Below are 55,884 nucleotides of genomic sequence, written 5' to 3' on the forward strand. Positions count from 1 at the left end.
GCGGGTGCGGGAGCATTGCTGGCGTTGGCCTGCTCCGCCGCCCCTTCCGGCGCAAGCTTCTGCAGCTGGCCCGCCTCGTCAGGCTCGAAGGTCACCTCCTCGTTTCCGGCGCCGCCGGTCATGCGGATGGTAAGCTTCGAGGACTGGGGGACGGAAACCGCCTCGTCACGATCCGTATTCTGGCTGGTGAGGAAAATCGGCGCACGACCCGTATAGGATGGTGGCGTCACCCATGCATCGAGACGAATATCGGGATTGAGGGGACCTGCTGCGGGCCGGTTGCGAAAGGCATCCGAGACGCTGCCAGCGCCATTGGAATAGGAAAAACCGAAGGCGGCAACCAGCAGAAGCGCGGGCACGGCGCGAAGCGCCATGCGGTCATGTCGGGCGATATCCGGCTTCGGCAAACCGGCGTCAAGCGCTGCAATCCGCTCCGCCATGCGCGTCTGGTGCTCTTTCCAGAGCGCCCGTGCGATGGGGGTTTCAAAAGCGGGCTCATCTTCCTGCACGCCAACAGGCTGGTGCGGAAGGCCATTACGCTCTTCAAGCAGTCGCGAGGCTTCATCCCTGGACGGCCAGCGCAGACGCGCGATGGGCAGCAGCGAACTGATGAAGCTGAAGATCAGAAGAAAAACGACGACCCAACGCAGCAGATCCGGTATCTGCCGGTAAAGCCCAAGCCAGCCAAGAACGATAAAGAGGGCTGCAATGGACAGCGGCAGCAGGGTTTTCGGCGCTAAACGCTCGGCAAACAGAACCACCTTCGCGAAGAAGCGCTTGGCAGCGACGCGTCGTGCCAAGTCCGGTCTCTTTTCGAAAGCGCCTTTTCCGCCTTGCCTGGTGGTCATCAATCCGTTCTCCCGGTCTGGCCACACGGTTTCGCATCTGCCGAAATTGCAAAACCATTCAGTGCAACAGTGCCGAAGATAACATTGTTTGTGGCGAAGACGAGGGCAAGTCTTCGCTCGCCCTCACTTTTTAGGCATTTTCGCCGAATTGTGATCGCAGTCTCTTTAGTCCAGCCAGACCGGTACGGAATCCAGCGCAATCAATTCCTCATAGGTGCCGCGCGGGCGAATGACGTGAAACTTGTCGCCATTGACCAGCACTTCAGGCACCAGAAGACGGGAATTATAGGTTCCGGCCTGGACCGCGCCATAGGCACCGGCAGAGCTGACCGCAATCAGATCACCCGGCTGTGGAGCGGCCATTTCCCGATCCAGCGCCAGATAATCGCCCGTTTCACAAACGGGGCCGACGACATCCGCCTTGATGCGGGGCGCGTCTGCTTCGGGCTGAACCACCGGGCGAATGCCGTGATAGGCCTCATACAGCGTCGGGCGAATGAGATCGTTCATCGCGCCATCCACGATGACAAACGTCTTCTCGCCGCCGTCCTTCACATACAATACCTCGGTGACGAGGATACCGGCATTGCCGACGATCAAGCGACCGGGTTCGGTAACGATCTTGCAGTTGAGGCTCTTCAGCTCGTTCTTGACGATATGCGCATAGGCATCCGGCAAAGGTGGCGGGTTGTTGTCGTCCTTGTAAGGAATGCCGAGACCGCCGCCGATATCCACATGGCTGATCTTGTGGCCATCGCCACGCAGCGATTCCACCAGTTCCCGCAGCAGACGGAATGCATCCTCGAAAGGCTGCAACTCCGTGATCTGGCTGCCGATATGCATGTCGATGCCGCTGACTTCGATGCCGGGCAAGGTGGCCGCGTGGGCATAAACAGCGCGTGCGCGCTGGTATGAAATGCCGAACTTGTTTTCCTTCTTGCCTGTGGAAATCTTGGCGTGGGTCTTCGCATCGACATCAGGATTGATGCGGAAGGAGACATGCGCCTTTTTGCCCGCCTTCACGGCGCGCAGGTTGAGGATTTCCAGTTCCGGCTCGGACTCCACGTTGAAGCAATAGATGCCCGCCTCAAGTGCCAGATCCATCTCCACCGGCGTTTTGCCGACGCCGGAGAACATGATGCGGCTGGCAGGCACGCCTGCGGCAAGCGCGCGGCGCAGTTCGCCGCCAGAAACCACATCGATGCCGGCACCCAACTTCGCCAGCGTCTTAAGCACCGCCTGGTTGGAGTTGGCCTTCATGGCGTAGCAGACCATCGCGTCCACATCGTTGAAGGCCTGCGAAAATACCTTGTAGTGACGCTCCAGCGTGGCGGTCGAATAGACGTAGAACGGCGTTCCGACGGCCTTTGCGATTTCAGGCACGGCTACGTTTTCGGCGTGCAGCACGCCGTCGATGTAATGAAAATGGTTCACTTCTATCGTCCGTTAAAGGAGCTTGTCGAGAATGAAAGGACGCTCCGGCGTCTTTTCAACCGTGCCATCCGTCGAGCGCAGGTTACGCTGCTCTACCGGCGTGCTTGGAGCATCCAGATCGCCCTTGCGGCCACAGCTGGAGAGAACGAGGCCTGCGGCAAGCGCCACGCTAACCGGGATGATGATACTGCGAGAGTTTTTAAAGAGCATGGACCCGTCCAAAGGAAATCTTTGCATCTCTGATAACGAAAAACAGGGCACTTGTGCACCCTGTTTCTTGTGATGTTGATGTCACGCCGGATTGATCAGTTCCGGCCCCGCCACCATGCGACCTGCTTGCGCACTTCCGAAGGCGCAGTGCCGCCGAAGCTGGTACGGCTGGCAACGGATGCCTCGACGGACAGAACATCGAAAACGCTGGCGGTAATGGCCGGGTTGATCTCCTGCAATTCTTCAAGCGAAAGATCGGCCAGATCGCAGCCTTTCTTCTCCGCCAGAGCAACCGCATGGCCTGTGGCATGGTGTGCATCGCGGAACGGCAGACCCGCCTCGCGAACCAGCCAGTCGGCGAGATCAGTGGCCGTGGAATAGCCGGAACCGGCAGCGGCGCGCATCTTGTCGGCACGCACCTCCAGATCACGGATCATTCCGGTCATCGCCGCAATCGCAAGCTCGAGGCTTTCCGCCGCATCGAAAACCTGTTCCTTGTCTTCCTGCATGTCCTTGGAATAGGCAAGCGGCAGACCCTTCATCACCGTCAGAAGCGCGATCAGCGAGCCGTTGATACGACCGGTCTTGGCGCGCACCAGTTCGGCAGCATCCGGGTTCTTCTTCTGCGGCATAATGGAAGAGCCGGTGGAAAATGCATCCGACAGGCGGATGAAGCCGAATTGCGGCGTGGACCAGATGACGATTTCTTCTGCCAGACGCGAAAGATGCGTAGCGCAGATGGACGCGATGGAGAGGAACTCCAGCGCAAAATCGCGATCCGATACGGTATCGATGGAGTTGCGCGTCGGTTCACGGAAGCCGAGCGCATTTGCGGTCATGTGACGATCGATCGGGTAACCGGTTCCGGCAAGTGCTGCAGCGCCAATCGGGCTTTCGTCCAGATGCTCGATGGCGTGGCGAACGCGGGCGCGGTCACGTCCGAACATTTCCACATAGGCCATGCAATGGTGGCCGAAAGTTACCGGCTGCGCCGTCTGCAAGTGAGTGAAGCCGGGCATGACCGTATCGGCATGCTGTTCTGCGCGATCAAGAAACGCCGCGATCAAGGCGCTCAGCATGGCTTCCGTCTTTTGAAGCTCTTCCTTGACCCAGAGGCGGAAATCGAGCGCCACTTGGTCATTGCGCGAACGGGCCGTATGCAGGCGACCGGCAGCCGTGCCGATAAGGTTCGCGAGACGCGCTTCGATGTTCATATGAATGTCTTCGAGCTTGCGCGAAAACTCGAAAGTTCCGGCCTCGATCTCTGACAGGATAGTGTTCAGCCCGTGAATGATCTTGTCTTTATCTTCCGCGGAAATAATGCCTTTTGCGGCAAGCATGGTGGCATGCGCCACAGAGCCGCGTATATCCTGAGCATAAAGCTTCTTGTCGAAGCCGATGGAGGCATTTATCTCTTCCATGATGGCCGAAGGACCGGAAGCGAAACGCCCGCCCCACATCTGGTTGGAGGATTTCTGTTCGGTGCCGTCAGCCATAATATGCGTGCCCCTGGAGTATTCGATGACAGAAAAAAGGCCTTTCAGGCTTCCATCCGCCAGACTTGTTGCAATTGCCGCCATCGCCGGCATCGTCAGCGGCGGGGGAGTGGTATTGTTCAGGCATATTGGGTCTGAAGGTCAGGTTCAAGGGGCAGCGGCTGCGGATGCGGCTTTATGTGAAGGTGCGGCAAAGCGCATCGCCTCCATCGATCCCCTCCTGAAAGGCCAGATCGCCGCCATGTCCGCCAGCGACAAGCCACGCATCATCCCGCTTTCCTTCAAGTCTCCCGAGGGCAATGCGATGACGCAGGCAGATCTCAAAGGCAAAACGGTGCTGCTCAACCTCTGGGCCACATGGTGCGTGCCCTGCCGCGAAGAAATGCCTGCGCTCAACGCGCTTGAGAAGGAAAAAGGCAGCAATAATTTCGAAGTCGTCACCGTCAACATCGACACCGGCGGCGACGAAAAGCCGAAAGCCTTCATGAGCGAATACAAGATCGATTCGCTGAAACTCTATCGCGATAGCTCGATGGGCGTCTTCAACGCACTGAAGAAGGAAGGCCTCGCCTTCGGCCTGCCCGCGACCCTGCTGCTGGACGATAAAGGCTGCCTGCTTGGCTCCATGAACGGCCCCGCAGCGTGGGATAGTCCCGATGCTAAGGCACTTATTGACAAAGCAACTGCTCTCTAAGGATAAATTTTATGCTTAAAATCTGGGGTCGCATCAACTCGACCAATGTCAGAAAAGTCTTATGGGTAGTCGAGGAACTTGATCTCGTGCACCAGCGTATTGATGCTGGTGGAGCGTTTGGCCTCGTAAACGATCCCGCCTATCGCGCCATGAACCCGAATGGGCTGGTACCTGTAATTCAGGATGGCGATGACGTTCTCTGGGAATCCAATACCATCGTGCGCTATCTGGCAACACGGTACGGAGACGGCGCGCTCAACCTCACCGACCCCATTGCCCGTGCTCAAGCTGAAAAATGGATGGACTGGGCAACGTCTGCGCTTGCAGGCACTTTCCGCGATCTTTTCTGGGGCATGGTGCGCACGCCGGAAGATCAGCGTGACATGGCCAAAATCAATACCGCCCGCGAAGCGGTGGGCAAGCTGTTGAGGATGCCTGACGAAGCATTGGCCAGGCAGGATTATCTCTCGGGAGACACGTTCGGAATAGGAGATATTCCGCTAGGCTGTTTCGCCTATGCTTGGTTTGAAATGCCTATCGAGCGGCCTGCTCTTCCCAACCTCGAAGCATGGTACCAACGCCTTAAGGGTCGTGAAGCCTATCAGCGCGCGGTAATGACTCCTCTGACCTAACTTAAGGTGGTTCGTTCGATTTAACGCGTCGGAACCGGCGTTTCGCCGCGGTAGTCGTAAAAGCCTCGGCCCGATTTGCGGCCGAGCCAGCCAGCTTCGACGTATTTTACCAGCAGCGGGCACGGGCGGTATTTGCTGTCGGCCAGACCGTCATGCAGCACCTGCATGATCGAGAGACAGGTGTCGAGACCGATGAAATCGGCAAGCTGGAGCGGGCCCATCGGGTGGTTGGCGCCGAGTTTCATGGCGGTGTCGATGGCCTCGACCGTGCCCACGCCTTCATAAAGGGTATAGATCGCCTCGTTGATCATGGGCAACAGAATGCGGTTGACGATGAAGGCCGGAAAATCTTCGGCGACCGTGATTGCCTTGTCCAGCGAGCGTACATAGTCCTTCGCGGTTTCGAAGGTCTTTTCACCGGTTGCGATACCGCGCACCAGTTCGACCAGCTTCATCACCGGAACGGGGTTCATGAAGTGGATGCCCATGAACTGCTCCGGGCGGTCGGTCGCCGAAGCCAGACGGGTGATGGAAAGCGACGATGTATTGGTGGCCAGCAGGGCTTCCGGCTTTAAGACGGGGCAGACCTGCGCATAAATCTTGCGCTTGGTTTCTTCATGCTCCGTCGCCGCCTCGATAACGAGGTCCATGGCTGCGAGATCGTTGAGATCGGACGAGCCGCCGATGAGGCCGAGCGCCGATTTGCGGGCATCATCCTCAAGCTTGCCGTTGCTGACCTGACGGGCGAGGTTGCCGTTTATGGTGGCGAGGCCCGCCTCGATACGATCCTTGGAAAGATCATAGATGTGGACCTTGTAGCCTGCCAGCGCGGAAACATGCGCAATACCGCAGCCCATCTGACCGGCTCCGATAACACCGATGTTTTTGATTGGGGCGGTCATGCGTATTTCTCCTGTCGGGTCTGGTCTGGCGCAGCATGCGCTTGGAACGCGATGTTACGGATATTCTCGAAAAACAAAAGCGGCGCGTTTTCAAAAAACGCGCCGCCTGTATCAATGCCGCTATCAGATTGCTTTTTCAAGCTCTGGGAGAGCGTCGAAGAGGTCTGCGACTAGGCCGTAATCGGCAACCTGGAAGATCGGGGCCTCCTCATCCTTGTTGATGGCGACGATGACCTTCGAGTCCTTCATGCCGGCCAGATGCTGGATGGCACCGGAAATGCCCGCTGCGATGTAAAGCTGCGGCGCAACCACCTTACCTGTCTGGCCAACCTGCCAGTCGTTCGGAGCATAACCGGCATCCACCGCCGCACGCGATGCGCCAACGGCAGCACCGAGCTTGTCGGCAACCGGCAGAATGACTTCCTTGAACTTTTCCGAAGAACCGAGTGCACGACCACCGGAGATGATGATCTTGGCAGAGGTTAGTTCCGGGCGGTCCGAAGAGGCCAGCGCATCCGAGACGAAAGAGGACACGCCGGGGTTTTCTGCAGCCGAGACGGTTTCGACGGAAGCAGAACCGCCAGCCTGTGCCGGAGCAAAGGACGCGGTACGAACGGTGATAACCTTCTTGGCGTCCGTTGCCTGAACGGTTTGAATGGCGTTGCCGGCATAGATCGGACGCTTGAAGGTGTCGGCGGACACGACTTCGGTGATTTCCGACACCTGCGCAACGTCCAGAAGAGCGGCCACGCGCGGAAGCACGTTCTTGGCCGATGCCGTCGCAGGGGCGATGATCACGTCATAGGATGCGGCAAGCGAAACGAGAAGTGCCGCAAGTGGCTCCGCCAACTGGTTCGCATAGGAAGCATCGTCAGCAAGAAGAACTTTCGAGACGCCGGAAAGCTTGGCAGCCTCATCGGCTGCGGCCTTTGCACTGGCGCCTGCGACCAGCACATGGACGTCGCCACCAATTTGCGTTGCCGCCGTCAGCGTTTTCGCCGTCTGGTCGGAAAGGGTTGCATTGTCGTGTTCTGCCAGAAGAAGAATGGCCATATTTGATCTCCCTTTCGCTTTCCTTAGATTACGCCGTCAGCTTTAAGCTTGGACACCAGTTCGGCAACCGAGCCGACCTTGACGCCTGCCTTGCGGCCAGCGGGCTCCTCGGTCTTCAGAACCTTGAGGCGCGGTGCGGTATCGACGCCGAAATCGGCAGGCGACTTCTTGTCCAGCGGCTTCTTCTTGGCCTTCATGATGTTCGGCAGCGAGGCATAGCGTGGCTCGTTGAGACGCAGGTCCGTGGTGACGACGGCTGGCAGCTTCAGTTCAACGGTCTGGAGACCGCCATCCACTTCACGAGTGACGGCAACCTTGCCATCGGAGGGTTCGACCTTGGAGGCAAATGTGCCCTGACCCCAGCCGAGAAGAGCAGCCAGCATCTGGCCGGTCTGGTTCGAATCGTCATCGATGGCCTGCTTGCCGACGATGACGAGGCCGGGGTTCTCAGCCTCGACCACGCCCTTCAAGAGCTTGGCAACCGCGAGCGGCTCAACCGTTTCGTCGGTTTCGATGAGGATTGCGCGGTCGGCGCCCATGGCGAGCGCGGTGCGCAGCGTCTCTTCAGCCTTTGCAGGGCCGATGGACACGACCACCACTTCCTCCGCCTTGCCCGCCTCCTTCAGGCGCAGCGCTTCTTCAACCGAGATTTCGTCAAACGGGTTCATCGACATCTTGACGTTGGCAAGCTCAACACCGGAACCATCCGCTTTCACGCGGATCTTCACGTTGTAGTCCACCACACGCTTCACAGGCACAAGAATCTTCATCGGTAGCCTTCTCTCAACTCCTGACCATGAACGCGAACGCTCGACGGTCCTCCTGATAATCAAGTCGAGCCATGGATACGCATTTTTCCATCAAGTTCAACGGAACAATGCTCATGGCGTCATGCACTTCCGGGATATCTTACGTTGACGTTAACGTAAATACACGGCTTCAGAATAATTTTCACGGAACGCCATCGAATGGCCGTTCCGTTTGCGACACGAGAGCGCTTTGCGGCCCCTGATTTTTATGCTGCACGGCGCGCGGGGTCACGATCTGACGGTCGAACAGAGGCACGCCACGCCTGCGGAAGAAAAGCACGAGAACCAAACCAGCCATGATGCCACCCACATGCGCAGCCCATGAAACGCCCTGCTCCAGCCCAAAAAGCAGCATGAAAAACTGCTGCGCCACCCAGAAGGCAAGCGGAATGAAGGCTGGCAAGGGAATGGGTATGCGCATGAAAACCAGCACCCAGACCCGCACCTTTGGATGGAGCAGAAGATAAGCGGCGACAACGCCGGAGACCGCCCCGGACGCGCCAATCAGCGGACCTTGAGACGCTGGCTCGATCAGAGCGTGGAACAAGGCTCCGGCAGCGGCGCAGGCCAGATAGAAAATCAGAAATCGCAGATGGCCGAAGGCATCTTCGACATTATCGCCGAAGACCCAGAGAAAAACCATGTTGGACGCCAGATGCAGGAAGCCGAGATGCAGAAAGGCGTAGGTCAGCACCGTGGCATCGGTCGGTACGATTTTCATCGCGTCATCGAGGATCGCATAATCGAAGACAACCGCTGGGATGAAGCCAAGCCCGAGAATGGCGGCGTTGGCCTGCTCTTCAGAGGAAAAAGCGCCCGCAACCAACCAGACGAGAATGTTGATGCCAATCAGCGTCAGCGTGACATATTGCAGCTTGATGTGCTTGAGCGAGTTCGCGTCATGCAGCGGAATGAACATGTGAAGACGACCTCGATCTTTCCGCTCAACGGTTCCGGCTTAGCGATTCTGTCCCGGCACCCACAGCACATCCAACTTTGCCGCATCCCCCGCATGATTGGCAAAGCGTGCTGCAACGAACAGAAAATCGGACAGGCGGTTGATATATTTCAGCGCGGCATCGCTGACCGCCTCGCCTTCCAGCCGCGAAAGCTCCACCATTCTGCGCTCCGCCCGCCTGGAAACGGTGCGCGCCAGATGCAAGTAAGCGGCAGCGGCAGAACCGCCGGGCAGCACGAATGATTTGAGCGGCTCGAGCCCTTCGTTCAACGCGTCGATCTCGCTCTCGATACGGCTAACCTGAGACTCTATGATCCTGAGCGGCTCATAAGACAGCGGCTTGCCGTCATCCGGTGTTGCGAGGTCCGCGCCTAAATCGAAAAGATCGTTCTGGATGCGGAAGAGCATGGCGTCCAGTTCCGGCAATTCCTTCGTGTGGAGGCGCGCCATGCCGATGACGGAGTTGGTTTCATCTACGTCGCCATAGCTTTCCACGCGCAGATCATGCTTTGCCCGGCGTGGCCCGGAAACCAGCGCCGTCGTACCGTCGTCACCCGTGCGCGTGTAAATCTTGTTCAGCTTTACCATGCTCAGCGCCCGCCGCCCGTCAGCCACAGGGTGAACATGATCAGCACGATGGCGATGGCCTGAAGCAGCAATCTAAGCTGCATGAGCTTGTTGGAGCGATTGGCGTCCGTGCCTTTCACCATGTTGAACAGCCCGCGTATGAGCACCAGCACGACCAGCCCCATAACGATGACCGCGAGAACGGTTGTAAAACTGGACATGCGCTAACCTCCCTCAAGACTTTGAAACCGTTCTAACTGATCAGCTTAGGCATTTGCTAGAGCGTTTTCTTGTTAAATGGAAACAGTTCTGCCGGAGCAGGTTTTTGTCAGGGCAAAGGCGATTGGCGAAGGGCATACCCAAAGGTACGGTCGAGCCGATCGCCTTTGAGCCTGGCGGAAAGATGCCCGGCAGAACGTTTCCATTTAACAAGGAAACGCTCTAATCGAACTTGCGAAGAACGCGGTAAAACAGTGAAGCGGGCAAAAGTCGCTTGAGCAACACGCCCTGTTTCGCCGGAGTGGTGATGACGTAATGCGGCTTTGGCCGAGGTGCCGTCAAAGCGTGTCTCAGTTCCTTGTAGACCGCTTCCGGTCCAAGCTTGTGCTTGTTGACCGGGCCGGTGCCATCCAGCCGCGCAAGCTGCCTGCGATATTCCGCCGCGTGCGCGGAGTTTTCGAGATCGATATTGTCCCTGATGTGCTTGAGCGCCGTTGGCGTGAAGTTGGTCGCAATCGGCCCCGGCTCGATCAGGCTGACATGAATGCCACTGCCCTGCAGCTCCATGCGCAGCGTCACGCCAAGTCCCTCGATGGCGAATTTCGATGCGGTGTAAGCGCCGCGATACCGATAAGGTACTAGCCCGAGAATAGAGGAGCAGTGAACGATCCGGCCCTGCCCGCGCCTGCGCATCAAGGGAATCACGCGGCAGGTCAGGTCATGCCAGCCGAAGACATTGGTCTCGAACTGCCTGCGCAGAACCTCGACCGAAATATCCTCCACCGCACCCGCTTGTCCATAAGCGCCGTTGTTAAATAGCGCATCGATGCGCCCGCCAGTGCGCGCGGCCACCTCATCGACCAGTGCTGCGATGGTCTCTGGCTTGGTGTAATCCATGATGAGAGTTTCGATGCCGGAGCGCTCCAGCTCCACCATGTCCTCCACCCGGCGCACGGTTGCGAACACCCTCCAGCCATCGGCATGCAGTGCCTTGGCGCAATGCGCCCCGATACCGGTGGAACATCCCGTAATGATTATCACCGGCTTTTCGGACATGTGCTTCCTTGAGAATCGATGTTTTAACGTTTGGCAAACCTAAGCGCAGTTTCAGTAGTGCACAATTCTTCTTCGTGATGGAACCGATTGGAACGCTCAAGCGCTGTACAAACGAGAACCGATTTCCCATATTTCATTGCACCTTACGAATGAAATGCCGATCAAGGAGGTGACATGGTCGCCGCTTTACGCCTCGCCCAGAAAGTTGCCTTCGATGCTTATTTTCATTTCGCGGAGGACGATGGCTGGGCAATGGCGAGCCATGTGGCGCTCTCCATTCTGCTGGCGCTCTTCCCGTTCCTGATTTTCGGCACGGCGCTGGCCAGCTTTCTCGGCGCGGATCAATTTTCCGAAACGGCTGTCCATTTGATTTTCGATACATGGCCGGAAGCGATTGCCGGGCCGCTGGCTGCGCAGGTGCAGCAAGTATTGACCATTCCGCGCGGCGGCCTGCTGACGATTTCGGTATTGGCCGCAGCCTACTTCGCCTCGAATGGAGTCGAAGCCATCCGCATATCTCTCAACCGAGCCTATCGCGTCAGCGAAACCCGCTGGTGGTATGTCACACGCCTGCTCAGCCTGTTTTACGTCATCCTCGCGGTCATCATCTTCACAGGCATCAGCATCGTGCTGGTTGCGGTGCCTGTCGCCCTGCGATTTGCAGAAACGCGCTGGCCGCTTCTGACGGACATATTGAAGACGATCTCGAACCTTGGCCTTTACGGCACGATCATCGTTCTCGCCGTCGGCCTTGTTGCTGCGCATTTGTGGCTGCCTGCGGGTCGGCGAAAGCTTTGGGACGTGCTTCCCGGCATTCTGCTGACCCTGATTTTCTGGGTCATCGGCGCGGGCATTTTTGCCTATTATCTCGCAACCTTCGCCAATTATTCCGCCACCTATGCCGGTCTGGCCTCGGTCATGATCGTGCTGGTGTTCCTTTACATGATCGGGGTCATATTCATGCTGGGCGCGGAAGTGAATGCCGCCCTGATGAAATACCGCGTGCGCCACATAGTGAAGGCGGGCATTCACACCGGAAGCTTGAAGCAGGCACTAGAGGCCGACGAGGCGGCGGATATCTGACGGCGTGCGACCTTCTGCTCTAAGCGCTGAAAGACCGGTGCTTCCTTCGCTTTTGGAAAGCTTTTTTCCATCCGGCCCCACCACGAGCCGGTGGTGATGATAAACCGGCATGGGCAGCCCAAGAAGATGCTGAAGCAGCCTGTGAACCGACGTTGCGTGAAAAAGATCGAGCCCGCGCACCACATGCGTTATGCCCTGAAGCGCGTCATCCAGAACCACGGACAGGTGATAGCTGGATGGTGCATCTGAACGTGAGAGAACCACATCCCCCCAAAGAGCGGGCTGAGCTTCAACCAGCGCGTCGTCGTCCTCCCGTTTTTCCCTCCAGTAAAGGGGCGTGGAAATGACGGAGAGCGCCTTGTCCATATCCAACCGCCACGCGTGCCTGGCACCGGAAGCCAGCAACGCATCGACGTCCTGCTTCGACCGCGCCTTATCGAGCGGAGGATAAAGCGGCGCGCCATCCGGATCACGCGGCCAGATTTTTTCATCAGCCTCGTACTGACCCACAAATGCCTTGATCTCGCCCCGGCTCATGAAGGACGGGTAGACCAGTCCCATCTCGATAAGCTTTTCGAGTGCCGAGCGATACTCCGCAAAATGTTGCGATTGCCGACGAACGGGCTTCTCCCAGTTCAAGCCCAGCCAGTGGAGATCGTCGTAAATCCCCTGCTCGAAAGCGGGTGTACATCGGGCAATATCTATGTCCTCGATGCGCAGAAGAAACTGGCCACCTTGCTCCTTCGCCATATCATGGTTCAAAAGCGCCGAAAGCGCGTGGCCGAGATGCAGCGGTCCGTTGGGGCTGGGCGCAAAACGAAAGACCGGATTTTGACGAATGGGTGATGCCATGATTTCTTCTGCCACGTTTCAACGCGGCTTGTCATCGCAGGCTTTGGGGGTAACGTGAAAATCATACGGACAATGGCGGATATCGAAGAAGGTGTCGCAGCACTTCGTATTCTCGATCCGCGACTCGAGCGTGTCATCGACAACGCAGGCCCCATTCCGCTTCGCCTGAGAGAGCCCGGCTTCGAAGGCCTCGCCCGCATCATCGTTTCACAGATGGTTTCACGCGCAAGCGCCGATGCCATCTGGAGCCGGATGGTGGCTGGGACGGGAGCGATGACGGCGGAGAGTTTTCTTTCCGTAGACGAAACCAAGATGGCCACTTTCGGTCTCTCCCGCGCCAAAACGAAAACGCTGATCGGCCTTGCGACATCCATAGCCAATGGCGATCTGGACCTGTTTTCGCTGAGCCAACTGAATGGCGAGCAGGCGCTTGCGCAACTCACCGCGCTCAGCGGCATCGGACCCTGGACGGCTGAGGTCTATCTGATGTTCTGCGAAGGGCATGTCGACCTGTTTCCCGCGGGCGATGTGGCATTGCAGGCGGCCGTCATGCACGCGCTCGGTCTGGAAGCCAGACCCACCAGCAAACAGCTGTCGACACTGGCTCTTTTCTGGTCGCCATGGAGGTCTGTCGCGGCGCGAATATTCTGGGCCTATTACGCCGTGATTACGCGTCGAGAAGCGCTTCCCATCGCCTGAAATCCGCCTTTCTTTCGGCGCTTCATTTAGAGGCTTCACAATCCTGTAACAACGGACCTAATATACAAAGTGCAGATGCCGAATCGGTCAGGAGACGCCCTTGACGATTGCAGTTTCACCACAGGCCCTGCCCGCGCTCGTTCTGAACGCAGACTACAGGCCGCTGAGTTATTACCCCTTGTCGTTGTGGTCCTGGCAGGACGCGATCAAGGCAGTTTTTCTTGACCGTGTGAACATCATCGCTGAATATGATCACGCGGTGTGTTCTCCCAGTTTTTCCATGCGGCTGCCAAGTGTCGTCAGCCTCAAGACCTATGTTCAGCCCACGCGAAACCCCGCCTTTACGCGCTTCAACGTGTTCCTTCGGGACAAGTTCGAATGCCAGTATTGCGGCTCGCGGGAGGATTTGACGTTCGATCACGTCATCCCCCGTGCACATGGCGGAGAAACGACCTGGCACAATGTTGTGGCAGCCTGCTCGCCCTGCAATCTGAAAAAGGGCAGCAAGCTTCCCAAGCAGGCGGGAATGTTCCCGCACCAGCATCCCTATCAGCCGACAGTGCAGGATCTTCACAATAATGGGCGGTCCTTCCCGCCCAATTACCTGCACGAAAGCTGGATGGATTATCTCTACTGGGATACCGAACTGCAGCCCTGATTTTCACCGGGCTGCATGGTCTTCTCACACGCTTTTGCGGCTTGCGCCCCAGAAGGCAATGGCCGCAAGCACTGCACTGGCAATCACGTTCCATCCGGCAAAGGAAAGACCGAGAACGCGCAGCGCCGCCTCATTGCAGGACGGCGCCTTGATGGCGTTGAGGTCGCCCAGAAGGTTTCCGGCATTGGTGGTGATGGACGGCGCGCCGGTGGCGCAGGTCGTCGGGCCCGGCCAGAAGCCCCATTCGACGCCCGAGTGATAAACGCCCATGCCAAGACCAATCAGCATGGCGATGCCGATCAGCACCAGAAGCACCCTCGTCAGCCAAACGGGCAGCTTGAACAGGCTGGCACCGATGGCAATAATGCCCACCGGGATGGCATAGTAATACGGATCGCGCTGCAACAAGCAGAGCGCGCAGGGCGTATATCCACCGATATGCTGAAAACCGAGGGCGGACCCCACGGTAAAAATCATTCCCGCTGTAACGAGAACGGCTGAAAGCGTGCGGCTTCTATCTGCCGAGGAGGCTGCATATGCCATGATGGTCCTTCATAACTTTGGAAAATTTTGAAAACACCTGAACAGGTACAAAATAAGGCGGGAAGCCCCACCGCTCTAATCCAGTCTTCAGACGCTTGCAATCTCCAGCATCGACGGCTGTGGGCGCACCTCAAGCAAAGTTTCGTGAATTACCTTTTTCCGCAAAAATCGGTTGACCAAAGACACCCGGTTCGTATAGTCCGCCGCATACCAACCCGACACGCTTCGGAGTTGCCCCTTTGGCGGAATTGGTAGACGCGCCTGACTCAAAATCAGGTTCCGAGAGGAGTGCTGGTTCGATTCCGGCAAGGGGCACCAAAAACTTTCCAGCAGCATTGAATGCATTGTGCTTTTAGACGTTTTGTCCACGTATCAGTTTCCGCGTGGCTAGTAGGGCATTTTCAACACCAAGCGTCACATAAGGTATTCCTAAACCAATAAGCCACATTATAACCTTCTAAAACGGGGCTGGCATGAAGTGGTTATGGGTTGCCATTGGACTTTTGTGGATTGCGGCACCGGCGGTGGGAGCAAATACTCCATGCAGCGGCAAGAAGGGTGGCATTGAAAGATGTCAGGGGGATACGTTCATCTGTGTAGATGGGTCGGTTAGTGCCAGCAAGAAATCCTGTGTGGCAACGATGGGCGGCCTAGGCCTGCTAGGGTCTGACGGTTCAGATATGGCGCCAACGAGTTCCGGCGACTGCTCGTGCCGAGGAGGCTCTTATTGTACGGGGCCGCGCGGCGGTCATTATTGTCTTAAAGACGATGGCGGCAAGAGTTATCTGAAGAAGTAAACCTGTTGATCTGTGTACGGCTTGGTCGCCGACGTAAGGCTCCCGCTCGGTGTAGAGACCAGTGGTCAAACATAAAGGGCGCGACCTTTACGGCGCGCCCCTATTATTTAAAGCAGGTATTGAGCTTAAGCTTACAGACTACGTCCAATATCCAGGAATTTCTGACGACGTTCCGCGCGTATCTGGCTGCCGGACTGCGAGCTCAGTTCTTTCAATGCGGACTCGATGGTCTTGCCTGTCGCTTCGATGACACTTGCCGGATCGCGATGGGCGCCGCCCATGGGTTCGGGGATGATGCCGTCGATGACGCCGAGAGATTTCAGGTCGTCGGAGGTGATCTTCATGTTGGTGGCGGCTTCCTTGGCGCGGGTGGAATCGCGCCACAGGATCGAGGCTGCACCTTCTGGGGAGATGACCGAATAGATTGCGTGTTCCAGCATGTAGACGCGGTTGCCGGTTGCGATGGCAATCGCGCCGCCTGAACCGCCTTCGCCGATGACGACGGAGACGATTGGAACCTTCACGTTGAGGCACATTTCGGTGGAGCGGGCGATGGCTTCCGCCTGACCGCGCTCTTCCGCGCCAACGCCGGGATAGGCGCCAGCCGTATCGATCAACGTTACCACAGGCAGCGAGAAGCGGTCTGCCAGTTCCAGAACACGGATGGCCTTGCGGTATCCTTCCGGGCGCGGGCTGCCGAAATTGTGCTTGAGGCGGGACTTCGTGTCGTTGCCCTTTTCCTGACCGATGATGGCGACGGGCTGGCCGTTGAAACGGCCCAGACCTGCCTGAATGGCGGCATCTTCGGCAAATTTGCGATCACCGGCGAGCGGTGTGAAATCCGTGAAAAGCTTGCTGGCGTAATCTGTGAAATGCGGACGCTGCGGATGGCGCGCGACCTGCGTTTTCTGCCAGGCGTTGAGCTTGGAGTAGATATCCTGCATCGCATCGTTGACGCGGGACTCCAGACGCGAAATCTCCTCCGAAGTGTCTATGCTCTCGTCTTCGGCAGCAAGCTTCTTCAGCTCGAGAATCTTGCCTTCAAGGTCCGAGATAGGTTTTTCGAAGTCGAGATAGTTGTGCATGAGATCCGTTTCCGATCGTTTTGCGCAAGGTTTGACCGGGTCTTCCCGGCGGTTCCGGTCGCTCTAATCAAGGTTTTTGGCGCTTTTGGCAAGAGGGTGGTGCGTTTGTACCAGTTCTTGAAGGCGTTCTTCCAACACATGTGTATAAATTTGTGTCGTGGAAATGTCTGAGTGACCGAGCAGTTCCTGCACAGCGCGCAGGTCCGCGCCGTTCTGCAAAAGGTGGCTGGCAAAGGCGTGGCGCATCACATGCGGAGAAATTGCAGAAGGGGTGAGCCCTGCGCGGATGGCAATATTCTTGAGGTCCCGCGCAAAAACCTGACGCGGCAGATGGCCTTCCTTTCCGGTCGACGGAAAAAGCCACGGACTTTCGATATCATGCTTCTTTGCAGCCGTGAGCGCCGCGCGCGCCCGCTCATATTTCTCCATCGCGTCCATTGCGGCGCGCGAGAGGAGGACGACGCGATCCTTGTTGCCCTTGCCGCGGATCATCAAAAAGCGGCCCTCATGGCGCAGCACCTTTAACGGCAACGAGACGAGTTCGCTGACGCGCATACCCGTGGCATAGAGCAGTTCCAGCAGCAGATGCATGCGGATGCGTGACAGCTGCCCCGGCCCTTCCTGCTCCGCCTCCTGCGCGGCCTGTGCCAGAAGAGCGGTCACATCGGCAACACTCATGATTTTTGGAAGAGAGCGACCCTTGCGCGGCGCATCCAGAATGCCGGTCGGATCATCGGTCCGCAGCCCCTCCGAATAGAGAAACTTGTAGAACTGACGCATGGAAGACAGGCGTCTGGCCTGAGACGATGCAGCGAAACCCTGAGCCGAGAGATGGGCGAGATAGGCGGAAAGGTCGGTAGTCTCCGCTTCGCAGAGACTGGCGCTTCGCGAACCCATGAACTCCATCAGATCGCTGAGATCGCGCTCATAGGATGCGAGCGTATTGGCGGCAGCGCCGCGCTCCGCGCTCATCATTTCCAGAAAGCTTTCCAGCCGTGCGCTATCCTGACGAGACATCGATCTTCATGCCCTTCAAGGAGTGGGGGGATTGAGGCGCTCGGAGGGAATGCGCACGGTCACTTCGCGTTCCCGTGGCTTTACCATCGCGACGAGAGACACCATGCTTCCGTAAACGATACCCGCGATGGCCGCGAGAATGAAGATGAATCGAAACAGGGTGGGCATGGCAACTCCGGTGCGCTTTTCAGACCCTGCCTTTAGAAAACATCTGGGCAGGGACATGGCGTAGCCGCGCAGTCCTGATGACAATCGAGGCATCGGGCAGGCGATTCTCTGCCATATAAGGCGCGATTTGGCTTGACGCTTCGTAAACATTTGAAGATACCGATGCCAAACGGGCCAACATTCATGAGCGAAACCAACATATCTCATCCCTTAAGCCTGGGAGAAAAAGCGCGTGCAGCACTCGGCAAGCGCAACATCGTTTTTGTTGGGCTGATGGGGGCAGGTAAATCCGCTATCGGCAGACCTGTCGCGCAGCAGCTCAAGCTCCCCTTCATCGATACGGACGATGAAATCGAGCGCGTTTCACGAATGAAGATCGCGGAACTCTTCGCCTCTTATGGCGAGGAGGAGTTCCGGGCTTTGGAAACTCGCGTCGTAGAGCGTTTGCTGCGCGGTGGCCCCAAGGTCGTCTCCACCGGCGGCGGTGCTTTCATCAACGAGGCGACGCGCGGTTTCATTAAGCGCGGCGGCGTTTCGCTGTGGCTGAAGGCTGATCTCGACGTATTGTGGGAACGCGTCAACAAGCGTGATCATCGCCCGCTCCTGAAGACCGAGAACCCCAAGGGCACGCTCGCGGCGCTGATGGAAAAGCGTTACCCGATCTACAGCGAAGCAGACATCACCATCGAATCCCGCGACGTCCGCAAGGACGTTATCATTTCTGAAGTTCTGGAAGCCATATCCCGCCTAAAAGAGAAAGCCTGATCCTCATGCCTGCCGAAATCGAGACCGATGAGCGCCTTGTCCATGTTCCGCTGGGTGAACGGGCTTATGACATTCTGATCGGACCCGGATTGATCGGTCGCGCGGGCGGAGAGATTTCCTCGCGCCTCAAGGGAAAACGCGCGGCCATCATCACCGATGAAAATGTCGCGCCGCTTTACCTCGAAACGCTGATGGACGGGCTGCAGACGGATGGAATAGAAGCCGTTTCCCTGACGCTGCCCGCTGGCGAAAAAACAAAAAGTTTCGATCATCTGGTGACGGTCTGCGATGCAATCCTTGCTGCGCGCGTGGAGCGAAACGATGCCGTCATCGCCCTTGGCGGCGGCGTCATCGGTGATCTTGCAGGTTTTGCGGCGGGCATCGTGCGCCGCGGCGTTCGCTTCGTGCAAATCCCGACATCGCTTCTGGCACAGGTCGATTCGTCCGTCGGCGGCAAGACTGGCATCAACAGCCGCCACGGCAAGAATTTGGTCGGCGTTTTCCACCAGCCGGATTTGGTGCTGGCCGATACGGCCGTGCTGGACACGCTGAGCCCGCGTGAGTTTCGCGCGGGCTACGCCGAAGTGGTCAAATACGGCCTGATCGACAAGCCTGACTTCTTCTTCTGGCTGGAAAAGAACTGGGATGACATTTTGAAGGGCGGCCCGGCCCGCATCGAAGCCATTGCCACCAGCTGTCAGGCGAAATCCGATGTCGTGGTGGCGGATGAAAAGGAAAACGGCGTCCGCGCGCTGCTGAACCTTGGCCATACTTTCGGTCACGCGCTGGAGGCGGCAACGGAATATAACAGCCAGCGTCTGGTCCACGGAGAAGGCGTTGCAATCGGCATGGTTCTGGCCCACCAGTTCTCTGCCCGAATGAACCTTGCAAGCCCGGATGACGCTGCCCGTGTGGAGGCACATCTGAAAGCCGTGGGCCTGCCCACCTCGATGAAGGACATCCCCGGCGAACTTCCGCCTGTCGAAACCCTGATGACGGCAATTGCACAGGACAAGAAGGTGAAGGGCGGAAAGCTCACCTTCATCCTCACCCACGGCATCGGCCAGTCATTCGTAGCGGATGATGTTGCCGCGTCGGAAGTCCAGTCGTTCCTGACAGAGAAGCATCCGGGTTGAAGCGATAAGGTTCAGAAACGCGTCGGCTCTCCCGGAGCCGCCGCCTCGATGGCCAGAGCGTGCAGACCGGCATCCAGTTCGGGCTTCAAAAGTCCGTTTATGGCGCGGTGGCGTTCCACGCGGGACTTGCCGGAAAACTGCTCGGACACTATCTGAACACGCATATGCGTCTCGCCCGTGCCGGTCATATCCGGCTGGTGCCCGGCATGCATATGGCTTTCATCGATCACATTCAGGCGGACCGGAAGAAAAGCGTCTTTCAGCTTGTTTTCCATGCTCTGGCGCAGCGACATGGCATCCATCTCCTGATTGGTGCGTTCTTGAACGGGGCTCCCTAAAAGCCAGTAACATTCCTCTTTGTCAATTCTTGTTGTGTGCCGTTTTGCGCACCATAATCAGGAGATCATGAAACTGGATTCCAAATACTTCGACCGCATCCGCACGCGTCGCAAACGAGAGCAACCGCCGGAGGCTCAGGCCCCCGTTTGCCAGTGGGATGGATGTGACAAGCCCGGTGTTCACCGCGCACCCGTCGGCCGTAACGCCGAGGGCAAATTTTTCATGTTCTGTTTCGAGCACGTGAAAGATTACAATAAGGGCTACAATTACTTTTCCGGCCTCTCCGATAGCGAAATTGCGCGCTACCAGAAGGAAGCCATTACCGGCCACCGCCCCACATGGACGGTTGGTGTCAACAAGACTGCACGCGATGCGCCACTGCATTCCACCCTTCGTTCCGGGTCGGCAGGTGCTGCGAATGCGCGCATTCGGGATCCTTTCGGCTTCACCAATGGTTTTGGTGAGGGCAAGGCCGGAGGCCAGCGGGTGCAGCCGGATCGCAAGCTTAAGACATTGGAGGCCAAGGCCTTCGACACGCTTGGCCTTGCAGCCAATGCAAAGCAGGAAGACATAAAACGACGCTATAAGGAGCTTGTCAAAAAGCATCATCCTGATGCTAATGGTGGCGATCGCGGTTCGGAAGAACGTTTTCGGGCTGTTATTCAAGCCTACCAATTGTTAAAGCAATCGGGTTTCTGCTAAGCCTTTTACGTGATTGCATTATGAGATGTGGCCGGGTGGTTGCTACCCGCCTTGGAGACGTGATGAGCAAAATTGAACTTGATATTACCAACCTGCCGGATACGACAGTTTCTGTCCGTGAGGTCTTCGGTATCGATACGGATCTGCGCGTGCCTGCCTACAGCCAGGGCGATGCCTATGTGCCTGATCTGGATCCTGATTATCTTTTCGACCGCGATACCACCCTCGCGATTCTTGCAGGTTTTGCTCATAACCGACGCGTCATGGTGTCGGGCTTTCACGGTACGGGTAAATCCACGCACATCGAGCAGGTCGCAGCGCGCCTCAACTGGCCGTGCGTGCGCGTGAACCTCGACAGCCATGTCAGCCGTATCGATCTCGTCGGCAAGGACGCAATCGTCCTGAAGGACGGCAAGCAGGTTACCGAATTCAAGGACGGCATTCTGCCCTGGGCCTATCAGCACAATGTTGCGCTGGTGTTCGATGAATACGATGCCGGTCGCCCGGACGTCATGTTCGTTATTCAGCGCGTGCTGGAATCCTCGGGCCGCCTGACCCTGCTCGACCAGAGCCGCGTTATCCGCCCTCACCCGGCCTTCCGTATTTTCGCAACGGCGAACACCGTTGGCCTTGGCGATACGACCGGTCTCTACCACGGCACGCAGCAGATCAACCAGGCGCAGATGGACCGCTGGTCCATCGTGACCACGCTGAACTATCTGCCGCATGAGCAGGAAGTGAACATCATCGTTGCCAAGGTGAAGAGCCTGGACACCGAGAAGGGTCGCGAAACCGCTTCCAAGATGGTGCGCGTTGCAGACCTTACCCGTTCGGCTTTCATCAATGGCGATCTCTCGACCGTCATGAGCCCGCGTACCGTCATCACCTGGGCGGAAAATGCGGAAATCTTCGGCGATCTCGCCTTTGCATTCCGCGTCACCTTCCTCAACAAGTGCGATGAGCTGGAGCGGACGCTGGTTGCCGAGCAGTACCAGCGCGCCTTTGGCGTCGAGCTGAAGGAAAGCGCTGCGAACATCGTTCTCAGCGCCTGATTGTTCCGGCTTGAAGCCGGAAGATCATCCGATGCATTGAAGACGAAGACGCTTTCGCGCCAGACAGTGAAGCTGGCGCGGGGCGTGCAGAATCGACAGGAAAGACAATGGCAGCGCGCGGCGACAATGTGAGACCCAAATCCGGTGTGGTGATCGACACCGAACCGTTGCGTCAGGCAATCACCGGCTGCGTGCGTTCCGTTGCCGGTAGCTCCGAAGTCGAAGTTGTTTTTGCCAATGAGCGCCCCGGTCTTGCCGGTGAGCGGATGCGCCTGCCGGAAATCTCCAAGAAGCCGACGGCGCAGGAAATCGCAATTACCCGCGGCCTCGGCGATTCCATGGCGTTGCGCCTTGCATGCCACGATAGCGACATGCACGCGACCATGTCTCCACAAGGGGCCGATGCGCGGCAGATTTTCGATGCCGTCGAGCAGGCACGCGTGGAATCCATCGGCGCGCTTCGCATGCCGGGTGTTGCCTCCAACATCAGGGCGATGAATACCGAGAAATACGCCAAGGCCAATCTGGGAAACATTACGACGCGCGAGGACGCGCCGATTGCCGAAGCCGTGTCGCTTCTGGTGCGCGAGAAGCTGACGGGCGAAAAGCCGCCTGAGGCCGCAGGCAAAATTCTCGATGTCTGGCGTTCCTTCATCGAGGACAATGCCGGAACCGACCTGAAGGACCTGTCCAAGGTCATCGAAGATCAGAAGGCTTTTTCCAAGCTTATCCGCAAGATGCTGACATCCATGCAGATGGCAGAGGATTTCGGCGATGAGAATGACGAGCCGGAATCGCAGGAAGCGGAGTCCGATGAGGATCAACCGCGCAGCAATGAACAACAGGAAGAACAGGTAGAAGAAGAAGCCGGTTCCGACGCCGCACCTGCCGAGGAAAGCGAAGCCTCGCAGGAAGAGATGGATGAAGGCGAGATGGATGGCGCGGAGATGTCGGAGGACGAAATGTCCGACGATCTCGATGAGGATTCCGAAACGCCCGGCGAAACGCGCCGCCCGAACAACCCTTTCGATGATTTCAACGAGAAGGTCGATTACCGCGTCTTCACGCAGGAATTCGATGAGGAAATCCACGCTGAAGAATTGTGCGACGAAGCCGAGCTCGACCGTCTGCGTGCCTTCCTCGATAAGCAGCTTGCCCATCTTCAGGGTGCCGTTGGCCGCCTTGCCAACCGGCTTCAACGCCGCCTGATGGCACAGCAGAACCGGTCATGGGATTTCGATCTCGAAGAAGGCTATCTCGATCCGGCTCGCCTCGTGCGCCTGATCATCGACCCCATGCAGCCGCTCTCCTTCAAGAAAGAGCGCGACACGAAATTCCGCGACACGGTGGTTTCGCTCGTCATCGACAATTCCGGCTCGATGCGTGGCAGGCCGATCACCGTTGCCGCGACCTGCGCCGATATTCTGGCCCGCACGCTGGAACGTTCGGGCGTGAAGGTCGAAATTCTCGGTTTCACGACCAAGGCGTGGAAGGGCGGGCAGTCTCGCGAGCAATGGCTGGCAGGCGGCAAGCCACCCTCACCCGGTCGCCTCAATGATTTGCGCCACATCATCTACAAGAGCGCGGATGCGCCATGGCGTCGTGCGCGCCGTAATCTCGGTCTGATGATGCGCGAAGGCCTTCTCAAGGAGAATATCGACGGCGAGGCGCTGATGTGGGCGCATAACCGCCTGATAAACCGCCCGGAACAGCGCAAGATCATGATGATGATCTCCGACGGTGCACCCGTTGACGATTCGACCCTTTCCGTTAACCCCGGCAACTACCTTGAGCGGCATTTGCGGGCGGTTATCGAACAGATCGAGACGCGCTCTCCAGTCGAGATGCTCGCCATCGGCATCGGCCACGATGTGACGCGTTACTATCGTCGCGCCGTGACCATTGTGGATGCGGATGAGCTGGCAGGTGCAATGACGGAGCAGCTGGCCGCGCTGTTCGAAGACACGAGCACCGGGACTGGACGAACCGGCAGGATGCGTCGTGCCGGATAAGCACGGCGAAGGCGGCGCATCTGGGCGTCGCCATTTTCTCGCACCGATATTTGCATCACTCGTACTGGCTTGCGGTATCCTCAACCCATCCGGCATTGGTGCGTCCGCTGAAGACATTCCGGTCACCTCGTCGCAGATCAAGGAATTCATGGTCGGCTCAAGCCAGACACACTTCGGCAAGCTGGAGTTTGTCGGCGGTCTTTTGATGCGTTCCGCCGAATCTTCTTTCGGAGCCATATCCAGCATTCGGTTCAGACCCGATGGCCGCAACTTCGTCGCGGTTCTGGATACCGGTCATTGGCTCACGGCCAGGATCGAGCGCAGTGAAGGCGGCAGCCTGTCAGGCCTTTCCGATGTTCACATCGCTCCGATGCTGGACGAACATGGAGAAGCGGCACGCCGCAAGGTGGATATGGATGCGGAAGGCTTGGCACTGCGCGGCGACCGCATCTATGTCAGCTACGAGCAGTTTCACCGCATCGAGGTTTTTCCGGACGCGAAACTGGCAGAAGCGAAACCCATAGGGCAGCTGCCACATCTCATCCCCAACAGCGAGCTGCGCCGTAATGCCGGGCTGGAAACGCTCTTCGCATCGCCTGAATCCTCTCCGCTAAAAGGTGCCTTGGTCACGGTTGCGGAAAACAGCATAGATAGCGACGGCAATCTATTTGCCGCCGTTCTCGAAGGGCCGATGAAGGGGCTTTTCGCCGTCAAACGGCACGGCTCTTTCGCCGTGACGGATGGCGCATTTCTTCCCAACGGCGATCTGCTTCTGCTGGAGCGGCGCTTCAACCTTGCCGAAGGCGTTGGCATGCGCATCCGTCGGATCAACGGTAAAGACATTCGCCCCGGCGCGGTGGTTGAAGGAGAAGCTTTGATCGAAGCCGACCTGTCTTACCAGATCGACAATATGGAAGGCTTGGACGTGATCGCCCAGCCGGATGGATCGGCGCACATCATCCTCGTTTCGGATGACAACCACTCTTTCCTGCAACGCAATGTGATGCTCGAATTCAAGCTGCTGAATTGATCAATCGCGGGAGAAACCCAGTTCCGCAAGGCGCTTCACGGCCGTTGGCGGCATGGGAAGCTCGGGATTGTTGCGTGCGGTCTCGATCAGCAATTCATCGCTTGCCTGTTCGGTCACTTCGATCAGCTTCTTGAAGAAAGTATCGGGATCGAGACCCGGCTGGATGGGTGGCAGGATGCGCACCTTGAAATGGCCAGGGTAGCGCATGGTCGAGCGGCGCGGCCAGAACAGGCCGGGATGCATGGCAACCGGAACGACGGGCACCTGAAGATCGCGATAGAGACGCGCGATGCCGTAACGATATTCCGGCTCCGCACCCGGTGGACGGCGTGTGCCTTCCGGGTAGATGATGAGCTCACGCCCCTTTGCCATCTCTTCCTTGGCCCGCTCCATAACCTTGAGCATGACCTTGCCGCGCGCCGCGCGGTTGACGGGGATCATACGCTGTTTGGCGACATACCAGCCGAACAGCGGAATCCACATCAGTTCCCGTTTCAGAATATAAACGGGGTCCTTCAGATCGGGCAAAAGCGCGTAAGTATCCCAGAAAGACTGATGCTTGGGCGCGAAGATGCAGCCGGTCTGCGGGATATTTTCCAATCCCTCGACCTCGAAAGTCGTTCCCACGATGATCTTCATCAGCCAATGGTTGGAACGCGCCCAGTTCTTGGGGATTTCATAGGCAAGCTTGCGCGGCACGATGAAATAGATCGGCGTCAGCACGATCATCCGCACGATCAGATTGAGATAGAAGAACGTGTTAAACAGGATGGAACGTAGTCTGAGCATAAATCTGGCGTCTCCGGGCGCGTGGGCCGAAGATGCGGTGCCTCTTCAATGCCAGCGCAGATGGCGAAGGCCTACACGAAAAACGCCTTTGGCAGCAAGGCTTATCATCGAGAAAGCCGTGGCACTCCACCGGCTTGCACGACTTTAAGCGCTGGCGCCGTCCCTCAGGCCATTCCATTTGCCCATGCCGGTCAGATCCCTGAGCGCAGCGACAACGAATTTCGCATATTCATACATCATCGTGCGCAGAACATCGGGGTTGGCGAACCAGTTCGTGCGGGTCAAATCGGCGCTTATCACGGGATAAGCGATGAAGCTTGTATTGGGGCTGGCGCTTCTCAACTCGTGAAGGCTGCGATGCATGTGGTAATTATTGGTGACCACCACAATCGACGTGTAGCCCTTGTCCCTGATCCATTGCGATGCTTCGTTGGCATTACCGATCGTATCGATGGCCTGATAGCCCATGTCCACGCAGCAGGCGAAGAGGTCGGGAGAGCTTTGCGTCATCCGCCGGATTTGGGCGCGCGTGGTTGAAGGGTTGACGCCGGATATGAGCAGCCTCTTGCCCACACCATCCCGCAACAGCCCGACGGCCTGATCGATCCGCTGATATCCGCCCGTCAAAACGATGATGGCATCGGCCCTGGCGCCTTCCGGCGGCCGCATGGTGGCAACGGAATCCGCGAACCACAGAAACCCACCAAAAACAGCACCGGCAGACACCACGAAGATGAGAATGGCTGCGCGAACCAACCGGCGCAACGGCCCGCGCCGCGAAAGCAACTGGTTTCGCGGCGAATCACTCGTCGGATCATGCCGGTCAGTGCGACTCATTGCCATGAGTCATCCATAAGCACGGATTAAGGCAAGGAACAGGCAGTTGTGTTAGCAACGGCTAAGTGCCAAACCCTTACAGACCATCGCTTTTCGAAGGGTCTGAGCGGATGCGATCGATCTCGTCTATGGTACGGATAACCGTCATTCTGGCGGTGATCGTCGTCAAAAGAGCGATGACGATCATCGTCATCAGAATGCCGAGATAACCATCCATGCCGACAGAAAAAGTACCGAAAAGCGCGCTGGCCTGATCGCTCTGCGGTGTGGCAATCGTCTGCGATTGCCAGAAGCCCGCAGCAAGAAAGACCGCCGCAGCGACAGCACTGCCCGCGCCGGAGCCCTTGAGACTGATTTTCAGAAAATGCTTCTGAAACTCCCGCGCAACGAAGCCGCTTTCTGCGCCGACGAAATGCAGAACTTCCACGATGTGCCGGTTGCCGGAAAGCGCGCCGCGCGTGGCAAAAACCACCGTCAGAACCATGGCTGTAAAAACGAGGATCAGGACGCCAAGACCGATCATAACGGTGGTATGGGCCATGGAAACCAGACGATCCACCCATGTACGATGATCATCCAGAAAAGCTTGCGGAATTTCCGTCTTCAGCATGGCCCGCATGGCTTCGAAGTCCGGCGGGTTATTCTCATCGATGGTGATGATGACGAGGCGCGGCACCGGTAATTCTGAGAGATCGAGCCCGGAACCAAGCCATGGCTCAAGCAGGCGGCTGGTTGCGGCATCATCCATGATGGTGCCCTCGCGCGTGCCGACGAAGCCAAGTGCCAGATTGCGCGCCTTGTTGAGGGCCGCATTCATATCCAGCCCTTCTTCCGGCTTGATCTGAATGGTGATCTCGCGGGAAATCTGGCTCTGCCAGGTCGCCGCCGTAGCCCGCACCATGCTGACCGCACCAAGTGTGAGACAGGCGAGGAACGCCATGATCGCGATGACGACGATCAGCGCGTTGCCCTGAATGTTCGATTGCGGAAGGATGGGCGCCATCGGCCTTATCCGCATCTGCGGCAGTTTCGGCTGCCCCTGCTCCGGCCTGAGCGCTTTGCTATTCATCTCATTCATAGATGTCGAGCCGCCCTTCTGTCAGAATCATCCGCCGCGCATCCACCTGATCCATCAAGGCGAAATCATGCGTGGCGATAACGACGGCGGTGCCGAGCCTATTGAGCTCCAGGAAGAGATTGAGCAGCCGCTTGGCCATGGGCGGATCGACGTTACCGGTCGGCTCATCCGCCAGCAGAATTTCCGGTTGGTCCATCAATGCGCGTGCAATGGCTGCGCGCTGCTTTTCACCACCGGACAGGATTGCCGGAAGCACATTGATGCGCTCTCCGAGGCCCACCCATTTCAGCAGTTCGATCACATCATTGCGATATGCGCTTTCCTCCTTGCCACGCACGCGAAGCGGCAAGGCCACATTCTCGTAAGTCGTGAGGTGGTCCAGCAGGCGGAAATCCTGAAACACGATGCCAACGCGACGGCGCAGCATGGGCAGCTCGCTGCGCGGGATGCGCGACACATCGCGGTTGAACATGCGGATATTGCCGCGTGTAGGCTGCAGCGACATCAAAAGCAAGCGCAGAAGCGTGGTCTTGCCAGCGCCCGAAGGGCCGGTCAGAAACTGGAATGACCCCTTCGGAATATCGAAGGTCATGTCTCTGAGAATTTCTGGGCCCATGCCGTAACGCAGCCCGACATTTTCGAAATGGATCAAAGCTGTTCCAGTCTCTTTCTCTTCCGATCCGCAATCTCTAGCCTCATCAGGCCCGATCCGCAGCCAAGGGTAGCGGCGATCATCGAGCCTTGAAAGCAATGTTTGCGAAGCATTAACCAAATAAATTTACGACTGGACAGGATTCCTTTCAATGCCTGGGTTGCTCCGGGCTGAAAACCTGACCGAGGGAACTTCATGGGTATGTTCCGTTCATCCCGCCGCCACACGGCAGCCGATTACGACCTTTTGATGCCGGAGGCGCCGATAACACGACAAAATCAACCGCGCGCCCGCCGCGAGGTGATAGACGTCGACTTTGTCACGATAAAGGAAACGGCCCGTCGTGACTATGGAAACGACAACCGCCGTGCCGCTTATCAACAGCGCAAGTGGGAAGCCGTCGGCGCGCTGGACGCGTTTCAGGCAATGATCGCATGGGTTGACCGCAAGCTTTCGTCGCTCTCGGTAGACGGATATTCCGCCATAGTCGCAGCCGCCGTCGTCGGCGTCTTCCTGCTATCGGGCGGCTTTTCGGTGCTGCCGGAACAGAAGGTAGAGGTCGCCGCATTACCGGACCCGCTGGCTATTACCCATATCAGCATCACGCCGCAGGATGCGGGCGGTATGGAAGTTCTGGTTATCAATGGTATCGTGGAGAACAACAGCCAGAACCTGCAGCCGATCCCATCGATCCGCGCCGATCTTTTCGCTGCGAAGGGTGAGAAGGTCGCAAGCATGCTGATCGAGCCGCCAGTAAGTGCAATTGCGCCGGGCCGCAGCCATGGTTTTTCGGCAAAACTGCGCCATCCCGGTGGAAAAACGCCGGAAATCAAGCTTTCCTTCACGGAAACGGGTGTTTCCGAGCGCTGACTGTGCTACCGGAACCGCTTCATTCCCTTTGCTCGGGCCCGTAATGCCCGAGGCGAAGTCAATGCAGGAGAAGCTATGCCAGTCGTTCGTGGAAAAAATATTGAGCCGCTTTATACGGCGGAGCAAATTGCGGAGCGCAACCGCGACATGGCCAAACGCATCGCTCAAGGCCCGACGAACGACCTGCTCGTCATCGCGGTGCTGAAGGGCTCCTTCATTTTCGCCGCCGACCTTATTCGCTCGCTGCATGACAGCGGCCTCGCACCCGAGGTCGAGTTCATCACACTCTCCAGCTATGGCACCGGCACGGTTTCTCAGGGTGTCCGAATCGTCAAGGACATCGACAGCGACGTGAAGGACCGCGACGTTCTTCTCATCGACGACATCCTCGAATCTGGCCGCACGCTGCGTTTTGCCAAGGAACTGCTGTACGAGCGCGGCGCACGCAACGTCTCCATCGCAGTCCTTCTGGATAAGAAGGTGAAGCGCAAGGAAGAACTGGAAGCGGATTTCGTCGGCTTCGAATGCCCGGATTATTTCGTCGTCGGTTACGGCATGGACGTGGCCTATGCCTTCCGCGAACTGCCTTTCGTCGGCGTCGTCACTGGCGACGCGGAATAAGCTGCATCGCGCACCACACAGTGCTTACGAAAAAGGGCTCCCGAGGGAGCCCTGATCATTTTCAGGCAGCGTCTGCTACGCCATCCTGTGCGGCGGTCTGCCGGACCTTGAACAGCAGCCTGTCAGTGCCGGACGTTACCTTGACGGTCGAGCCATCGGGAACTTCGCCGCCAAGGATCATTTCGGCCAGCCTGTCCTGAACGGATTTCTGGATCACCCGCTTCAGCGGACGAGCGCCATAGGCCGGATCGTAACCCTTGTTCGCAAGCCAGACGCGTGCGTCCTCATCCAGATCCAGCGTGATCTTGCGATCGCTGAGAAGCGAGACGAGACGGCGCAGCTGAATGTCGACAATCGCACCCATTTCCTCGCGGCGCAGGCGATGGAAGAGGATGATGTCGTCGACACGGTTCAGGAATTCGGGGCGGAAGTGACCGCGTACCCGTTCCATCACCAGCTCGCGGACCGAGTCCACATCGTCACTGTCACCCATCTGCGTCAGGAACTCCGAACCGAGGTTCGAGGTCATGATGATGATGGTGTTCTTGAAATCGACGGTGCGGCCCTGGCCATCCGTCAGGCGACCATCGTCCAGCACCTGCAACAGAACGTTGAATACGTCCGGATGCGCCTTTTCGATCTCATCAAACAGCACGACCTGATACGGCCTGCGACGAACGGCTTCCGTCAGGGCGCCGCCTTCCTCATATCCGACGTAACCCGGAGGGGCACCGATAAGACGGGCAACGGAGTGCTTCTCCATATATTCCGACATATCGAGGCGAACCATCGCGGTTTCGTCATCGAAGAGGAAGCGCGCAAGCGCCTTGGTCAACTCGGTCTTGCCTACGCCGGTTGGGCCGAGGAAGATGAAGGAGCCAATCGGACGATTGGGGTCCTGCAAACCGGCGCGCGAGCGGCGCACCGCCTTGGAAACGGCTTGAACCGCCTCTCCCTGACCGACAACGGACTTGCCGAGTTCGTCTTCCATGCGCAGCAGCTTTTCACGCTGACCTTCCAGCATCTTGTCGACCGGAATACCGGTCCAGCGGGATACGACATGCGCGATATTGTCCGCCGTCACCACTTCCTGAACCATGGAACCGGCACCGCTGCTATCGCGCTCTTCGGCGGCAGCGAGTTCCTTCTCCAAACCCGGAATGATGCCATAGGTCAACTCGCCAGCACGCTGGAACTGGCCGCTGCGTTGTGCAGTTGCCAACTCGTTGCGTGCTTCATCCAGTTGCTTCTTCAAATCCGCAGCATGGCCGAGTTTCTGCTTTTCCGCCTGCCAGCGGGCCGTCAGCGCATCTGCCTTCTCTTCCGTATCGGCCAGCTCATCCTCAAGCTTCTTCAGCCGATCGGCGGAAGACGCATCGGTCTCCTGCTTCAAGGCCTCGCGCTCGATCTTCAGCTGAATGATGCGGCGATCAAGCTCATCCAGTTCCTCGGGCTTGCTATCCACCTGCATGCGAAGACGCGAGGCGGCTTCGTCCATCAGGTCGATGGCTTTATCGGGCAGGAAACGGTCGGTAATGTAACGATTGGAAAGCGTCGCAGCCGCCACTAGGGCCGAATCGGAAATCCGGACCTTGTGATGCTGCTCGTACTTTTCCTTCAGACCGCGCAGGATCGAAATCGTGTCCTCGACAGTCGGCTCATCTACGAGAACGGGCTGAAAACGACGGGCAAGTGCGGGGTCTTTCTCCACATGCTTGCGATATTCATCCAGCGTGGTTGCGCCAACGCAATGCAGCTCACCGCGCGCCAGAGCGGGCTTCAGCAGGTTGGACGCATCCATGGCGCCATCTGCCTTGCCCGCGCCAACCAGCGTGTGCATTTCATCGATGAACAGAATGATGCCACCGGCCTCCGCCTGAACTTCGTTCAGCACGGCCTTCAGGCGCTCTTCGAACTCACCACGATATTTCGCACCGGCAATCAGCGCGCCCATGTCTAGCGCCATCAGCTTCTTGTCTTTCAGGCTTTCCGGCACATCACCATTGATGATGCGCAGCGCCAAACCTTCGGCAATCGCGGTTTTACCGACGCCGGGTTCACCGATAAGGACAGGATTGTTCTTGGTACGGCGCGACAGAACCTGGATCGTGCGACGGATTTCATCGTCACGACCGATCACCGGATCGAGCTTGCCATCGCGTGCTTCAGCCGTGAGGTCGCGCGCGAATTTCTTCAGCGCATCGAAGCCCTGTTCGGCATTGGCGCTATCCGCCGTGCGGCCCTTGCGGATGTCGTTGATGACCTGATTGAGAGCCTGCGCAGTCACGCCCGCCTTCTTCAGCGATGCGGATGTCGACGCCGAGCTTTCGATGGCGAGTGCCTGAAGCAGACGCTCGACGGTGACGAAGCTGTCGCCAGCCTTCTTGGAAAGGTCTTCAGCCGTCGCGAATACTTTTGCAAGCGGTGCTGTCAGAGACAGGCCGCCATTGCCGCCGGAAACCTTCGGCAGCTTGGCAAGAGCAGCGTCATTGGCAAGCTTTGCTTCCTTGGCATTGCCGCCAGCGCGCTCGATCAAGGAACTTGCCATGCCCTGATCATCATCCAGAAGAACCTTCAGGACATGTTCGGCTGCAAATTGCTGATGATTTTCTGCCAGTGCATGAGTCTGTGCAGATTGAAGAAATCCGCGCACGCGCTCGGAGTATTTCTCGATATTCATATCATAACCTCCTTTACCGCCCTGCCCGCTTTCGGCACAGACCGGAATGTTTGGATGAGAGCTCCCTTGAAAAGGCAAGCCCTGTTGCGACAGCTGTATCTTGGATTTGCAGCCACCGCCCGAAGCGCTACCGTCAAATGCCAGCCCGCTTTCCTGAAGGTGATATGGTGCGTGTTTTCATGGCTTTAAAGAGCCCCAGCCAGTCCACGTTTCAAATTTCTTCGAAACGATGTTCAAGGCGGCGGGGAGAGGAATTCCTCTCCCGAAACAGGAGGCCAAACGTTATCAGGCAGGAACGGATGCCAGTGCGCGGGCAACAGCGCGGCGAATATCGGGAAGCGCAAATGGCTTCGGCACGACATCGATGATCTTTGCGACAAGGTCTTCGGCACGTTCACGCTGCTCGGCATAGCCGGTCATCAGAAGAATTTTCAGGTTGGGATATTGGGTGGACGCGCGGTGCGCCAGCTCGATCCCATCCATCACAGGCATGCGAATATCCGACAGCAGAAGATCGAAGTCTTGTTCGCTCAATTTCTCAAAACCCTGTTCGCCGTCAGCGGCTTCATGGGTTTCATGTCCGTCCAGGCGCAGTGCCCGGGCCACAAAAGTACGCAGTGCGTCTTCGTCTTCAGTAATCAGAATTCTAGCCATTTTCCATTGCTCCTGGTATTCATTCCAGCGAGCACAAACTCGGTCATTTCTCTTTGCAAGAAGTAAATGACAGCACAGTCGCCGGAGGCATGGTTAACAATCCATGCAATACTTACGTTCCGGCGTGCTAAAGCAGGACAGCATATTCTTATGACAGAGCACCTTCAGGCACGCGCAGCGCATAATGCGGAAATGCAGCATCGCGCCGCACGCGACATGGCAAAAATCGGTATCGATGCCGATTTCATCTCCCATCTGGTCGAAACCTTTTACAGCCGCATTCAAAAGCACGAGACGCTTGGTCCGGTCTTCGACAACCGGCTCGCTGGCCGGTTGCCGGAGCACATGGAAAAGATGAAAAGCTTCTGGTCATCCGTCGCATTCAAGACCGGCGCCTATGGGGGAAAGCCCGTGCAGGCGCATATGGGCGTGAAAGGAATGTCGGCGGAGCTGTTTCCGCAATGGCTGGTGCTGTTTTCCCAAACGCTGGACGAGATTGCTCCCAGCAGAGAAGCTCATGAATGGTTCATGGCGACCGCAGAACGGATCGCAAAAAGCCTGACGCTATCGCTTTTCTACAACCCTGCCTTCGATGATCCAGTCCGCAAATCATAGGGTTCCGAGGCCCTATTCAACAAAGCTAATATCGCCGACGAATTATCACCACTATTGTCTTGAAGGCTGCAATCAGACGTGGTTAGTAATTCTCGGGAGGCGTACCATGCGGTTCGCCTGGAATTTTTACAGTCAAGGCAAATCGTTATGGATCGCAGATCGTTTATCAGAAAGGCTGGCGCCGCTGGCGCAGGTGTTACGGCGGCAGCCCTTGCGGCACCCGCAATCGCGCAGGAAAATCCGAAGATCACCTGGCGTATGACCTCGTCCTTCACCAAGGGCCTGGACATTCTCTTCGGCGCGGGCCAGATCGTCGCCGATCACGTCAAGGAAGCGTCGGGCGGTAACTTCGTGATCCAGCATTTTGCTGGCGGCGAAATCGTGCCTGCCCTTCAGGCTGCCGATGCGGTGACCGCCGGAACGGTCGAGATGGCGCACACCTGCTCCTATTATTATGTCGGCAAGGACCCGACCTTTGCCCTTGGAACCTCCGTTCCCTTCGGCCTCAATGCGCGCCAGACCAATGCCTGGTTCAACCAAGCTGGCGGCAATGAGTTGCTCAACGAGTTCCTTGCCAAGCACAACATCTACTCCATTTTGCTCGGCAACACCGGCGCGCAGATGGGCGGCTGGTTCCGCAAGGAAATCAACACCATCGATGATCTCAAAGGCCTGAAGATGCGTATCGCCGGTCTCACCGGTCAGGTTATGCAGAAGGTTGGCGTGACGCCACAACAGATCGCTGGCGGCGATGTCTATGCCGCACTCGAAAAAGGCACGATCGACGCGACCGAATTCGTCGGGCCCTATGACGATCAGAAGCTCGGCTTCTTCAAGGTTGCGAAATATTATTACTACCCGGCTTGGTGGGAAGGCGGCCCTGCGGTCCACGCCTTCGTCAATCTGGAAAAGTTCAACAGCCTGCCGGAAAACTACAAGCGCATCCTCAAAGATGCCTGCGCCGCTGGCAGCTCCTCGATGCTTGAGCGTTACGACGCCCACAATCCGAAGGCGCTGAAAGAACTCGTCGCACAAGGCGCGATCCTTCGCCCCTTCAGCCAGGAAATTCTCGATGTCTGCCACAAGGCAGCGGTCGAGACCTACGCCGAGATTTCCGCGGTAAATGCGAACTTCAAGAAAATCTACGAGAGCCAGCAGGCGTTCAAGAAGGACGCTTATCTCTGGGCGCAGATCGCCGAATATACATACGACACCTACATGATGATCCAGCAGCGCAACGGCACGCTTTAAGCCACATCCGCTTCGGTTTTCTAACGGCCATCCGCAAGCTGCGGGTGGCCGTTTTTGCTTGGTGCCACCAGCTTCCAGACCTGCCTCTCCCGCCATGCCAGCGGGCTCATGCCGGTTATCCGCCGAAACTCCCTGTTGAAATTGGACTTCGTCTGGAAACCGCTTTCCAGCATGACGGCAGTTACGGATTGATCCGTTTCTTCCAAAAGCTGGCACGCTTCGCGAATGCGCAACTGGTTGACAAATTGAGACACATTGCCGCCTGTGGCCCGATTGATGGCAACCGAGATTGCCCGGCTGGGCAGCCCCAGCTTTCGCGAAAGCCGCGAAAGGCTGAGGTTCTCGTCGCGATACACTTTCTGCCGCGCCATCAGGTCTTCGAGTTTCAACATGATATCCTGATCTTCCGCGCTGGCAGCGATAGCGGCAACCTCCGTGTCCGCTTCAAGCGCCGCCCCTTTGGACTTGCTTTCACCCGCCATCCAGGCCGTTAGGCCGATGAGCAAAAGGCCGAGCAGATTGCCATTGCTGACGATGATCGCAGCCTTATCCCCACTCGCCCACTGGAAATCGACAAGAACCAGCACATCGAATGTGGCCGAGAGGCACAGAGCGCTGGCGGCAATATAGATAGCGGCATGCGCCTTTGCTGCACTTGAGAACTGCGCATCTTCCAGCCCGTCCGGACCCCGGCGACCGAGCAGTACGATAGCGACGGCGTAACCAACGAACAGTGCGATCAGCAGAAAATCAATGGAAACCGGCAAAACCAGCCGCGCAAAAACGATAAGGGCAGGCGGCAGGGCATAGCCGATCCAGACAAGCTTCGGTGCGTGCGGCCGAGGATCGATCAGGGTCCTGAAACTGGAATAGACCAGTGGCGGCAGCAGGGAGGCGATGACCGGCAGAACTATTTTAAGCCAGGTAATGTCGTAGCCCCAACGCAGGCCGACCAAAACGGATTGTATCGCCGTAAGACCGATCAGCGCGAGAAAGGCGTAATTCGATCTGGCCTCTCCATTCCTGCGGAAAATCGAAACCAGCATCAGCGCGAGAAGAAGCGCGACAACAAAAGGGAGAGGAACGAAAATCACAAAATGCCATCCTGTCGAGCGTCGTTTCCATCTTCATGGACCAGATCGCGTTATGGCACGACCTCAAACATGTTTCAGGACGTAAAAACGTTGGGATCGATGCAGTTTTAGCTCGTTAGCAACCCAACGAGGCTTCTCATGCGAACTCTTTTTTCAGTCTCAGCAATCCTTCTTTCAACGCTCGGCGTGCAAATGGCCCATGCCGAAAGTGCAGTCGGTACAAGCGAGATACCCCTCCACTCAGCGTCCCGCAACAGAGACCTTACGGTTACGCTTTGGTATCCGTCCGATGGCAATGGCGAAAAAATCTCTGTCGGCGAGAACCGAATATTCGAGGGCACGCCAGCATTTCGCGACGCTTCCATTCAACCCGGCCAGAAGCCTTTGATCCTGCTGTCGCATGGCTCCGGCTCCCGCGGTACAGCGCTTTCGTGGATTGCGTCAGCCCTCGTGGAACAGGGCTTCATTGTTGCCGCACCTGATCATCCCGGCACGACGAGCGGCGATTCCACTCCGCAGGACACGCCGAAAATCTGGGAGAGAACGGACGACATATCGACCATCATTACTAAGCTGACGACCAACAAAGCCTGGTCCGCTTCCATCGATAAAAGTCGTATCGGCGTCCTCGGCTTCTCTCTGGGCGGCAGCACGGCGATGGAGCTTGCAGGCGCACGCGCAAGCCTGGATGACTATGTCAAATATTGCATGGATTACGCCAGTTCCATGGATTGCGAGTGGTTTTCCGGCGGCGTCGGCTACAAGAATGGCGAGCGGGTCAATGTGCCGAAACTCGATCTTCGTGATGTGGACAAGGTTCGCTTCGAGCAATCCAACCACGACACCCGTATCAAGGCCGCTGTTCTGGTCGATCCCGGTCTGGAGGTGGCTTTCACCAAGGATAGCCTGAAGAACATCGACATTCCGCTCAGCTTCATCAATCTCGGCTCAGTAGGCCAAATCCCGGTCTCGGTTCTATCGGACCAACTGGCCAGGGACGTGCCGAACGCCCGATATGCGCAGGTAAACGGTTCCGACCATTTCAGCTTCCTGCCCGTCTGCAAGCCGGGCTCTACGGAACTTCTCAAATCTGTGGGCGAGAAAGATCCGATCTGCAATCCGGCAAGCGACAGAGATAGACGCGATATTCAAGCTGAGTTGAAGCGTCTGATCGTCACCGAATTTCAGTCGATGCTTGGAGGCCGCAAACAGGCCGTGAATTGAAATCCTTGCCACCATAAAAGACGCTGAAAAACGAACCACATCGAAAAGAGCAGCCCCGTATATCCAAAGATACGGGTATGCTCACATTCATGTCGATAGAAAACAAATCTTACTTTTAACTGTTTTTTCAAACCTCGATTGCAAAGTCACGCCACGTCAAAAAATAATAACAAACAATGACATAGAAAAAACCGGGGCTTTGGGAAAACCATGTTTATCGACACCTTGCTGGCGCGCTTCAAGATACAGACGAAAGTCGTCGTCTTCATTGCGCCCTTCATCGCAAGTATTCTGGCCGTAGGATTATCCGGCCTGTACACCTCCAAGCTGCTTCAGGGGCGCATGGATGTTTCCAACACCGTGCTACAATCCTTGACGGGGTTCAAGGAAGTCTATGGCAGCATGACGTCTTTTCTTCATGATACGAAGGAAGAGACGCGCGTTACACTGCACAAGCAGATCGATGACCAGATCACTTTCCTGCGCATGACGGGCGATGGCAATGCGCCTGAGATCAAGGACGCGGTTGAAAGAACCTCCGTCATCGGTTCGCAGGTGGACGAGCTTTGGTCTGCCTATGAGAAGGAACAGGCGCTGCGCACCAGCATGAGTGCGGATATGCAGACCATCTCGCGTGAGCTTGCCGGCCTTCTGGCAAACGCCACCAACGTCCGCAACACATTGCAGACGGATGAAACCAAGGCAAAGGGCATGCTGCGCGAGGCTGACAAGCTGGTGCGCGGCGCAACGCTGATTGCAGCAGTCGTCACGGATTTCAACAAGTCCACGGTGCCGGAAGAGAAGATCGGCGTCGTCAAGAACGCCATCGGCGATCTTGAAAAGACCGCCAAAGACCTTGCTTCCATCGCAACCGTCGATCAGAAGATGGTCATAGACCAGATCGTCGAAAACGTTGCGCAGATTCGTCAGCAGCTGAACATTGGCGTCGTCAACGACGCGACGGTTGGCGCAATCGATCAGGCCGTCAACATCATGCGCCCGGCAACCATTCGTCTGCAGGGTTTCGCGACGGTAAAATCGCGACAGGCTACGGAAGTCTTCGGCAAACTCGACGGGCAGATCGAACCCGCCACCAATTTTCTGGCAACCGCGCGGCAGATTGCGGATGATGCCAAAAACCTCGAACTGGGCATGGCAAGCTACGTCGCCACCCCCACCAAGGCGACGCTCGATCAATTCCGCGACATGGTTTTCCGTCTGACCGTTTCCGCAGGCTCCGTCATGTCGGACAAGACCATGTCCGAGAGCGCACAGAAGACCGCCTCTTCCATCGATGCTCTCTCCACCAAACTGGAGAAAAGCGCTATCGATCTGCTAGCCATGTTCCAGCAGCGCCAGGCCACTTTCGGTAAGGCGACCGAAGAGATCGGCCACGTCTGGAACGATCTGACCAAGTTCTCCGAAGCGCAGCGCATCGCGGCGGATGCCGAGCGCGGCAAGGCGGACGGTATCTCGCTATCTGCAATGCTGATCGGCGTACTCGTTGCCATTTTTGCCGGTATCGGTCTTGTCATGACCTTCAAGGGCCCGATCCTCAACATCGTCAACGCCATGAAGCGTCTCGCAACGGGCGATGTGAACGTGCCGCTGAACGGCAAGGACCGTTATGACGAGATCGGCGACATGGCGCGTGCGCTCGAAGTGTTCAAGGAAAATGCCGAGCAGCGCAACCGCCTGGAGGCACAGACCGAAGAGCAGCGCGCTGCGGCTGAAGCTGAGCGCCAGATGAACGACGCCGAGCGCAAGGAACTGGATCGCCAGATCCAGTTCGCCGTTTCGGCACTGGCGGGCGGTCTCGAACGCCTGTCGGCTGGCGATATTTCCACGACTATCGACACACCGTTCAGTGGCCAGCTTGAGCAACTGCGCGTCGATTTCAACCAGTCCATGCTGCGCCTCCGCCAGACAATCGGCGGCATTCAGGATAATGTTGGCGCCATCCGCGGCAATGTTCAGCAGATGTCCGCCTCCGCTCTCGATCTGTCCCGACGCACGGAGCGTCAGGCAGCATCGCTTGAGGAGACTGCGGCGGCTGTGGATGAGGTGAACTCCAACATGCGCAATGCGGTGGACCGTGCGCGGGAAGCCAATAGCATTGTCGACAATACCCGCCGCAACACGGAAGAGTCGCTGACAATCGTGCGCAACGCCGTGACGGCAATGGAGCGGATCGAATCCGCCTCGCAGACCATCGGCAACATCATCGAAGTCATCGACTCCATCTCGTTCCAGACCAACCTGCTCGCGCTGAATGCAGGCGTGGAAGCAGCCCGCGCGGGAGAGGCCGGAAAGGGCTTTGCCGTCGTGGCGCATGAGGTGCGTGAACTGGCGCAGAGATCGGCAAACGCCGCGAAAGAAATTCGCGAGTTGATTGCGGTTTCGACGCGCGAGGTTTCTGCAGGCTCCAGCCTCGTTTCACAGACCGGAGATGCATTGGCGCAGATCGGCGTTCAGATTTCTCACGTCAGCGAGCATGTTCACCAGATCACGCAGGCAACGCAGGATCAGGCCGTCGCGCTTCAGCAGATCAACAACTCCGTGGGAGAGGTTGACCTTCTGACACAGCAGAACGCGGCGATGGTGGAAGAGACGAGTGCTGCGACCCAGCAGCTCAACACCGAAACCGACCAGTTGCTGCAACTGCTGGAGCAATTCCGCCTGGCGACGGGCGGCGGGCGGGCAGACACACGCTACGCAGCCTGATGACCACCAAGGCCCGGTTAAACGACCGGGCCTATTCTTTTATAGAAGAACGTCGTGTTGCAGAAACCGCCATCCGGGAACAAGGCGAAATCCGGGATGACACCGACACGCTCCCAGCCGAAGCGGGGGTATATGCTTTCCGCTTCGCTTCCCGTGGCCGTATCCAGCACAAGCAATGTGCGCCCACGGCGCCCTGCTTCCGCCTCCACGCATTCCACCAGCTTGCGCGATAGACCCTTGCCACGCGCGCTGCGGTGAACGAGCAGCTTCATGAGATCGCCGCGATGCGGCTGGTTCGGCTTCGTTGCCAGCCCCACTTGCACCGTTCCCACCACTTTACCATCCAGTTCCGCAATGGCATGGATGACCCGGCCCTGAGAGACAGCTGCGGCGACATCGCTCCAGAATTCGCGAGCGTCTTCCGGTGTAAAAGGCAGCATGAAACCCACGGATGCACCGCCGTTCACGCAGTCCGATAGAACCTCGCAGAGTTCCGGCAAAGCATCCAGCGTCTGCTGCTTGTCCAGTATTCGAATGGTCGTCATTTAAAGCTCCGATTATACACGTTTTCTCTGGTCCAGCACCACGGCATAGCGGGCTGGACTGGTTGCTGGATTGTGGAAGATGTGCCCCTCGCCAACGGGCATGAACAGGCAGTCGCCCGGGCCGAGGCTATGGATTTCCTCACCAAGCGTCATGTCCAACTGCCCTTCGAAAAGCCAGACATATTGGGTCATGCCATTGCTTGCTGCATGGGGCGGAAAACTGACCCGCGCGCCGCCAGGAAGGCTGACCTCCACGATATCGACGTCGGAACCCACCCGCGGCGGTGAAATTGCGCGGCGGACATACCCCGTTTCAGGGTCTTTCCAGGTAGGCTGCTCGGCGCGTCGCACCAATGGAGAAATTTGCTGTTCCTGCTCGGCAAAGAAGCCGGAGAGAGAAAGCCCGAGGGCCGCACATATCCGAGCCAGCAAAGACGCCGTCGGGCTCGCTTCCCCGCGCTCGATACGCGAAATCATGGCGCGGCTGACACCGGACGCAGTCGCAAGCTGATCAAGCGTCAACCCACTAGCCTCGCGAAGCTGCCTAAGTCGTTCCGCGGTAGCGGACTCAAAAGAACTGTTTTCGTTTTCCATTATAGGAGATTTAAATTATCTTATAATGGAGTCAAGAGACAAAAAAAGCCGGAGACTGATTTCGCAGCTCCGGCCTGAAAACTGGACTTAATCAGACGCCAGCATATTCAACAGACGCCGCCTGCACCTGCTGCGCCTCTAGTTTCGTCGTAATGCGCTTGCCGCTTTCGGCGTCGAAGAAGTGCAGCTTTTCCGGGTTGATCGTCAGGGCGAAGTTTTCGGGCATACCGAGTTCAGCCGAGAGCGCTACCGTCACGGATTGATCGCCGACCGTACCGTGGACGAGGCGTTGGGAGCCGAGTTCTTCAATGTAATCCACGCGGAACGGCAGGGTCGGTTCATTATCCTTGGCAATGCGCAGATCTTCTGCGCGCATACCGACAGTGACCGGGCCAGATGTTGGGGCTACGCCGTTCAGCGACAGCATGGCAGGGCCAATTGCAAGGCGGTCGCCATGAAGTTCACCGGACACGAGGTTCATGGCGGGGGAGCCGATGAAGCTTGCGACGAAGGTGGAGGCCGGGGTGTGGTAGACCTCCAGCGGTGCGCCGATCTGTTCGATGCGTCCGGCGTTGAGCACGACGAGGCGGTCGGCCAGCGTCATGGCTTCCAGCTGGTCGTGCGTGACATAGATGGAAGTGGTGCCAAGGCGGCGCTGAAGGCGCTTGATTTCACCGCGCATGGAGACGCGCAACTTCGCATCGAGATTGGAGAGCGGCTCATCGAAGAGGAAGGCCGCGGGTTTGCGCACAATGGCGCGGCCCATGGCCACGCGCTGGCGCTGACCGCCGGAAAGGGCGCGGGGCTTGCGCTCCAGATAGGGCTCCAGCTGAAGCATGCGGGCGGCTTCGGCAACACGCGCGTCGATCTCGGACTTCGGCGTCTTGCGGTTCTTCAATCCGTATTCCAGATTTTCGCGCACCGACATGTGCGGATAGAGCGCGTAGTTCTGAAACACCATGGCGATGTCACGGTCGGCGGGTTCGACGTCGTTGACGACGCGGTTGCCGATTGAGACCTTGCCTTCGGAAATTTCTTCCAGCCCTGCCACCATGCGCAGCAGCGTGGACTTGCCGCAGCCGGAGGGGCCGACGAGGACGATGAACTCACCGTCCTTGATCGCGATATCCACGCTGTGGACGGCGCGCATGCCATTGGAGTAATCCTTGCAGACCTGACTGATTTCGATTTCGGCCATTGTCGTTGTCCTTATTTATCGCTTTCGGTGAGGCCCTTGATGAACCAGCTCTGGAAGATCACGACGATCGCCACAGGCGGCAGCATGGCCAGAACGGCAAGTGCGAAAGCTTCGTTGTAATCGGGAATTTGCGAACCGATCCAGACCTGCAGGATCGACTTTACACCGCGGATGAGCGTGAAAAAGCGCTCGTCGTTCGTCATCAGCAATGGCCAGAGATACTGGTTCCAGCCATAGACGAACATAATGATGAAGATGGCCGCCATCATCGTTTTGGAGATTGGGATGAGCACGTCGATGAGGAATTTCCAGGGACCGGCGCCATCGATGCGCGCAGCTTCCAGCAACTCATCGGGAACCGATTTGAAGAACTGCCGAAAATAGAAAGTACCTGTTGCGGACGCCAGAAGCGGCACGATGAGGCCGGTATAGGAGTTCAGCAGCCCTAGTTTGCTCATGACTTCATAGGACGGCATGATGCGCACTTCGAGGGGCAGCAGCAGCGTCGTGAAGATGATCCAGAAGGCGAAGGTGGCAAAACGGAAGCGGAAATAGACGATGGCATAGGCCGCCATCATCGACAGTACGATTTTGCCGACCGCGAAGCCAACGCCGAGGATCAGCGAGTTGATCATCATGTTGAAGCCGGTGACCTGCCCGGTGAAGCCGCCACGCTGCGTCAGCACCTTGTCGTAGGTGGCAACGAAGTTATCGCCCGGCATCAACGCCAGACCATTCATATGGATATCCGCCGCCGTATGGGTGGACGTCATGAAGGCGACGATCACCGGCAGGACCAAAAAAAGCGATCCGACGATCAGGATCAGATGGTCGAGAGGTTTGGTTTTGTACATATCTCAGCCCTCAACCGTAATGGATGCGTTTTTCGAGGAAGCGGAACTGCAGCACCGTCAGCACGAAGACGACGATCATGAGGATGACCGACTGCGCAGAGGAGCCGCCAATGTCGTTGCCACGGAAGCCATCCAGAAACACCTTGTAGACAAGCGTGATCGGATTGTTGGCGGCCTTGTCTTTCACCACAACGTCGATGACTGCGAACGTATCGAACAGTGCGTAAGTGACGTTGATGATGAGGAGGAAGAAGGCCGTCGGCATCAGAAGCGGCATGATGACCGTCCAGAAACGGCGGAAGCCGGAGTGGCAATCGAGGTAAGCCGCTTCCCGAACGGAGACCGGCACGGCCTGGAGGCCAGACAGGAAGAAGATGAAATTGTACGGGATTTGCTTCCAGATGGAGATAACGGTCATGGCGAAAGCGGTGTCGAAATAATTGACGCCGACCTGCATGTGCCAGCCGAAGAAGGACATGATCTTGACGAAAGGTCCGATGTGCTGGTCGAAGAACATCATGCCGATCAAGCCCGCAACGGGTGGGGCGATGGCGTAGACCGAAATCAGCATCGTCTTATAGGCAGAAGAGCCGCGAATGACCGCATCCGCCTTGACCGCCAGCAGAAGACCGATGCCCATGGCAAAGACCGTGACGATTGCGGTGAAGACCGCGGTGAACCGTGCGGCGCTGAGATATTCCGAGCTGAACAGCGCATCCGTGTAATTGGACATGCCGACGAAAGTGGATCCGAAGCCGAAGGGGTCTTCCAGATAGAAGGACGACTGAACAGCCTGCACGGAGGGCCAGTAAAAGAAAATGAAAATCACCGCGAGCTGCGGCGCCAGAAACAGATAGGGCAGCGCGGGAGAGGAAAACTGCACGCGCTTGGCAGTCTCAGCCTCGACAGGGCGTTTCTTGGCCCTTGAGGCCAGGCCCGGAATGAAACGGGTGAGACTCGGTTGAGAGGGAACGTAGGCCACGCTCGCAAACCTTCATGGGTTGTGGACTCTGCTTCAGTGTAGAAGGTCGGTCCGGGATTAGAATGAAGCGCTGCACTCCCGCTCGGCGTCATCCTCGGCCTTGAGCCGAGGATCCATCCACGTCGCGACATCGGGAACGTCAGTGGATGCTCGGGTCAAGCCCCAGCATGACGGAGTTTTTGGCATGCCTTGCAAACACCCAACGGACCTCCCCTCATCATGAAGGGAGGTTCGCAGGCCGAAGTATCAAGCTAATCAGCCAGCAGTCTTGGCGAAGCGAGCGAGAAGCTCGTTGCCTTCCTTCTCGATGATGTTGAAAGCGTCCTTGACGGAAACTTCGCCCGAGAAGATGCGGCCATATTCACGTTCCATGATGGCGCGGATCTGTGGGTAGAAGCCGAGGCGGTAACCCTTGGACCACTCGCCGCCCTGAAGCGAAAGCTGCTTGATGCCGACTTCGGCAACAGGCTGCTTCTCATAGTAGCCTTCCTTCTTGGTCAGCTCGTAAGCGGCCTTGGTGATGGCAACATAGCCGGTCGCTTCGTGGTAGAATTTCTGAATTTCAGGCGATGTCAGGAACTGGAAGAAGTCTGCAACGCACTTGTTTTCCGCTTCAGGCTTGCCGGCCATTGCAAAGAGTGCAGCGCCACCGATGAAGGAGTTGGTGCCAGCGCCCTTGATGGAGCCCCAATACGGCAGGAAAGTTGCCGAGAACGGCATCTGAGCCGTCTTCTGCAGGCCACCGAAAGAGCCCGAAGAACCGATCCACAGAGCAACCTTGTTTTCTTCGAATGGCTTCTGGTTATCGTTCCAGCCAGCGCCGTAGTAAGCGAAGTAACCCTGATCCTTCCAGGACTTCAGCTTTTCGAACATCATGATGAGGTTCGGGTCGGTGACCTTGAGCTTGGTGTCGACAACGCTGTCGTAACCGTTGTTGTTGGTGGCAAACTGTAGGTTGTTACGCGAGAAGAAGTTCTCGGTGAATTCCCAGGTCAGCTGCGTCTGAACGAGCGGAATGAAACCGGCTTCTTTCAGCTTCGGAGCGGCAGCTTCGAATTCTTCCCAGGTCTTTGGAGCTTCAACGCCAGCCTTTTTGAGGGCTTCGGTGTTGAGATACATGATCGGCGCGGAAGAGTTGAACGGCATGCCGACGAACTTGCCATCGGCAGCGGCGTAGAAGTAACGAACGCCGGGGATGAAGGCTTCGCGGTCGAACTTGTAGCCAGCCTTGGTAATGATGTCTTCCGCAGGAATGACAGCGCCCTTGGCGTTGATGATGGTGGCGGCACCAGCATCGAAGACCTGAAGAATGTTCGGCTGGTCGCCGGAACGGAACGCTGCGATGCCGCTGGCGAGCGCTTCTTCATACGTGCCCTTGGAGACGGGTGTGATTGCGCAGTTGGTCTGAGCTGCGTTGAACTTCTGTGAAACTTCGTTGATGACTTCGCCGTTGCGGCCACCCATGCCATGCCACCAGGTGATGTTTGTTGCCGCCATGGAAGACGTTGCAGAAACGCTGACGGCCATCACGGCCATGGAAATTTTCTTGATCATCTTTTCGATCCTCTACCGCCCTTGTTGGGTGAGGATGCGAATAGGCGCCTTTCGTGACGCCTCGTTTACAGTTTTATGTCTAATTTATTACACGATAAATCAAAGATTTAATCGATAAAATCGCGTATCAATCGGAAGTTGATCGAGGTTTCGCTCTTAACGGCAGGCCGGTCCGTATGATCTTAAAACGCGTTGATGAAGTGCGCAGGCAACCGGCGCGGCAGAATCGCGATGATATCGAAACGTTGGGACAGCATGTGCGCATCCTTACGGCGCGTCAGCCAAATATCTGCTGCCGCACGAATGCGGCGTTGAGACTGATAACTGACTGCATCCACCGCGCTTTGTTCGTTCCGGCGCGCTTTGACCTCCACAAAGGCCACAATATCACGGCGTTTGGCGATGAGGTCGATTTCACCCAGAGGCGTCTTGTAGCGCAAGGCCAGAATGCGATAGCCCTTCAGCATGAGATAAAGTGCTGCCCAATACTCGGCAGCATGGCCGCGCTTTTCCGCGCGCCGTCTGTTGTTCTCGCGCCCCTCAGCCGCCATTGCCGTCCTTCATATCCAGCAGGCGCTGGTAAAGCTCCTTGCGCGGCAGGCCCGTCAGCTTTGCCGCTTCGGCGGCGGCTTTGGCCGCTGGCATGCTGGAGGACAGGTCCGTCAGTAACTTTTCCACATCTTCGATGTCAGGAATTTCGTCATAGGAGGGCGGCTCTATGAGGAGAACGATTTCACCCTTAACGGTGCGATCTTCATCATAATACTCGGCCAACTCTCCCAAAGTCCCTCGGCGAAACTCCTCGAAGGTCTTAGTCAATTCCCGACAAACCACAGCGCGACGATCCCGACCAAGCACCTCAGCGGCCACCTGGATAGAGGCGCATATACGATGCGGCGATTCAAAGAAGATGAGTGTCGCCGGTATTTTTGACAGTTCGGCAAAGCGGTCGCGCTTGCCGCGATCCTTCACCGGAAGGAAGCCTGCAAACAGGAAGGCGTCGCTTGGCATGCCCGAACCGACGAGAGCGGCAAGTGGAGCCGACGCGCCCGGAATAGGCACCACGCGATACCCGGCCTCCAGTGCCAGTTGGCCGAGGCGATAGCCGGGATCGGACACGAGAGGCGTTCCAGCATCGGACACCAGAGCGACGGATTTTCCGGCTTCCAGCGCAGCAATCAGCTTTGGCCCCACCTCCTGTGCATTATGTTCGTGATAGGCATAAGGTCGGTTGCGGATACCGTAACGCTCCAGCAGCACGCGGGTAACCCGCGTATCCTCGCAAGCCAAAACGTCAGCCGAAGCGAGCGTTTCCAGCGCCCTCAGCGTGATATCACCGAGATTGCCGATGGGGGTCGCAACCAGATAAAGCGCATTTTCAAGCGGCCGCGCGGGGACAGTGACGCCGGATACGCGATAGGTTTTGCCCGTGGACGTTTCCGTCTGTTCATTGCTGGTTTCGTCTTCCACGGGTCATTCCAATCAGTTCTGTCATTCTCGAAACCTTTATGGGCAATCGAAAGCGGCTGAACAAGCTCAAGATTTCATTCTTATCTGTGGATCACGCTGTATAGCGCTGAAATGAAACAGCTGCGGCGCGCTCGCCTCTTGCTTTTCCCACGATAACTCTGCCATTTTGCCTGTCCCATTATCCGGCAGCTTGCTGGAAAGACTTGTCTGGCGATCCGGCCTCCCCCGGATTGCAACGGTTGAAAGCGGTAGTGTCCATGCGTATTACTCTTGAGCGGTCCAACCTTCTGAAATCGCTGAACCACGTTCATCGCGTGGTGGAACGGCGCAATACCATCCCGATTCTGTCCAACGTGCTGCTGCGCGCATCGGGCGCCAATCTGGATATGAAGGCGACCGACCTCGATCTGGAAGTCACCGAAGCGACACCGGCCATGGTGGAGCAGGCGGGCGCGACCACGGTTCCCGCACATCTGCTCTATGAAATCGTGCGCAAGCTTCCAGATGGTTCCGAGGTTCTGCTCGCGACCAATCCCGATGGCTCTTCGATGACGGTTGCTTCTGGGCGTTCCAAGTTCTCACTGCAATGCCTGCCGGAAGCGGACTTCCCGGATTTGACCGCTGGCACCTTCAGCCACAGCTTCAAGCTCAAGGCGACCGATCTGAAAATGCTGATCGACCGCACGCAGTTTGCAATTTCCACGGAAGAGACGCGCTACTATCTGAATGGCATTTTCTTTCACACCATCGAAAGCGGCGGCGACCTGAAACTGCGTGCCGTGGCGACCGACGGTCACCGTCTGGCGCGCGCGGATGTGGATGCGCCGTCCGGCTCCGAGGGCATGCCGGGCATCATCATTCCGCGCAAGACCGTTGGCGAGTTGCAGAAGCTGGTTGACAATCCCGAGCTTGAAGTCGCCGTAGAAGTCTCCGATGCGAAAATTCGCCTCACAATCGGCGATATCGTCATGACCTCGAAGCTCATCGACGGCACCTTCCCGGATTATCAGCGCGTTATTCCGACAGGCAACGACAAGGAGATGCGCGTCGATTGCGTCAGCTTCGCCAAGGCGGTCGATCGTGTTTCGACCATCTCTTCCGAACGCGGGCGCGCCGTGAAGCTGGCCCTGACCGAAGGTCAATTGACGCTGACCGTCAACAACCCGGATTCGGGCAGCGCGACGGAAGAAGTTGCCGTTGGCTACGAACACGACGCGATGGAAATCGGCTTCAACGCGAAGTACCTGCTGGATATCACCGCGCAGCTTTCCGGCGAAGATGCGATCTTCCTGCTGGCGGATGCCGGCTCCCCAACGCTCGTTCGCGACACGGCAGGCGATGACGCCCTCTACGTGCTGATGCCGATGCGCGTTTGACGCAGGCAAACACCCACGAATTCGCGAAAGCCGGTGAGGATTCTCACCGGCTTTTTTGTTTTATCTCTTATCCACTACCCAATTTTCTGAATGCGACATTTTTCTTTGTGTTTGCGGCAAACAGAGACAAGATGTCGCCACAGTTTCAACAAATGGTGATCGAGCAAAAATAAGGGGAGCTAGAATGGGACTGAGCTTGAAACAACGCTTCGGCAGAAAGTTCGAAGAGGAAATCCGGTTCTTCAAGGGCATGGTCAATCAGCCCAAGAAAGTGGGCGCCATCGTTCCCACCTCCGGCATTACGGCGCGGCGCATGGCCAGCGTTATCAATCCCCATTCCGGCCTGCCGGTTCTCGAACTTGGTCCCGGCACCGGTGTCATTACCAAGGCCATTCTGGGCCGCGGCGTGAAGCCGGAACACGTAACCGCCATCGAATATTCAACCGACTTCTACCAGCAGCTTCTGCGCAGCTACCCCGGCGTCAATTTCATCAATGGCGATGCATTCGATCTGGACACGACGTTGGGCGAGCAGAAAGACCAGATGTTCGATTGCGTGATTTCGGCGGTGCCCATGCTGAACTTCCCGATGGCCGCGCGGATAAAGCTTCTGGATGAATTGCTGAAGCGCGTGCCGCATGGCCGCCCTGTTTTGCAAATCTCTTACGGCCCCGTCTCGCCCATCGTCGCGCAGCCTCACCTTTATCATATCCGCCATTTCGAATTCATCGTGCGCAACATTCCGCCCGCGCAGTTGTGGACCTATACCCGCGCTTAGTCTAACCTTGCGTCATGTACGCACTTTACATCACGCATCCGCAGGTTCGTATCGATGCCAATGTGCCGGTCCCCGAATGGGGACTGTCTGACATTGGCGCTGAAAGAGCAAAGCGCGCCTTTGCAAGACCCTGGGCGCGGCAGATTCGCCAGATCGTCAGCAGCACCGAGAAAAAGGCGCTGGAAACGGCACGGATACTGGCTGCCGCCAGCGGCATCGAGGTCGAATCCGTCGCCAACATGCACGAAAATGACCGTAGCGCGACCGGCTTCCTGCCACCCGACCGGTTCGAGCGCGCCGCCGACTGGTTCTTTGCCCATCCGCAGGAAAGCTTTCAAGGTTGGGAGCGGGCAGCGGATGCTCAACGACGGATCGTGGAGGCTGTGACGACAGTGCTTGCGCGACATGATCCCTCTCAGCCTATCGCTTTTATCGGCCACGGCGCGGTGGGTACCCTGCTGAAATGCCATTTGGAGGGCGGCGCGATCAGCCGCGATGCGGACCAGCCGCCGGGCGGTGGAAATCTTTTCCGTTTTAATCTTGCAGACATGCAGGTGACATGCGACTGGACGCCCATCGAAACTTGGCAGGGGTGAGATTATGACCGCACGCGAGCGCCTGATCGTTGGGCTGGATGTTCCAACCGTGAAAGAGGCAGCATCAATTGTCGATGCAATCGGCGACGACGTGCTCTTCTACAAGATCGGGTATCAGCTGGTATTTGCGGGCGGGCTGGAATTCGCCCGGGAACTGGCTGAAAGCGGCAAAAAAATCTTTCTCGATATGAAGCTGCTGGATATCGACAATACGGTTGCTTCCGGCGTGGAAAACATTGCCAAGATGGGCATGTCGATGCTGACCCTCCACGCCTATCCGAAGGCCATGCGCGCGGCTGTTGCCGCAGCGAAGGGATCGGACCTCACACTGCTGGGCGTCACCGTTTTGACCTCCATGGACAATTCGGATCTAGAAGAAGCAGGTTATCAGGGCGATGCACGTTCACTTGTTTTGAAGCGCGCGGAACAGGCCAAGGCCGCAGGCATGGGCGGCATTGTCTGCTCTGCGGAAGAATCGACTGCGGTGCGCGACATTCTCGGCCCCGACATGGCCGTCGTTACACCCGGCATCCGCCCGACTGGCTCCGATGCTGGCGACCAGAAGCGCGTCGTCACGCCATTCGATGCCATCAAGGCAGGCTCCAGCCATCTCGTCGTTGGCCGCCCAATCGTCAAGGCTGCCGATCCGAAAGCCGCCGCGCGCGCCATTCTGGATGAGATGCTGAAAGCAAGCTTTCCTGCCAACCAATAAAGACACATCTGTAGGAGACTGACATGGCCAAGGGTTACTGGATCGCTCGCGTGGATGTTCGCGATGCCGAGCGTTACAAGGATTATGTTTCAACCGCCAAACCTGCATTCGAACGCTTCGGCGCCAACTTCCTCGCCCGCGGCGGCGCGTTGACTGAACTGGAAGGTAAGGCGCGCGCCCGCAACGTGGTGATAGAGTTTCCTTCGGTGCAACACGCTATCGATTGCTACAACTCGGAAGAATATCAGGCAGCAGCCAGAATTCGACAGGAAGTGGCCGATGCGGAGATGGTGATCGTCGAGGGAATTTGACAGTCGTCAACCCTGTCTTTCAATCTCGGCGCGGTACCGTGCTGTTCTCTCTTCCCGTGCGCGCGGCTTTGGGCTAAGAGACAAAAATACACTCATTTAACGCTTCGCAGGAGCCTACTCATGCCCTTGGCCAACCTTCCCCCTCTCGTCACGGTTTTCGGTGGCTCGGGCTTCGTGGGCCGACATGTGGTGCGGACACTTGCAAAGCGTGGCTATCGCATCCGCGTTGCAGTACGCCGTCCTGATCTCGCAGGCTTCCTGCAGCCGCTCGGCAATGTCGGCCAGATTTCCTTTGCGCAGGCTAACCTGCGCTACAAGGACTCGATCGTGAAGGCTGTCGAGGATGCGGATCATGTCGTCAACTGCGTCGGCCTGCTCTTCGAAAGCGGTCGTAACACCTTCGATGCCGTGCAGGAATTCGGTGCCCGCGCCGTGGCTGAAGCTGCGAAGAACGCTGGCGCGACGCTGACGCATATTTCCGCCATCGGCGCAGATGCCAATTCGTCTCTGGGTTACGCCCGCACCAAGGGCCGCGCGGAAGCCGCAATCCGTTCGGTTCTGCCGGAAGCCATTATTCTGCGTCCATCGATAGTATTCGGACCTGAGGACGACTTCTTCAATAAATTTGCGGGCATGGCCCAGCGTCTGCCTTTCCTGCCCCTTATCGGCGGCGGCAAGACGAAGTTCCAGCCGGTCTACGTCGAAGATGTTGCCGAAGCCGTTGCGCGCAGCGTGGATGGTGCATTGAAGTCCGGCTCGACCTACGAGCTCGGCGGCCAGGACGTCATGACCTTCCGCCAGTGTCTTGAGGCCGTGCTGACGGCCACCTATAGACAGAACCGCCTGGTTAACCTGCCTTTTGGCATTGCATCCCTGCTCGGCTCCGTCGCCTCTCTCATTCCGCTGATCAAGCCGCCGCTGACATCCGATCAGGTCGCCCTGCTGAAGAACGACAACGTCGTCTCCGCAGAGGCCGAAAAGGCCGGTCTGACCTTGGACGGCATAGGCATTACGCCGGTGCGCGTGTCTTCCGTTCTCCCCTCCTATCTGGTCAGCTACCGCCCGCATGGCCAGTTCAGCAATGCCGGGAAAGCCGCGTAAGCTTTTTTCCATCGACTGCTGCAACCAAATACCACCAAGCCCGTTATGACCTCAACGGCGCGACTGCCTATGCTTGTCGCGTCAGGGGATTTGGGGCTGGGTAACAGGGGAATTTCAGTAATGAGCCGCGTAAGCGTGGCACAAGGGCAACTGTGGACAAGTCTTCGCATTAACCCGGTGTTCAGCAAGCTCAGTTATTGATAAACGCCACACTCACAACACATCCTCAACTGAACAATCAAACCAACGGCAATGCCGTTTGTCGCGTTAAAGTTTTGAAAGGCAAATAGAAATGGGCAGGTCTATCGCACTCTTTTTTGCGTGTGCGGCTTTGGTTGTTCTGGCAGGTTCGTTCATGGCACCGGGCACGGTTGCCGCTGGTAAAGAGGGCTGCTCGCCGGCTTATGGGGTAGACCCATGCGCCACGAGCTCCATTTCTGCCAATTGAGCATTTGCGGCCTCAGCGTCGCAAAATCAATCCAAAGCGCCCGAGACGGATCGAGGGCGCTTTTTTGTTGAGTTTGTTCGCGTGGCGACAAAAAGCCTGGGCGCTGCGCTGCAACATTAAAGTTCTCTTAAAAATGCTGCCGTTATAATTTTCGCCAAGGCCGCATTTTGAGCCTTTTTTAGCCACAAAGAAGCAACCTCACATCAATCGCAAAACTTCCGAGTGCCGATGCCAACCCTTTACCACTCCTCTATGTCGACCGCGTCTCGTTTCGTTCGGCTGATACTTGCCGAATACGGCTTCCAGATCGATCTGGTGGAGGAACAGCCGTGGGAAAAGAGACGGGAGTTTCTGGCCCTCAATCCTGCGGGCACTCTTCCGGTCTATCTGGATGACAATATGCGCTCGCTCTGTGGGCCCTATGTTCTGGCGGAGTTCCTCGATGAAGCCCATGGCGTGCTGAAGCGCGACAGACGGCTTCTAGCGGAAGAGCCTTTCCAGCGCGCTGAAATCCGCCGCCTGACCGAATGGTTCCTGCAGAAGATGGAAAACGACGTGACCAAGCCATTGGTCCGCGAGCGTGTGTACAAACTGCAGATGACCACGGCACAGGGAGGCGGACCTCCAGATTCCAAACTGCTGCGCACGGCACGCTCCAACATCCGTCAGCACATGAAATATCTCGAGTGGCTGGCAGCTTCGCGCACATGGATTGCCGGTGACCGCCTGAGCTATGCCGATCTTGCAGCTGCAGCTTCGGTGTCCATTCTCGACTATCTCGGCGAAATCAACTGGCTGGAAGCGCCGATTGCGAAGGAATGGTACCAGCGGGTCAAATCCCGGCCGTCCTTCCGGCCCTTATTGGCCGAGCGCGTGCCGCGCCTTGCGCCATCCTCACATTACGCCGATCTCGATTTCTAATCCTGCTTGAGACTATATATAGCGTCGATGCTGGCTCTTGCCAGCCGATGGAGCAGGAGAGAAACAATCGACACGAGTTCGCAGAAGCAGGAGTTGCGTGCCCGCAAGCTGACGGATTTCGTCCGCGCGGAAGCGACAGCGCTTGGCTTCGATCTCTGTCGCATCACCTCGGCTGATGCCATTCCGCTTGCGCCGGAAAGACTGCGAGATTTTCTCGATAATGGCTTCCACGGCACAATGGCGTGGATGGAAGAAACGCAAGAGCGCAGGGCGAATCCGAAGACGCTGTGGAGCGAGGTGCGCTCCGTCGTCATGTTCGGCCTCAACTACGGACCTGACGAGGATCCAAGACAGCTTCTTTCCCAAGCGGACAAGGCCGCGATTTCCGTTTACGCCAGAAATCGGGATTATCACGATGTCATCAAGGGCCGCCTGAAGGAAATCGCGACGCGTTTCGCTGCGCGTGCGGGCGAAGACGTCAAGGTTTTTGTCGACACGGCACCCGTCATGGAAAAGCCTCTAGCCGCTGCTGCGGGGCTTGGCTGGCAGGGCAAGCACACCAATCTCGTCAGCCGTACCCACGGATCATGGCTGTTTCTCGGAAGCATGTTCACCACGGCGGAACTCTGTCTGGACGAAGCGGAACGGGATCATTGCGGCTCCTGCCGGGCCTGCCTCGATGCGTGCCCTACCAGTGCCTTCCCCTCCCCCTACAAGATTGATGCACGACGCTGCATTTCTTATCTCACGATTGAGCATAAGGGGCCGATACCGCACGAATTCCGGCCCATGATCGGCAATCGCATCTATGGCTGTGACGATTGCCTTGCGGCCTGCCCATGGAACAAGTTCGCAGCCAGCGCTTCGGAAATGAAGCTGCGAGCCCGGGAAGACCTGAAAGAACCATCCATCGCGTTTCTGTTGACGCTTGATGACGCCGCATTCCGCAGTTTCTTCAGCGGCTCGCCCGTCAAACGCATAGGCCGCAACCGCTTCATCCGCAATGTGCTGATTGCTGCCGGAAATTCCAATGATCCCTTGCTCATAGATCAGTGCAGGCAACTGGCGGACGATGCATCGCCGGATGTGCGTGGCATGGCCATCTGGGCGCTTTCCCGGTTGATGGACAGGGAGAGCTTCCACGCTTACGCTGCAACGCACACAGCCGATGACGATTCGGATGTTCAGGAAGAATGGCGCATGGCGGGAGAGTAAATGTCGCAGCTGATGATTTTCGGGGCCGGATATTCCGGCAAGGCAATCGCGAAAACTCTTCAGGGCAGCATGGACCGCATTTGCGGGACGACGCGCAGTACCGAACAAGCAGAGACCCTGAAAGCACTGGGGATCACTCCCGTCATCTTTGATGGTGAGACCATAAGCGACGCTCTGCGAGCAGAACTCGCAAACACCACGCATTTCGTCCAGTCGATAGCGCCCGGCAAGGCCGGTGACCCTCTGCTGCGGCTCTGCAACGGCGCGCTTAAAGACCTCATGCCGCAACTGGAATGGGCAGCGTACCTCTCCACGGTCGGCGTCTATGGCAATCATGACGGCGCGTGGGTGAATGAAGAAACGGAATGCAAACCTGTTTCCGCTCGATCCCTTGAACGGGTAGAGGCTGAGCAATCCTGGGCTGCGGCGGCGGACAAGGCAGGTGTTCAGCTTTCCATTCTGAGGCTTTCAGGAATTTACGGCCCGGGGCGCAACGGTTTCATGAATCTGGAAAAGGGCACGGCCCGCCGTCTGGTCAAGAAGGATCAGGTTTTCAACCGCATCCGGGTGGAAGACATTGGCACGGCGACCGCCTTCCTCATCTCGGAAAAACACGGCGGTATTTTCAACGTGACGGACGACGAGCCTGCACCGCCGCAGGACGTGGTCGCTTATGCGGCGGAACTGATGGGCGTTACACCGCCACCGGAGCAGGCTTTCGAGACGGCTGAACTGACGCCGATGGCGCGCTCTTTCTATGGCGAGAACAAGCGCGTCTCCAATGGCAAACTAAAGCGCCTCGGGTTCCAGTTTACTTACCCGGAATACCGCAAGTCGCTCCAACAATTATGGGATAGCAGCCTCTGGAAAGATGAATAACTGTTCATCTTCATTGGTTGAAAAATCCATCCAACGACAGTTTTCAGGAAGTTTCTAATCGCCATATTTGCTTTTAACCTTTTATTAATGCGCAAATTTAACGGAAATTTTCAGCCTTTAGAAAAATATTTCACCGTGATTCCGTGAACCGATTCATGAAATACTTAACGCGCAACGAATTTCTGCCTTGCGATTGATTCTAAAGAAATTTTTGCGGGATACATCGAAAGCTATCTAAAACTCGCCAGAGTGATTCTCATCACGAATGTTACACACTGTAACACTTCGTGATTGGAAGAAGGCAAGTTTTTGCCATTTTTCGCTCGCCCTACAGTCTCCGCAATTCATTCGGCGCGGGGCCGAGTATCAGGGAAGCACAGTTTGACGAATATCCGACGCAAGACTTTCGCGGCCGCAACTATTGCCGCGTGCTGTTTCATCGTTC

The 55,884-nt window shown here is 57.3% G+C and carries 59 protein-coding genes and 1 tRNA gene (2 of these 60 running past the window's edge); 28 read left to right on the forward strand and 32 right to left on the reverse strand.

Going from position 1 to position 55,884, the window contains the following annotated elements:
* The 4 genes from CFBP5473_RS18105 to argH all read right to left on the reverse strand — a co-directional run.
* Window positions 1-848 carry the 5' portion of a TIGR02302 family protein gene (locus CFBP5473_RS18105; protein ID WP_027674072.1) on the reverse strand. The gene continues 1,840 nt to the left of window position 1, outside the view, so the window shows 848 of its 2,688 coding nt (coding positions 1-848); it begins with the start codon at window positions 846-848; its stop codon lies off the left edge, out of view.
* Window positions 849-1,013: 165 nt separating this feature from the next.
* On the reverse strand, window positions 1,014-2,282 hold the full coding sequence (gene lysA, locus CFBP5473_RS18110) for a diaminopimelate decarboxylase (protein WP_027674071.1): 1,269 nt from the start codon (window positions 2,280-2,282) through the stop codon (window positions 1,014-1,016).
* Window positions 2,283-2,294: 12 nt separating this feature from the next.
* On the reverse strand, window positions 2,295-2,492 hold the full coding sequence (gene lptM / locus CFBP5473_RS18115; RefSeq protein WP_027674070.1) for an LPS translocon maturation chaperone LptM: 198 nt from the start codon (window positions 2,490-2,492) through the stop codon (window positions 2,295-2,297).
* Between the two features lie 95 nt (window positions 2,493-2,587).
* Window positions 2,588-3,988, reverse strand: coding sequence for an argininosuccinate lyase (argH, locus tag CFBP5473_RS18120; protein ID WP_027674069.1), 1,401 nt, complete (start codon window positions 3,986-3,988; stop codon window positions 2,588-2,590).
* Window positions 3,989-4,013: 25 nt separating this feature from the next.
* Between argH and tlpA the strand changes: the two genes are divergently transcribed.
* Window positions 4,014-4,682 carry a thiol:disulfide interchange protein TlpA gene (tlpA, locus tag CFBP5473_RS18125; protein ID WP_027674068.1) on the forward strand — a complete coding sequence of 223 codons (669 nt, stop codon included), beginning with the start codon at window positions 4,014-4,016 and terminating at the stop codon, window positions 4,680-4,682.
* 11 nt (window positions 4,683-4,693) lie between these two features.
* The gene (locus tag CFBP5473_RS18130) at window positions 4,694-5,314 is read left to right on the forward strand and encodes a glutathione S-transferase (RefSeq protein ID WP_027674067.1); all 621 of its coding nucleotides are present in this window, start codon (window positions 4,694-4,696) and stop codon (window positions 5,312-5,314) included.
* 20 nt (window positions 5,315-5,334) lie between these two features.
* On the opposite strand, the gene CFBP5473_RS18135 is transcribed toward CFBP5473_RS18130, so the two are convergent.
* From CFBP5473_RS18135 to CFBP5473_RS18165, 7 genes are all read right to left on the reverse strand, one after another.
* A complete protein-coding gene (locus tag CFBP5473_RS18135; RefSeq protein ID WP_027674066.1) occupies window positions 5,335-6,216 on the reverse strand; it encodes a 3-hydroxybutyryl-CoA dehydrogenase in 882 nt (293 codons plus the stop codon).
* A gap of 123 nt (window positions 6,217-6,339) precedes the next feature.
* Complete coding sequence (locus tag CFBP5473_RS18140; protein WP_027674065.1) at window positions 6,340-7,269, reverse strand: electron transfer flavoprotein subunit alpha/FixB family protein; 930 nt, start codon at window positions 7,267-7,269, stop codon at window positions 6,340-6,342.
* 23 nt (window positions 7,270-7,292) lie between these two features.
* Complete coding sequence (locus CFBP5473_RS18145) at window positions 7,293-8,039, reverse strand: electron transfer flavoprotein subunit beta/FixA family protein (protein WP_027674064.1); 747 nt, start codon at window positions 8,037-8,039, stop codon at window positions 7,293-7,295.
* A 181-nt stretch (window positions 8,040-8,220) separates the two neighbouring features.
* Complete coding sequence (locus CFBP5473_RS18150; protein WP_027674063.1) at window positions 8,221-8,997, reverse strand: rhomboid family intramembrane serine protease; 777 nt, start codon at window positions 8,995-8,997, stop codon at window positions 8,221-8,223.
* 39 nt (window positions 8,998-9,036) lie between these two features.
* Window positions 9,037-9,624 (reverse strand): cob(I)yrinic acid a,c-diamide adenosyltransferase, encoded by a 588-nt coding sequence (locus CFBP5473_RS18155; protein ID WP_027674062.1) that lies wholly within the window; start codon window positions 9,622-9,624, stop codon window positions 9,037-9,039.
* A gap of 2 nt (window positions 9,625-9,626) precedes the next feature.
* Window positions 9,627-9,824: a twin transmembrane helix small protein gene (locus tag CFBP5473_RS18160; protein ID WP_027674061.1), complete on the reverse strand. Its 198-nt coding sequence runs from the start codon at window positions 9,822-9,824 to the stop codon at window positions 9,627-9,629.
* 220 nt (window positions 9,825-10,044) lie between these two features.
* Entirely contained in the window at window positions 10,045-10,878 is an 834-nt protein-coding gene (locus tag CFBP5473_RS18165; protein WP_027674060.1) for an SDR family oxidoreductase, read from the reverse strand.
* Window positions 10,879-11,052: 174 nt separating this feature from the next.
* On the opposite strand from CFBP5473_RS18165, the gene CFBP5473_RS18170 reads away from it, so the two are divergent.
* Window positions 11,053-11,961, forward strand: coding sequence for a YihY/virulence factor BrkB family protein (locus CFBP5473_RS18170; protein WP_027674059.1), 909 nt, complete (start codon window positions 11,053-11,055; stop codon window positions 11,959-11,961).
* Here the strand turns inward: CFBP5473_RS18170 and gluQRS are convergent.
* Complete coding sequence (gluQRS, locus tag CFBP5473_RS18175) at window positions 11,932-12,813, reverse strand: tRNA glutamyl-Q(34) synthetase GluQRS (RefSeq protein WP_037170717.1); 882 nt, start codon at window positions 12,811-12,813, stop codon at window positions 11,932-11,934. The two genes, CFBP5473_RS18170 and gluQRS, sit on opposite strands and share 30 nt — an antisense overlap.
* A 72-nt stretch (window positions 12,814-12,885) precedes the next feature.
* Here gluQRS and CFBP5473_RS18180 point away from each other — a divergent pair, with 72 nt between their 5' ends.
* The gene (locus CFBP5473_RS18180) at window positions 12,886-13,512 is read left to right on the forward strand and encodes a DNA-3-methyladenine glycosylase family protein (protein ID WP_169696907.1); all 627 of its coding nucleotides are present in this window, start codon (window positions 12,886-12,888) and stop codon (window positions 13,510-13,512) included.
* Window positions 13,513-13,612: 100 nt separating this feature from the next.
* Window positions 13,613-14,170, forward strand: a complete 558-nt coding sequence (locus CFBP5473_RS18185; protein ID WP_027674056.1) for an HNH endonuclease — start codon at window positions 13,613-13,615, stop codon at window positions 14,168-14,170.
* 24 nt (window positions 14,171-14,194) lie between these two features.
* Here the strand turns inward: CFBP5473_RS18185 and CFBP5473_RS18190 are convergent, their stop codons facing one another.
* Entirely contained in the window at window positions 14,195-14,713 is a 519-nt protein-coding gene (locus CFBP5473_RS18190; RefSeq protein ID WP_027674055.1) for a disulfide bond formation protein B, read from the reverse strand.
* A 233-nt stretch (window positions 14,714-14,946) separates the two neighbouring features.
* Between CFBP5473_RS18190 and CFBP5473_RS18195 the strand changes: the two genes are divergently transcribed.
* Window positions 14,947-15,031 (forward strand) — tRNA-Leu (locus CFBP5473_RS18195).
* 610 nt (window positions 15,032-15,641) lie between these two features.
* Here CFBP5473_RS18195 and CFBP5473_RS18205 read toward each other — a convergent pair.
* The 3 genes from CFBP5473_RS18205 to CFBP5473_RS18215 form a co-directional block, all read right to left on the reverse strand.
* Window positions 15,642-16,595 (reverse strand): acetyl-CoA carboxylase carboxyltransferase subunit alpha, encoded by a 954-nt coding sequence (locus CFBP5473_RS18205; protein ID WP_027674054.1) that lies wholly within the window; start codon window positions 16,593-16,595, stop codon window positions 15,642-15,644.
* 63 nt (window positions 16,596-16,658) lie between these two features.
* Window positions 16,659-17,612 carry a site-specific tyrosine recombinase XerD gene (xerD, locus tag CFBP5473_RS18210; protein WP_027674053.1) on the reverse strand — a complete coding sequence of 318 codons (954 nt, stop codon included), beginning with the start codon at window positions 17,610-17,612 and terminating at the stop codon, window positions 16,659-16,661.
* 15 nt (window positions 17,613-17,627) lie between these two features.
* The gene (locus CFBP5473_RS18215) at window positions 17,628-17,780 is read right to left on the reverse strand and encodes a hypothetical protein (RefSeq protein WP_027674052.1); all 153 of its coding nucleotides are present in this window, start codon (window positions 17,778-17,780) and stop codon (window positions 17,628-17,630) included.
* Window positions 17,781-17,963: 183 nt separating this feature from the next.
* On the opposite strand from CFBP5473_RS18215, the gene CFBP5473_RS18220 reads away from it, so the two are divergent.
* Both CFBP5473_RS18220 and aroB read left to right on the forward strand, forming a co-directional pair.
* Window positions 17,964-18,545, forward strand: coding sequence for a shikimate kinase (locus tag CFBP5473_RS18220; RefSeq protein ID WP_027674051.1), 582 nt, complete (start codon window positions 17,964-17,966; stop codon window positions 18,543-18,545).
* A 5-nt stretch (window positions 18,546-18,550) separates the two neighbouring features.
* On the forward strand, window positions 18,551-19,681 hold the full coding sequence (gene aroB / locus CFBP5473_RS18225; RefSeq protein WP_027674050.1) for a 3-dehydroquinate synthase: 1,131 nt from the start codon (window positions 18,551-18,553) through the stop codon (window positions 19,679-19,681).
* A gap of 11 nt (window positions 19,682-19,692) precedes the next feature.
* Here the strand turns inward: aroB and CFBP5473_RS18230 are convergent, their stop codons facing one another.
* The gene (locus tag CFBP5473_RS18230; RefSeq protein WP_027674049.1) at window positions 19,693-19,974 is read right to left on the reverse strand and encodes a BolA family protein; all 282 of its coding nucleotides are present in this window, start codon (window positions 19,972-19,974) and stop codon (window positions 19,693-19,695) included.
* A 112-nt stretch (window positions 19,975-20,086) separates the two neighbouring features.
* Here CFBP5473_RS18230 and CFBP5473_RS18235 point away from each other — a divergent pair, with 112 nt between their 5' ends.
* The 4 genes from CFBP5473_RS18235 (at window position 20,087) to CFBP5473_RS18250 (ending at window position 24,816) form a co-directional block, all read left to right on the forward strand.
* Window positions 20,087-20,722 carry a J domain-containing protein gene (locus CFBP5473_RS18235; RefSeq protein WP_027674048.1) on the forward strand — a complete coding sequence of 212 codons (636 nt, stop codon included), beginning with the start codon at window positions 20,087-20,089 and terminating at the stop codon, window positions 20,720-20,722.
* 62 nt (window positions 20,723-20,784) lie between these two features.
* The gene (cobS, locus tag CFBP5473_RS18240; protein WP_027674047.1) at window positions 20,785-21,774 is read left to right on the forward strand and encodes a cobaltochelatase subunit CobS; all 990 of its coding nucleotides are present in this window, start codon (window positions 20,785-20,787) and stop codon (window positions 21,772-21,774) included.
* 107 nt (window positions 21,775-21,881) lie between these two features.
* On the forward strand, window positions 21,882-23,786 hold the full coding sequence (cobT, locus tag CFBP5473_RS18245) for a cobaltochelatase subunit CobT (RefSeq protein WP_027674046.1): 1,905 nt from the start codon (window positions 21,882-21,884) through the stop codon (window positions 23,784-23,786).
* A gap of 46 nt (window positions 23,787-23,832) precedes the next feature.
* Window positions 23,833-24,816, forward strand: coding sequence for an esterase-like activity of phytase family protein (locus CFBP5473_RS18250; RefSeq protein WP_051441182.1), 984 nt, complete (start codon window positions 23,833-23,835; stop codon window positions 24,814-24,816).
* Here the strand turns inward: CFBP5473_RS18250 and CFBP5473_RS18255 are convergent, their stop codons facing one another.
* The 4 genes from CFBP5473_RS18255 to ftsE all read right to left on the reverse strand — a co-directional run bounded on the left by CFBP5473_RS18255 (window position 24,817) and on the right by ftsE (window position 28,172).
* On the reverse strand, window positions 24,817-25,605 hold the full coding sequence (locus CFBP5473_RS18255) for a lysophospholipid acyltransferase family protein (RefSeq protein ID WP_027674044.1): 789 nt from the start codon (window positions 25,603-25,605) through the stop codon (window positions 24,817-24,819). It lies immediately after the preceding gene.
* A 144-nt stretch (window positions 25,606-25,749) separates the two neighbouring features.
* Window positions 25,750-26,448 carry a YdcF family protein gene (locus CFBP5473_RS18260; protein WP_027674043.1) on the reverse strand — a complete coding sequence of 233 codons (699 nt, stop codon included), beginning with the start codon at window positions 26,446-26,448 and terminating at the stop codon, window positions 25,750-25,752.
* A 70-nt stretch (window positions 26,449-26,518) separates the two neighbouring features.
* On the reverse strand, window positions 26,519-27,520 hold the full coding sequence (locus tag CFBP5473_RS18265; RefSeq protein WP_027674042.1) for a cell division protein FtsX: 1,002 nt from the start codon (window positions 27,518-27,520) through the stop codon (window positions 26,519-26,521).
* On the reverse strand, window positions 27,513-28,172 hold the full coding sequence (gene ftsE, locus CFBP5473_RS18270; protein ID WP_027674041.1) for a cell division ATP-binding protein FtsE: 660 nt from the start codon (window positions 28,170-28,172) through the stop codon (window positions 27,513-27,515). Before ftsE ends, CFBP5473_RS18265 begins: the two co-directional genes overlap by 8 nt.
* Window positions 28,173-28,373: 201 nt before the next feature.
* On the opposite strand from ftsE, the gene CFBP5473_RS18275 reads away from it, so the two are divergent.
* Window positions 28,374-29,042, forward strand: coding sequence for a DUF3426 domain-containing protein (locus CFBP5473_RS18275; protein ID WP_027674039.1), 669 nt, complete (start codon window positions 28,374-28,376; stop codon window positions 29,040-29,042).
* A gap of 75 nt (window positions 29,043-29,117) precedes the next feature.
* Complete coding sequence (gene hpt, locus CFBP5473_RS18280) at window positions 29,118-29,663, forward strand: hypoxanthine phosphoribosyltransferase (RefSeq protein WP_027674038.1); 546 nt, start codon at window positions 29,118-29,120, stop codon at window positions 29,661-29,663.
* A gap of 61 nt (window positions 29,664-29,724) precedes the next feature.
* Here the strand turns inward: hpt and clpB are convergent, their stop codons facing one another.
* Window positions 29,725-32,343 (reverse strand): ATP-dependent chaperone ClpB, encoded by a 2,619-nt coding sequence (gene clpB / locus CFBP5473_RS18285; RefSeq protein ID WP_027674037.1) that lies wholly within the window; start codon window positions 32,341-32,343, stop codon window positions 29,725-29,727.
* A 285-nt stretch (window positions 32,344-32,628) separates the two neighbouring features.
* The gene (locus CFBP5473_RS18290) at window positions 32,629-32,997 is read right to left on the reverse strand and encodes a response regulator (protein WP_027674036.1); all 369 of its coding nucleotides are present in this window, start codon (window positions 32,995-32,997) and stop codon (window positions 32,629-32,631) included.
* Window positions 32,998-33,147: 150 nt separating this feature from the next.
* Between CFBP5473_RS18290 and CFBP5473_RS18295 the strand changes: the two genes are divergently transcribed.
* Entirely contained in the window at window positions 33,148-33,612 is a 465-nt protein-coding gene (locus CFBP5473_RS18295) for a group III truncated hemoglobin (RefSeq protein ID WP_027674035.1), read from the forward strand.
* Window positions 33,613-33,759: 147 nt separating this feature from the next.
* Window positions 33,760-34,863, forward strand: coding sequence for a TRAP transporter substrate-binding protein (locus CFBP5473_RS18300; RefSeq protein ID WP_027674034.1), 1,104 nt, complete (start codon window positions 33,760-33,762; stop codon window positions 34,861-34,863).
* A gap of 20 nt (window positions 34,864-34,883) precedes the next feature.
* On the opposite strand, the gene CFBP5473_RS18305 is transcribed toward CFBP5473_RS18300, so the two are convergent.
* A complete protein-coding gene (locus CFBP5473_RS18305) occupies window positions 34,884-35,957 on the reverse strand; it encodes a helix-turn-helix domain-containing protein (protein ID WP_027674033.1) in 1,074 nt (357 codons plus the stop codon).
* A gap of 138 nt (window positions 35,958-36,095) precedes the next feature.
* Between CFBP5473_RS18305 and CFBP5473_RS18310 the strand changes: the two genes are divergently transcribed.
* Complete coding sequence (locus CFBP5473_RS18310) at window positions 36,096-37,181, forward strand: alpha/beta hydrolase family protein (protein ID WP_027674032.1); 1,086 nt, start codon at window positions 36,096-36,098, stop codon at window positions 37,179-37,181.
* Window positions 37,182-37,391: 210 nt separating this feature from the next.
* The gene (locus CFBP5473_RS25270; protein WP_027674031.1) at window positions 37,392-39,905 is read left to right on the forward strand and encodes a methyl-accepting chemotaxis protein; all 2,514 of its coding nucleotides are present in this window, start codon (window positions 37,392-37,394) and stop codon (window positions 39,903-39,905) included.
* Window positions 39,906-39,922: 17 nt separating this feature from the next.
* Here the strand turns inward: CFBP5473_RS25270 and CFBP5473_RS18320 are convergent, their stop codons facing one another.
* The 8 genes from CFBP5473_RS18320 to rsmI form a co-directional block, all read right to left on the reverse strand.
* Window positions 39,923-40,450, reverse strand: coding sequence for a GNAT family N-acetyltransferase (locus CFBP5473_RS18320; protein WP_027674030.1), 528 nt, complete (start codon window positions 40,448-40,450; stop codon window positions 39,923-39,925).
* 12 nt (window positions 40,451-40,462) lie between these two features.
* The gene (locus CFBP5473_RS18325; RefSeq protein WP_027674029.1) at window positions 40,463-41,044 is read right to left on the reverse strand and encodes a helix-turn-helix domain-containing protein; all 582 of its coding nucleotides are present in this window, start codon (window positions 41,042-41,044) and stop codon (window positions 40,463-40,465) included.
* A 91-nt stretch (window positions 41,045-41,135) separates the two neighbouring features.
* Entirely contained in the window at window positions 41,136-42,242 is a 1,107-nt protein-coding gene (locus tag CFBP5473_RS18330; protein ID WP_027674028.1) for a sn-glycerol-3-phosphate import ATP-binding protein UgpC, read from the reverse strand.
* Between the two features lie 11 nt (window positions 42,243-42,253).
* The gene (locus tag CFBP5473_RS18335) at window positions 42,254-43,096 is read right to left on the reverse strand and encodes an ABC transporter permease subunit (RefSeq protein WP_027674027.1); all 843 of its coding nucleotides are present in this window, start codon (window positions 43,094-43,096) and stop codon (window positions 42,254-42,256) included.
* A gap of 10 nt (window positions 43,097-43,106) precedes the next feature.
* A complete protein-coding gene (locus tag CFBP5473_RS18340; RefSeq protein WP_027674026.1) occupies window positions 43,107-44,078 on the reverse strand; it encodes an ABC transporter permease subunit in 972 nt (323 codons plus the stop codon).
* A 255-nt stretch (window positions 44,079-44,333) separates the two neighbouring features.
* A complete protein-coding gene (locus CFBP5473_RS18345; RefSeq protein ID WP_027674025.1) occupies window positions 44,334-45,632 on the reverse strand; it encodes an extracellular solute-binding protein in 1,299 nt (432 codons plus the stop codon).
* A gap of 182 nt (window positions 45,633-45,814) precedes the next feature.
* Window positions 45,815-46,183: a YraN family protein gene (locus CFBP5473_RS18350; RefSeq protein WP_027674024.1), complete on the reverse strand. Its 369-nt coding sequence runs from the start codon at window positions 46,181-46,183 to the stop codon at window positions 45,815-45,817.
* Window positions 46,173-47,102 (reverse strand): 16S rRNA (cytidine(1402)-2'-O)-methyltransferase, encoded by a 930-nt coding sequence (gene rsmI / locus CFBP5473_RS18355; protein WP_027674023.1) that lies wholly within the window; start codon window positions 47,100-47,102, stop codon window positions 46,173-46,175. Before rsmI ends, CFBP5473_RS18350 begins: the two co-directional genes overlap by 11 nt.
* Window positions 47,103-47,359: 257 nt before the next feature.
* Between rsmI and dnaN the strand changes: the two genes are divergently transcribed.
* The 10 genes from dnaN to CFBP5473_RS18405 all read left to right on the forward strand — a co-directional run.
* A complete protein-coding gene (dnaN, locus tag CFBP5473_RS18360) occupies window positions 47,360-48,478 on the forward strand; it encodes a DNA polymerase III subunit beta (protein ID WP_027674022.1) in 1,119 nt (372 codons plus the stop codon).
* Between the two features lie 184 nt (window positions 48,479-48,662).
* The gene (gene pmtA / locus CFBP5473_RS18365; protein WP_027674021.1) at window positions 48,663-49,256 is read left to right on the forward strand and encodes a phospholipid N-methyltransferase PmtA; all 594 of its coding nucleotides are present in this window, start codon (window positions 48,663-48,665) and stop codon (window positions 49,254-49,256) included.
* 14 nt (window positions 49,257-49,270) lie between these two features.
* On the forward strand, window positions 49,271-49,852 hold the full coding sequence (locus CFBP5473_RS18370; protein ID WP_027674020.1) for a histidine phosphatase family protein: 582 nt from the start codon (window positions 49,271-49,273) through the stop codon (window positions 49,850-49,852).
* A 4-nt stretch (window positions 49,853-49,856) separates the two neighbouring features.
* Window positions 49,857-50,564, forward strand: a complete 708-nt coding sequence (gene pyrF / locus CFBP5473_RS18375; RefSeq protein ID WP_027674019.1) for an orotidine-5'-phosphate decarboxylase — start codon at window positions 49,857-49,859, stop codon at window positions 50,562-50,564.
* A gap of 23 nt (window positions 50,565-50,587) precedes the next feature.
* On the forward strand, window positions 50,588-50,875 hold the full coding sequence (locus CFBP5473_RS18380) for a DUF1330 domain-containing protein (protein WP_027674018.1): 288 nt from the start codon (window positions 50,588-50,590) through the stop codon (window positions 50,873-50,875).
* Between the two features lie 120 nt (window positions 50,876-50,995).
* The gene (locus tag CFBP5473_RS18385; RefSeq protein ID WP_027674017.1) at window positions 50,996-51,976 is read left to right on the forward strand and encodes a complex I NDUFA9 subunit family protein; all 981 of its coding nucleotides are present in this window, start codon (window positions 50,996-50,998) and stop codon (window positions 51,974-51,976) included.
* 676 nt (window positions 51,977-52,652) lie between these two features.
* On the forward strand, window positions 52,653-53,345 hold the full coding sequence (locus CFBP5473_RS18390; RefSeq protein ID WP_027674016.1) for a glutathione S-transferase family protein: 693 nt from the start codon (window positions 52,653-52,655) through the stop codon (window positions 53,343-53,345).
* Between the two features lie 27 nt (window positions 53,346-53,372).
* Entirely contained in the window at window positions 53,373-54,560 is a 1,188-nt protein-coding gene (gene queG / locus CFBP5473_RS18395) for a tRNA epoxyqueuosine(34) reductase QueG (RefSeq protein ID WP_084631463.1), read from the forward strand.
* The gene (locus CFBP5473_RS18400) at window positions 54,561-55,439 is read left to right on the forward strand and encodes an SDR family oxidoreductase (protein WP_037170716.1); all 879 of its coding nucleotides are present in this window, start codon (window positions 54,561-54,563) and stop codon (window positions 55,437-55,439) included.
* 381 nt (window positions 55,440-55,820) lie between these two features.
* A protein-coding gene (locus CFBP5473_RS18405; protein WP_027674013.1) for a septal ring lytic transglycosylase RlpA family protein crosses the window boundary here: on the forward strand, window positions 55,821-55,884 show its 5' end (the start). It continues 305 nt past the right edge of the window; the window shows 64 of its 369 coding nt (coding positions 1-64); it begins with the start codon at window positions 55,821-55,823; its stop codon lies beyond the right edge, outside the window.

It is taken from the genome of Agrobacterium larrymoorei, from assembly GCF_005145045.1.
Lineage (GTDB): Bacteria > Pseudomonadota > Alphaproteobacteria > Rhizobiales > Rhizobiaceae > Agrobacterium > Agrobacterium larrymoorei.

Bases quoted from the DNA above. Each gene is read 5' to 3' on its own strand.
- CFBP5473_RS18370 (WP_027674020.1), top strand. From the start codon at position 49,271: ATGTACGCACTTTACATCACGCATCCGCAGGTTCGTATCGATGCCAAT.
- CFBP5473_RS18345 (WP_027674025.1), bottom strand. From the start codon at position 45,632: ATGATCAAGAAAATTTCCATGGCCGTGATGGCCGTCAGCGTTTCTGCA.
- CFBP5473_RS18150 (WP_027674063.1), bottom strand. From the start codon at position 8,997: ATGTTCATTCCGCTGCATGACGCGAACTCGCTCAAGCACATCAAGCTG.
- CFBP5473_RS18275 (WP_027674039.1), top strand. From the start codon at position 28,374: ATGTTCCGTTCATCCCGCCGCCACACGGCAGCCGATTACGACCTTTTG.
- CFBP5473_RS18300 (WP_027674034.1), top strand. From the start codon at position 33,760: ATGGATCGCAGATCGTTTATCAGAAAGGCTGGCGCCGCTGGCGCAGGT.
- CFBP5473_RS18350 (WP_027674024.1), bottom strand. From the start codon at position 46,183: ATGGCGGCTGAGGGGCGCGAGAACAACAGACGGCGCGCGGAAAAGCGC.
- CFBP5473_RS18290 (WP_027674036.1), bottom strand. From the start codon at position 32,997: ATGGCTAGAATTCTGATTACTGAAGACGAAGACGCACTGCGTACTTTT.
- clpB (WP_027674037.1), bottom strand. From the start codon at position 32,343: ATGAATATCGAGAAATACTCCGAGCGCGTGCGCGGATTTCTTCAATCT.
- CFBP5473_RS18235 (WP_027674048.1), top strand. From the start codon at position 20,087: ATGAAACTGGATTCCAAATACTTCGACCGCATCCGCACGCGTCGCAAA.
- CFBP5473_RS25270 (WP_027674031.1), top strand. From the start codon at position 37,392: ATGTTTATCGACACCTTGCTGGCGCGCTTCAAGATACAGACGAAAGTC.
- CFBP5473_RS18155 (WP_027674062.1), bottom strand. From the start codon at position 9,624: ATGGTAAAGCTGAACAAGATTTACACGCGCACGGGTGACGACGGTACG.
- aroB (WP_027674050.1), top strand. From the start codon at position 18,551: ATGCCTGCCGAAATCGAGACCGATGAGCGCCTTGTCCATGTTCCGCTG.
- lptM (WP_027674070.1), bottom strand. From the start codon at position 2,492: ATGCTCTTTAAAAACTCTCGCAGTATCATCATCCCGGTTAGCGTGGCG.
- CFBP5473_RS18160 (WP_027674061.1), bottom strand. From the start codon at position 9,824: ATGTCCAGTTTTACAACCGTTCTCGCGGTCATCGTTATGGGGCTGGTC.
- CFBP5473_RS18265 (WP_027674042.1), bottom strand. From the start codon at position 27,520: ATGAATGAGATGAATAGCAAAGCGCTCAGGCCGGAGCAGGGGCAGCCG.
- CFBP5473_RS18385 (WP_027674017.1), top strand. From the start codon at position 50,996: ATGCCCTTGGCCAACCTTCCCCCTCTCGTCACGGTTTTCGGTGGCTCG.
- CFBP5473_RS18310 (WP_027674032.1), top strand. From the start codon at position 36,096: ATGCGAACTCTTTTTTCAGTCTCAGCAATCCTTCTTTCAACGCTCGGC.
- CFBP5473_RS18335 (WP_027674027.1), bottom strand. From the start codon at position 43,096: ATGTACAAAACCAAACCTCTCGACCATCTGATCCTGATCGTCGGATCG.
- CFBP5473_RS18260 (WP_027674043.1), bottom strand. From the start codon at position 26,448: ATGGCAATGAGTCGCACTGACCGGCATGATCCGACGAGTGATTCGCCG.
- cobT (WP_027674046.1), top strand. From the start codon at position 21,882: ATGGCAGCGCGCGGCGACAATGTGAGACCCAAATCCGGTGTGGTGATC.
- pyrF (WP_027674019.1), top strand. From the start codon at position 49,857: ATGACCGCACGCGAGCGCCTGATCGTTGGGCTGGATGTTCCAACCGTG.
- tlpA (WP_027674068.1), top strand. From the start codon at position 4,014: ATGACAGAAAAAAGGCCTTTCAGGCTTCCATCCGCCAGACTTGTTGCA.
- CFBP5473_RS18295 (WP_027674035.1), top strand. From the start codon at position 33,148: ATGACAGAGCACCTTCAGGCACGCGCAGCGCATAATGCGGAAATGCAG.
- gluQRS (WP_037170717.1), bottom strand. From the start codon at position 12,813: ATGGCATCACCCATTCGTCAAAATCCGGTCTTTCGTTTTGCGCCCAGC.
- CFBP5473_RS18330 (WP_027674028.1), bottom strand. From the start codon at position 42,242: ATGGCCGAAATCGAAATCAGTCAGGTCTGCAAGGATTACTCCAATGGC.
- CFBP5473_RS18205 (WP_027674054.1), bottom strand. From the start codon at position 16,595: ATGCACAACTATCTCGACTTCGAAAAACCTATCTCGGACCTTGAAGGC.
- xerD (WP_027674053.1), bottom strand. From the start codon at position 17,612: ATGTCTCGTCAGGATAGCGCACGGCTGGAAAGCTTTCTGGAAATGATG.
- CFBP5473_RS18145 (WP_027674064.1), bottom strand. From the start codon at position 8,039: ATGAAGATTCTTGTGCCTGTGAAGCGTGTGGTGGACTACAACGTGAAG.
- CFBP5473_RS18390 (WP_027674016.1), top strand. From the start codon at position 52,653: ATGCCAACCCTTTACCACTCCTCTATGTCGACCGCGTCTCGTTTCGTT.
- CFBP5473_RS18320 (WP_027674030.1), bottom strand. From the start codon at position 40,450: ATGACGACCATTCGAATACTGGACAAGCAGCAGACGCTGGATGCTTTG.
- CFBP5473_RS18190 (WP_027674055.1), bottom strand. From the start codon at position 14,713: ATGGCATATGCAGCCTCCTCGGCAGATAGAAGCCGCACGCTTTCAGCC.
- CFBP5473_RS18165 (WP_027674060.1), bottom strand. From the start codon at position 10,878: ATGTCCGAAAAGCCGGTGATAATCATTACGGGATGTTCCACCGGTATC.
- CFBP5473_RS18170 (WP_027674059.1), top strand. From the start codon at position 11,053: ATGGTCGCCGCTTTACGCCTCGCCCAGAAAGTTGCCTTCGATGCTTAT.
- cobS (WP_027674047.1), top strand. From the start codon at position 20,785: ATGAGCAAAATTGAACTTGATATTACCAACCTGCCGGATACGACAGTT.
- CFBP5473_RS18230 (WP_027674049.1), bottom strand. From the start codon at position 19,974: ATGTCGCTGCGCCAGAGCATGGAAAACAAGCTGAAAGACGCTTTTCTT.
- CFBP5473_RS18215 (WP_027674052.1), bottom strand. From the start codon at position 17,780: ATGCCCACCCTGTTTCGATTCATCTTCATTCTCGCGGCCATCGCGGGT.
- CFBP5473_RS18400 (WP_037170716.1), top strand. From the start codon at position 54,561: ATGTCGCAGCTGATGATTTTCGGGGCCGGATATTCCGGCAAGGCAATC.
- CFBP5473_RS18135 (WP_027674066.1), bottom strand. From the start codon at position 6,216: ATGACCGCCCCAATCAAAAACATCGGTGTTATCGGAGCCGGTCAGATG.
- CFBP5473_RS18130 (WP_027674067.1), top strand. From the start codon at position 4,694: ATGCTTAAAATCTGGGGTCGCATCAACTCGACCAATGTCAGAAAAGTC.
- CFBP5473_RS18380 (WP_027674018.1), top strand. From the start codon at position 50,588: ATGGCCAAGGGTTACTGGATCGCTCGCGTGGATGTTCGCGATGCCGAG.
- dnaN (WP_027674022.1), top strand. From the start codon at position 47,360: ATGCGTATTACTCTTGAGCGGTCCAACCTTCTGAAATCGCTGAACCAC.
- CFBP5473_RS18140 (WP_027674065.1), bottom strand. From the start codon at position 7,269: ATGGCCATTCTTCTTCTGGCAGAACACGACAATGCAACCCTTTCCGAC.
- CFBP5473_RS18255 (WP_027674044.1), bottom strand. From the start codon at position 25,605: ATGCTCAGACTACGTTCCATCCTGTTTAACACGTTCTTCTATCTCAAT.
- queG (WP_084631463.1), top strand. From the start codon at position 53,373: ATGCTGGCTCTTGCCAGCCGATGGAGCAGGAGAGAAACAATCGACACG.
- argH (WP_027674069.1), bottom strand. From the start codon at position 3,988: ATGGCTGACGGCACCGAACAGAAATCCTCCAACCAGATGTGGGGCGGG.
- hpt (WP_027674038.1), top strand. From the start codon at position 29,118: ATGCCAGTCGTTCGTGGAAAAAATATTGAGCCGCTTTATACGGCGGAG.
- pmtA (WP_027674021.1), top strand. From the start codon at position 48,663: ATGGGACTGAGCTTGAAACAACGCTTCGGCAGAAAGTTCGAAGAGGAA.
- CFBP5473_RS18180 (WP_169696907.1), top strand. From the start codon at position 12,886: ATGGCGGATATCGAAGAAGGTGTCGCAGCACTTCGTATTCTCGATCCG.
- CFBP5473_RS18220 (WP_027674051.1), top strand. From the start codon at position 17,964: ATGAGCGAAACCAACATATCTCATCCCTTAAGCCTGGGAGAAAAAGCG.
- CFBP5473_RS18325 (WP_027674029.1), bottom strand. From the start codon at position 41,044: ATGGAAAACGAAAACAGTTCTTTTGAGTCCGCTACCGCGGAACGACTT.